General features: G+C 71.3%; 53 protein-coding genes and 1 tRNA gene. 36 read left to right on the top strand and 18 right to left on the bottom strand.

Annotation, left to right across the window (positions count from 1 at the left end; genetic code table 11):
- Nucleotides 1-226: 226 nt before the first annotated feature.
- Nucleotides 227-1,405, bottom strand: a complete 1,179-nt coding sequence (gene nhaA, locus BIV01_RS07280) for a Na+/H+ antiporter NhaA (protein WP_071302393.1) — start codon at nt 1,403-1,405, stop codon at nt 227-229.
- Between the two features lie 121 nt (nt 1,406-1,526).
- Here nhaA and BIV01_RS07275 point away from each other — a divergent pair, with 121 nt between their 5' ends.
- From BIV01_RS07275 to BIV01_RS07240, 8 genes are all read left to right on the top strand, one after another.
- Nucleotides 1,527-2,309, top strand: coding sequence for a MazG family protein (locus BIV01_RS07275; RefSeq protein WP_071302392.1), 783 nt, complete (start codon nt 1,527-1,529; stop codon nt 2,307-2,309).
- A gap of 317 nt (nt 2,310-2,626) precedes the next feature.
- Entirely contained in the window at nt 2,627-3,871 is a 1,245-nt protein-coding gene (gene hisS, locus BIV01_RS07270; protein ID WP_071302391.1) for a histidine--tRNA ligase, read from the top strand.
- A 98-nt stretch (nt 3,872-3,969) separates the two neighbouring features.
- Nucleotides 3,970-5,253: a phosphopyruvate hydratase gene (gene eno / locus BIV01_RS07265; protein ID WP_071302390.1), complete on the top strand. Its 1,284-nt coding sequence runs from the start codon at nt 3,970-3,972 to the stop codon at nt 5,251-5,253.
- A gap of 300 nt (nt 5,254-5,553) precedes the next feature.
- A complete protein-coding gene (locus BIV01_RS07260) occupies nt 5,554-6,087 on the top strand; it encodes an FtsB family cell division protein (protein WP_070416773.1) in 534 nt (177 codons plus the stop codon).
- A gap of 35 nt (nt 6,088-6,122) precedes the next feature.
- Nucleotides 6,123-6,671, top strand: coding sequence for a DUF501 domain-containing protein (locus tag BIV01_RS07255; RefSeq protein ID WP_071302389.1), 549 nt, complete (start codon nt 6,123-6,125; stop codon nt 6,669-6,671).
- Nucleotides 6,672-6,714: 43 nt separating this feature from the next.
- Nucleotides 6,715-8,202, top strand: coding sequence for an NAD(P)/FAD-dependent oxidoreductase (locus BIV01_RS07250; protein ID WP_071302388.1), 1,488 nt, complete (start codon nt 6,715-6,717; stop codon nt 8,200-8,202).
- Between the two features lie 72 nt (nt 8,203-8,274).
- Nucleotides 8,275-8,348: transfer RNA gene (locus BIV01_RS07245), tRNA-Leu, on the top strand.
- Nucleotides 8,349-8,450: 102 nt separating this feature from the next.
- Nucleotides 8,451-9,791: a threonine/serine exporter family protein gene (locus tag BIV01_RS07240; RefSeq protein ID WP_175473662.1), complete on the top strand. Its 1,341-nt coding sequence runs from the start codon at nt 8,451-8,453 to the stop codon at nt 9,789-9,791.
- 94 nt (nt 9,792-9,885) lie between these two features.
- Here BIV01_RS07240 and BIV01_RS07235 read toward each other — a convergent pair whose 3' ends face one another.
- Together BIV01_RS07235 and BIV01_RS07230 are read right to left on the bottom strand one after the other, a co-directional pair.
- On the bottom strand, nt 9,886-11,559 hold the full coding sequence (locus BIV01_RS07235; RefSeq protein ID WP_071302387.1) for a class I adenylate-forming enzyme family protein: 1,674 nt from the start codon (nt 11,557-11,559) through the stop codon (nt 9,886-9,888).
- Nucleotides 11,560-11,704: 145 nt separating this feature from the next.
- Entirely contained in the window at nt 11,705-14,098 is a 2,394-nt protein-coding gene (locus BIV01_RS07230) for a hypothetical protein (protein WP_071302386.1), read from the bottom strand.
- Nucleotides 14,099-14,336: 238 nt separating this feature from the next.
- On the opposite strand from BIV01_RS07230, the gene BIV01_RS07225 reads away from it, so the two are divergent.
- Both BIV01_RS07225 and BIV01_RS07220 read left to right on the top strand, forming a co-directional pair.
- Complete coding sequence (locus tag BIV01_RS07225) at nt 14,337-14,918, top strand: LemA family protein (protein WP_070416768.1); 582 nt, start codon at nt 14,337-14,339, stop codon at nt 14,916-14,918.
- 22 nt (nt 14,919-14,940) lie between these two features.
- The gene (locus tag BIV01_RS07220) at nt 14,941-15,840 is read left to right on the top strand and encodes a M48 family metalloprotease (protein WP_071302385.1); all 900 of its coding nucleotides are present in this window, start codon (nt 14,941-14,943) and stop codon (nt 15,838-15,840) included.
- A gap of 68 nt (nt 15,841-15,908) precedes the next feature.
- Here the strand turns inward: BIV01_RS07220 and BIV01_RS07215 are convergent, their stop codons facing one another.
- A complete protein-coding gene (locus BIV01_RS07215; protein WP_071302384.1) occupies nt 15,909-17,168 on the bottom strand; it encodes a winged helix-turn-helix domain-containing protein in 1,260 nt (419 codons plus the stop codon).
- 94 nt (nt 17,169-17,262) lie between these two features.
- Between BIV01_RS07215 and BIV01_RS07210 the strand changes: the two genes are divergently transcribed.
- Nucleotides 17,263-18,531, top strand: coding sequence for an AI-2E family transporter (locus tag BIV01_RS07210; protein ID WP_254791795.1), 1,269 nt, complete (start codon nt 17,263-17,265; stop codon nt 18,529-18,531).
- 45 nt (nt 18,532-18,576) lie between these two features.
- Nucleotides 18,577-19,821: a threonine ammonia-lyase gene (gene ilvA, locus BIV01_RS07205; protein ID WP_070416764.1), complete on the top strand. Its 1,245-nt coding sequence runs from the start codon at nt 18,577-18,579 to the stop codon at nt 19,819-19,821.
- An 82-nt stretch (nt 19,822-19,903) separates the two neighbouring features.
- On the opposite strand, the gene greA is transcribed toward ilvA, so the two are convergent.
- Both greA and BIV01_RS18925 read right to left on the bottom strand, forming a co-directional pair.
- Nucleotides 19,904-20,392: a transcription elongation factor GreA gene (greA, locus tag BIV01_RS07200; protein ID WP_070416763.1), complete on the bottom strand. Its 489-nt coding sequence runs from the start codon at nt 20,390-20,392 to the stop codon at nt 19,904-19,906.
- A 67-nt stretch (nt 20,393-20,459) separates the two neighbouring features.
- Nucleotides 20,460-20,951: a DUF4307 domain-containing protein gene (locus BIV01_RS18925; protein ID WP_175473661.1), complete on the bottom strand. Its 492-nt coding sequence runs from the start codon at nt 20,949-20,951 to the stop codon at nt 20,460-20,462.
- 33 nt (nt 20,952-20,984) lie between these two features.
- On the opposite strand from BIV01_RS18925, the gene mca reads away from it, so the two are divergent.
- Together mca and BIV01_RS07185 are read left to right on the top strand one after the other, a co-directional pair.
- Complete coding sequence (mca, locus tag BIV01_RS07190) at nt 20,985-21,875, top strand: mycothiol conjugate amidase Mca (protein ID WP_139199252.1); 891 nt, start codon at nt 20,985-20,987, stop codon at nt 21,873-21,875.
- Entirely contained in the window at nt 21,872-22,219 is a 348-nt protein-coding gene (locus BIV01_RS07185; protein ID WP_071302382.1) for a hypothetical protein, read from the top strand. The genes mca and BIV01_RS07185 overlap by 4 nt, the downstream gene beginning before the upstream one ends.
- Before the next feature lie 107 nt (nt 22,220-22,326).
- On the opposite strand, the gene trhA is transcribed toward BIV01_RS07185, so the two are convergent.
- Complete coding sequence (gene trhA, locus BIV01_RS07180) at nt 22,327-23,061, bottom strand: PAQR family membrane homeostasis protein TrhA (protein WP_070419188.1); 735 nt, start codon at nt 23,059-23,061, stop codon at nt 22,327-22,329.
- Between the two features lie 99 nt (nt 23,062-23,160).
- Between trhA and BIV01_RS07175 the strand changes: the two genes are divergently transcribed.
- From BIV01_RS07175 to BIV01_RS07165, 3 genes are all read left to right on the top strand, one after another.
- Complete coding sequence (locus tag BIV01_RS07175; RefSeq protein ID WP_254791794.1) at nt 23,161-23,946, top strand: isoprenyl transferase; 786 nt, start codon at nt 23,161-23,163, stop codon at nt 23,944-23,946.
- Between the two features lie 86 nt (nt 23,947-24,032).
- A complete protein-coding gene (locus BIV01_RS07170; RefSeq protein WP_071294707.1) occupies nt 24,033-25,142 on the top strand; it encodes an aminotransferase class V-fold PLP-dependent enzyme in 1,110 nt (369 codons plus the stop codon).
- A gap of 188 nt (nt 25,143-25,330) precedes the next feature.
- On the top strand, nt 25,331-26,692 hold the full coding sequence (locus tag BIV01_RS07165; RefSeq protein ID WP_175473660.1) for a PhoH family protein: 1,362 nt from the start codon (nt 25,331-25,333) through the stop codon (nt 26,690-26,692).
- Nucleotides 26,693-26,840: 148 nt separating this feature from the next.
- On the opposite strand, the gene BIV01_RS07160 is transcribed toward BIV01_RS07165, so the two are convergent.
- From BIV01_RS07160 to BIV01_RS07145, 4 genes are all read right to left on the bottom strand, one after another.
- Nucleotides 26,841-28,241 carry a class II fumarate hydratase gene (locus BIV01_RS07160; RefSeq protein WP_071302394.1) on the bottom strand — a complete coding sequence of 467 codons (1,401 nt, stop codon included), beginning with the start codon at nt 28,239-28,241 and terminating at the stop codon, nt 26,841-26,843.
- Nucleotides 28,242-28,360: 119 nt separating this feature from the next.
- Complete coding sequence (locus tag BIV01_RS07155) at nt 28,361-28,975, bottom strand: carbonic anhydrase (protein WP_070416758.1); 615 nt, start codon at nt 28,973-28,975, stop codon at nt 28,361-28,363.
- A 68-nt stretch (nt 28,976-29,043) separates the two neighbouring features.
- Nucleotides 29,044-29,682 carry a DUF4245 domain-containing protein gene (locus BIV01_RS07150; RefSeq protein ID WP_071294509.1) on the bottom strand — a complete coding sequence of 213 codons (639 nt, stop codon included), beginning with the start codon at nt 29,680-29,682 and terminating at the stop codon, nt 29,044-29,046.
- A complete protein-coding gene (locus BIV01_RS07145) occupies nt 29,679-29,924 on the bottom strand; it encodes an exodeoxyribonuclease VII small subunit (RefSeq protein ID WP_022906010.1) in 246 nt (81 codons plus the stop codon). Before BIV01_RS07145 ends, BIV01_RS07150 begins: the two co-directional genes overlap by 4 nt.
- A gap of 85 nt (nt 29,925-30,009) precedes the next feature.
- On the opposite strand from BIV01_RS07145, the gene BIV01_RS07140 reads away from it, so the two are divergent.
- Entirely contained in the window at nt 30,010-30,753 is a 744-nt protein-coding gene (locus tag BIV01_RS07140; RefSeq protein ID WP_071294510.1) for an alpha/beta hydrolase, read from the top strand.
- 52 nt (nt 30,754-30,805) lie between these two features.
- On the opposite strand, the gene xseA is transcribed toward BIV01_RS07140, so the two are convergent.
- Entirely contained in the window at nt 30,806-32,041 is a 1,236-nt protein-coding gene (gene xseA / locus BIV01_RS07135; protein WP_071294511.1) for an exodeoxyribonuclease VII large subunit, read from the bottom strand.
- A gap of 124 nt (nt 32,042-32,165) precedes the next feature.
- Between xseA and BIV01_RS07130 the strand changes: the two genes are divergently transcribed.
- Both BIV01_RS07130 and BIV01_RS07125 read left to right on the top strand, forming a co-directional pair.
- Nucleotides 32,166-33,230, top strand: a complete 1,065-nt coding sequence (locus tag BIV01_RS07130) for a 4-hydroxy-3-methylbut-2-enyl diphosphate reductase (RefSeq protein ID WP_083295030.1) — start codon at nt 32,166-32,168, stop codon at nt 33,228-33,230.
- Nucleotides 33,227-33,958, top strand: coding sequence for a DUF6264 family protein (locus tag BIV01_RS07125; RefSeq protein WP_071294512.1), 732 nt, complete (start codon nt 33,227-33,229; stop codon nt 33,956-33,958). Before BIV01_RS07130 ends, BIV01_RS07125 begins: the two co-directional genes overlap by 4 nt.
- Nucleotides 33,959-34,094: 136 nt before the next feature.
- On the opposite strand, the gene BIV01_RS07120 is transcribed toward BIV01_RS07125, so the two are convergent.
- Entirely contained in the window at nt 34,095-35,354 is a 1,260-nt protein-coding gene (locus tag BIV01_RS07120; protein WP_071302380.1) for a M18 family aminopeptidase, read from the bottom strand.
- Between the two features lie 94 nt (nt 35,355-35,448).
- Complete coding sequence (gene fbaA, locus BIV01_RS07115; RefSeq protein WP_070416752.1) at nt 35,449-36,477, bottom strand: class II fructose-bisphosphate aldolase; 1,029 nt, start codon at nt 36,475-36,477, stop codon at nt 35,449-35,451.
- Nucleotides 36,478-36,637: 160 nt separating this feature from the next.
- Here fbaA and glpX point away from each other — a divergent pair, with 160 nt between their 5' ends.
- Nucleotides 36,638-37,627: a class II fructose-bisphosphatase gene (glpX, locus tag BIV01_RS07110; RefSeq protein ID WP_079238384.1), complete on the top strand. Its 990-nt coding sequence runs from the start codon at nt 36,638-36,640 to the stop codon at nt 37,625-37,627.
- A 184-nt stretch (nt 37,628-37,811) separates the two neighbouring features.
- Here glpX and rmuC read toward each other — a convergent pair whose 3' ends face one another.
- Complete coding sequence (gene rmuC, locus BIV01_RS07105) at nt 37,812-39,074, bottom strand: DNA recombination protein RmuC (protein WP_070416751.1); 1,263 nt, start codon at nt 39,072-39,074, stop codon at nt 37,812-37,814.
- Between the two features lie 173 nt (nt 39,075-39,247).
- On the opposite strand from rmuC, the gene iolC reads away from it, so the two are divergent.
- From iolC to BIV01_RS07050, 11 genes are all read left to right on the top strand, one after another.
- On the top strand, nt 39,248-40,201 hold the full coding sequence (gene iolC, locus BIV01_RS07100) for a 5-dehydro-2-deoxygluconokinase (RefSeq protein ID WP_441294375.1): 954 nt from the start codon (nt 39,248-39,250) through the stop codon (nt 40,199-40,201).
- Nucleotides 40,194-41,183 carry a class I fructose-bisphosphate aldolase gene (locus tag BIV01_RS07095; RefSeq protein ID WP_070416749.1) on the top strand — a complete coding sequence of 330 codons (990 nt, stop codon included), beginning with the start codon at nt 40,194-40,196 and terminating at the stop codon, nt 41,181-41,183. Before iolC ends, BIV01_RS07095 begins: the two co-directional genes overlap by 8 nt.
- Complete coding sequence (locus BIV01_RS07090) at nt 41,180-42,691, top strand: CoA-acylating methylmalonate-semialdehyde dehydrogenase (protein ID WP_070416748.1); 1,512 nt, start codon at nt 41,180-41,182, stop codon at nt 42,689-42,691. Before BIV01_RS07095 ends, BIV01_RS07090 begins: the two co-directional genes overlap by 4 nt.
- A gap of 6 nt (nt 42,692-42,697) precedes the next feature.
- A complete protein-coding gene (gene iolB, locus BIV01_RS07085; protein WP_071302378.1) occupies nt 42,698-43,600 on the top strand; it encodes a 5-deoxy-glucuronate isomerase in 903 nt (300 codons plus the stop codon).
- Nucleotides 43,601-43,617: 17 nt separating this feature from the next.
- Nucleotides 43,618-45,498, top strand: a complete 1,881-nt coding sequence (gene iolD / locus BIV01_RS07080; RefSeq protein ID WP_071302377.1) for a 3D-(3,5/4)-trihydroxycyclohexane-1,2-dione acylhydrolase (decyclizing) — start codon at nt 43,618-43,620, stop codon at nt 45,496-45,498.
- Nucleotides 45,499-45,536: 38 nt separating this feature from the next.
- Nucleotides 45,537-46,463, top strand: a complete 927-nt coding sequence (locus BIV01_RS07075) for a sugar phosphate isomerase/epimerase family protein (protein WP_071302376.1) — start codon at nt 45,537-45,539, stop codon at nt 46,461-46,463.
- Nucleotides 46,464-46,483: 20 nt separating this feature from the next.
- Nucleotides 46,484-47,515, top strand: a complete 1,032-nt coding sequence (locus BIV01_RS07070; protein ID WP_071302375.1) for a Gfo/Idh/MocA family protein — start codon at nt 46,484-46,486, stop codon at nt 47,513-47,515.
- Between the two features lie 3 nt (nt 47,516-47,518).
- On the top strand, nt 47,519-48,388 hold the full coding sequence (locus BIV01_RS07065; RefSeq protein ID WP_071302374.1) for a sugar phosphate isomerase/epimerase family protein: 870 nt from the start codon (nt 47,519-47,521) through the stop codon (nt 48,386-48,388).
- On the top strand, nt 48,385-49,497 hold the full coding sequence (locus BIV01_RS07060; protein ID WP_071302373.1) for a transaldolase family protein: 1,113 nt from the start codon (nt 48,385-48,387) through the stop codon (nt 49,495-49,497). The genes BIV01_RS07065 and BIV01_RS07060 overlap by 4 nt, the downstream gene beginning before the upstream one ends.
- A complete protein-coding gene (locus BIV01_RS07055; RefSeq protein WP_071302372.1) occupies nt 49,494-50,711 on the top strand; it encodes a Gfo/Idh/MocA family protein in 1,218 nt (405 codons plus the stop codon). The genes BIV01_RS07060 and BIV01_RS07055 overlap by 4 nt, the downstream gene beginning before the upstream one ends.
- Nucleotides 50,712-50,833: 122 nt before the next feature.
- Nucleotides 50,834-51,241: a tautomerase family protein gene (locus tag BIV01_RS07050; protein ID WP_071302371.1), complete on the top strand. Its 408-nt coding sequence runs from the start codon at nt 50,834-50,836 to the stop codon at nt 51,239-51,241.
- Nucleotides 51,242-51,250: 9 nt separating this feature from the next.
- On the opposite strand, the gene BIV01_RS07045 is transcribed toward BIV01_RS07050, so the two are convergent.
- Together BIV01_RS07045 and BIV01_RS07040 are read right to left on the bottom strand one after the other, a co-directional pair.
- The gene (locus BIV01_RS07045; protein WP_070416740.1) at nt 51,251-52,009 is read right to left on the bottom strand and encodes a GntR family transcriptional regulator; all 759 of its coding nucleotides are present in this window, start codon (nt 52,007-52,009) and stop codon (nt 51,251-51,253) included.
- 82 nt (nt 52,010-52,091) lie between these two features.
- Nucleotides 52,092-52,727, bottom strand: a complete 636-nt coding sequence (locus tag BIV01_RS07040) for an exonuclease domain-containing protein (RefSeq protein ID WP_083295392.1) — start codon at nt 52,725-52,727, stop codon at nt 52,092-52,094.
- Nucleotides 52,728-52,909: 182 nt separating this feature from the next.
- Here BIV01_RS07040 and ychF point away from each other — a divergent pair, with 182 nt between their 5' ends.
- Nucleotides 52,910-53,983, top strand: a complete 1,074-nt coding sequence (ychF, locus tag BIV01_RS07035) for a redox-regulated ATPase YchF (RefSeq protein ID WP_070416738.1) — start codon at nt 52,910-52,912, stop codon at nt 53,981-53,983.
- Between the two features lie 33 nt (nt 53,984-54,016).
- Here the strand turns inward: ychF and BIV01_RS07030 are convergent, their stop codons facing one another.
- On the bottom strand, nt 54,017-54,919 hold the full coding sequence (locus BIV01_RS07030) for a GIY-YIG nuclease family protein (RefSeq protein ID WP_139199251.1): 903 nt from the start codon (nt 54,917-54,919) through the stop codon (nt 54,017-54,019).
- A 154-nt stretch (nt 54,920-55,073) separates the two neighbouring features.
- Between BIV01_RS07030 and BIV01_RS18920 the strand changes: the two genes are divergently transcribed.
- The 3 genes from BIV01_RS18920 (at nt 55,074) to BIV01_RS07015 (ending at nt 56,509) form a co-directional block, all read left to right on the top strand.
- On the top strand, nt 55,074-55,463 hold the full coding sequence (locus tag BIV01_RS18920) for a DUF2510 domain-containing protein (protein WP_083403153.1): 390 nt from the start codon (nt 55,074-55,076) through the stop codon (nt 55,461-55,463).
- A gap of 95 nt (nt 55,464-55,558) precedes the next feature.
- Nucleotides 55,559-56,023 carry a phage tail protein gene (locus BIV01_RS07020; RefSeq protein ID WP_071302369.1) on the top strand — a complete coding sequence of 155 codons (465 nt, stop codon included), beginning with the start codon at nt 55,559-55,561 and terminating at the stop codon, nt 56,021-56,023.
- Nucleotides 56,024-56,131: 108 nt separating this feature from the next.
- On the top strand, nt 56,132-56,509 hold the full coding sequence (locus BIV01_RS07015) for a hypothetical protein (RefSeq protein ID WP_071302368.1): 378 nt from the start codon (nt 56,132-56,134) through the stop codon (nt 56,507-56,509).
- Nucleotides 56,510-56,559: the final 50 nt, after the last annotated feature.

Raw genomic sequence — 56,559 nt, 5'->3', positions numbered from 1 at the left:
CGCCGCGCCTCCCGTCCGTCGGTGGTCGCGTCGTGGGCGCGTGCGCGCCGGTGTGCGCGGGACGCTTGCGTCCGTGCGCCTCATCCGACGTTCCGCCGGTCGATCGACGCGTGCAAAGTCGGAACGTGCGCGCGCATCTCTTGCGCGTGCATCATCCGACGTTCCGCCGGTCGATCGACGCGTGCAATGTCGGATCAGGCGCGCGCACGGACCCCGCGCGACCCCGCTACTCGGTCGCCTCGGCCTCGGAGAGCTCCCGCCGCGCCCGGTACCGACGCGCCCGCAGGCTGACCACGACGGCGGAGGCCACGATCGCGATGCCCGAGCCGACGAGGACGGCGAGCACACCCTCGTCGAGGATCTCCTCGTTGCGGGCGAAGGCGAGCTCGTTCATGAGCAGCGAGACCGTGAACCCGATCCCGCCGAGCACGCCCACCGTGACGATCGACCAGAACGACAGCGTCGAGCGGCCGGGCGCCCGGAAGATCCGCGTCGCCACCGCCCCGAACAGCGTGATGCCGATCACCTTGCCGACCGGCAGCGCGAGCACCACCGCCCAGAACGTCGGCGACAGCTCCCCGATGCCGACGGCGGGCACCACCACGGCGGCCGACGCGAAGGCGAACACCGGCAGGACGATCGCGTTCGACCACGGCTCGACGTTGCCGTGCAGCGTATGCCCGGGGCGGCGCGGCAGGACGAGCCCGAGCGCCACGCCCGCGATCGTCGCGTGCACGCCCGAGTGGTACACGAGCCACCACGTCAGGACGCCGAGCACGACCATGCCCGCGATGACCCAGGCCTGGCCGGGACGCCCGGGGCGCAGAGCCTTGCCGAGCAGCCAGAAGAGCGCGAGCACGACGACGGCGCCGGCGAGCGCGAGGAAGTCGGTGTCGTGCGCGAACACCACGGCGATGATGATGATCGCGATGAGGTCGTCGAGCACCGCCAGGGCCAGCAGGAACACCCGGAGCGTCGAGGGCAGCCCGCGACCGAACATCGCCAGGACGCCGAGCGCGAAGGCGATGTCCGTCGCGGTCGGGATCGGCCACCCGTGCCCGTACGGCGTCCCTGCGGTCACGAGGAGGTAGATGCCGGCCGGGACGAGAACGCCGCCGACCGCCGCGATCGCGGGGATGACCGCCGTCTTCGGGTTCGACAGCTCACCGGCGACGAGCTCGTGCTTCAGTTCGATCGCCACGAGCAGGAAGAACACCGCGAGCAGCCCGTCGCTGATCCAGTGCGACACCGAGAGGTCGAGTCCGACCGCACCCCACGGGGCCTGCACGTGCAGGAGGTGCTCGAGGCCGGGGCCGAGCGGCGAGTTCGCCACGACGAGCCCGAGGACCGCCGCGGTGAGCAGGGCGATGGCGCTGAAACGGGGGGAACGGACGATTGCCGGCATGGAGCTCCGTCGGAGAAGGGTCGGGTGGGAGATCGTCGACCAGACTTCCCGACACGCCACGTACAGCATACCGGCCGCCCCTCCGCGGCGTCCATGGTGTACTGCGTGGCACGATGACCGCATGACCGCCGTCTCGGACCTCGTCACCGTCGTCGACCGCCTGCTCGACCCCGCCGGAGGGTGCGTCTGGAACCGCGCCCAGACCCATGCCTCGCTGGCGCGGTACGCGGTCGAGGAGTCGTACGAGCTGGTCGACGCGATCGACTCCGGGGATGACGACGAACTCCGCGAGGAGCTCGGCGACGTGCTCTACCAGGTGGTCCTCCACGCGGGACTCGCGGAGTCGTTCGACCTCGAGGACGTGGCCGCCGGCGCCCGGGACAAGATGGTGCGCCGGCACCCGCACGTGTTCGGGGACGAACGGGCGGACACCGTGGAGGACGTCGTGCGCGTCTGGCGGGCGGCCAAGGCTGCGGAGAAGTCCTCGCGGCGGAGCGTCTTCGACGGGGTCCCTCGGGCGATGCCGCCGATGGAGCGGGCCGTGAAGCTGCTGGAACGCCTGGAGGAACGGGGGGACTCCGACGCGGTCGTCGCCTCCGTCGTCGCGGCGGCGGGCGCGGGGGCGCGGTCGGGAGGCGCGGGTGGCGTCCCGGACGCCGGTGCTGCGGGTGCGGGGGCGCGACCGGGGGCCGCGGGTGCGGTTCCGGACGCGGGTGCGGTTCCGGACACGGGTCCTGGTCGGGATGTGCGGGTGGAAGGCGCCGGTGGTGCCGTCGTGGACGCCGGGTGGGGGACCGCCGTGCTCGCGATGATCGCGGAGGCGCGTGGCACCGGGATCGACCCGATCGCGAGTCTGCGTGCCGCGGTCGCGGAGCTGGAGGCGGCCGGCCGCGTCGGAGAGTGAGGCGACCTGCCGCGCCCGAACGGTGCAGGTGCGGATACGCGGTGCGCGTGCGGGGTGCTGGGGGCGCGGGCGAGGGGAGTGCGGGCGTCCTCCCAACCCGAAAAAAGGAGGACGCCCGCGAGTGGGCCGACGGCACCACCAGGGATGCGGTGCCGATGGAGCAGCCCACTCGAACCGCGGGGCACACTGCAGCACGTTGCCCACGCGATCGGTTCGTCGGATGGATCAGGCACCCGTCGAACCGAGGTTCTGGATGAAGAATATCAGCCGGTCGGAACGTGTGCAAGCCGGGGAGGTCGATCTGCCAGAATCGATCCATGGCTCCGACCGTGACGGCTCCCCGTGGCATGCGTGACTTCCTCCCGGCAGACAAGGCCCGGCGCGAGCACGTCCTGGGCGTGATCCGCGACGTGTACGCGCGCCACGGGTTCGACGAGATCGAGACCCCGGTCGTCGAGGACGCCGCCCGCCTGCACTCGGGCCTCGGCGGCGACAACGAGAAGCTCGCGTTCGCGGTCATGAAGCGCGGGCTCTCCACCGAGGACCTGCAGCACGCCGGTGCACCGCTCGACCTCGCCGACCTCGGGCTGCGGTTCGACCTCACCGTGCCCCTCGCGCGCTTCTACGCCACGCACCGGGCCGAGTTGCCGTCGGTGTTCCGGTCGGTGCAGATCGCCCCGGTCTGGCGTGCCGAACGCCCGCAGAAGGGGCGCTACCGGCAGTTCGTGCAGTGCGACATCGACATCCTCGGTGAGCCCGGGCAGCTCGCCGAGATCGAGCTCATCCGGGCGACGACCGCTGCCCTCGACGCGCTCGGGGTCCAGGGCACCACGATCCGGATCAACGACCGCCGGATCCTCCTCGCGCTCCTCGGATCGTGGGGGATCACCGACCCGACCGCCGCCGACCGTGCGCTCATCACGATCGACAAGCTCGACAAGATCGGGCCGGACGGCGTCGCGGCAGAGCTCCGCGAGACCGTCGGCGTCGAGCTCCCCGGGCTCGAGGACACGATCCGCACGCTCGAGACCGCCGACTGGGACGCCGTCGGGGGAGCCACGTGGCTCGATGCCGACGCGTTCGAGGACCTGCAGCGGCTCCGTTCGGCGCTCCCGGGCGTCGACCTGCGCTTCGACCCGACACTCGTCCGTGGCATGGGCTACTACACGGGCACGATCTTCGAGGTCGCGCACCCCGACTTCGGCTACAGCCTCGGCGGTGGCGGGCGCTACGACGGCATGATCGGCCGGTTCCTCGGGCAGGACGTGCCCGCGGTCGGGTTCTCCCTCGGGTTCGAGCGGCTCGTCGACCTCGTCACGCTCCCGGAGTCCGCCGAGTCCGACGCCGTCGTGCTCGTGTACGACAAGGACGTCGACCCGGTCCAGCTCGCGGCGCTCAAGGCCGAAGCGCTCGAGGGGCACCGTCGTGTCCGGCTCGAGCGACGCACGAAGAACATGAAGAACCTGCTCGCGGGACTCGTCGCGCAGGGCTTCGACGCGTTCGCCTCCGTGGGTGCCGACACGCAGTCGCTCGAGGGTGTGGAGTTCCGCCCGCTGGCGTGAGTTCTCCACAGTCGCCCGTCATGCACGCCTCGTGTTCACCCGCGCCTCGCTAGGATCGACTCCGCAATCACCACAACCGAACGTGTAGGGAGTACCCCGTGGCCCAGATCGACGCCGTAGGCGCACGCGAAGTCCTCGATTCCCGAGGCAACCCGACGGTCGAGGTCGAGGTCCTGCTCGACGACGGGGTCGTCTCGCGCGCACTCGTCCCGTCCGGCGCCTCCACCGGTGCGTTCGAGGCGTACGAGCTCCGTGACGGAGACGCTTCCCGCTACGGCGGCAAGGGCGTCCTCAAGGCCGTCGACGCGGTCCTCGACGAGATCGGTCCGGCGCTCGAGGGCTTCGACGCCACCGACCAGCGCCTCGTCGACGCCGCGCTCATCGAGCTCGACGGCACCGAGAACAAGTCGCGCCTCGGTGCGAACGCGATCCTCGGTGCCTCGCTCGCCGTCGCACGCGCGGCAGCCGACTCGGCCGACCTGCCGCTGTTCCGCTACCTCGGCGGCCCGAACGCGCACACGCTGCCCGTCCCGCTCATGAACGTCGTCAACGGTGGCGCGCACGCCGACACCAACGTCGACATCCAGGAGTTCTTCCTCGTGCCCTACGGCGCCGAGTCGTTCTCCGAGGCGCTCCGCTGGGGCGTCGAGACCTACCACGCGCTCAAGGGCGAGCTGAAGAAGCAGGGCCTCGCGACCGGCCTGGGCGACGAGGGCGGCTTCGCCCCGGAGCTCGCGTCCAACCGCGCTGCGCTGGACTTCCTGCTCGCCGCGATCGAGAAGGCCGGCTTCACGCCGGGCAAGGACATCGCGCTCGGCCTCGACGTCGCCTCCACCGAGTTCTTCCACGACGGCAAGTACGCGTTCGAGGGCAAGCAGCTCTCCGGCGAGGAGTTCACGGCCTACTTCGCCGAGCTCGTCCGCGACTACCCGCTCGCCACCATCGAGGACCCGCTGGCCGAGGACGACTGGTCCGGCTGGTCGCACCTGACCGCCGAGCTCGGCGACAAGGTGCAGATCGTCGGTGACGACCTGTTCGTCACGAACCCGACGCGCCTGCAGCGGGGCATCGACGAGAAGGCCGCGAACTCGATCCTCGTCAAGGTGAACCAGATCGGCACCCTGACCGAGACCCTCGACGCCGTCTCCCTCGCTCAGCGCCACGGCATGACGGCGATCCTGTCGCACCGCTCCGGCGAGACCGAGGACACCACGATCGCGGACATCGCGGTCGCGGTCGACGGCGGCCAGATCAAGACCGGCGCCCCGGCCCGCTCGGACCGTGTCGCGAAGTACAACCAGCTGCTCCGCATCGAGGAAGAGCTCGGCGACGCCGCAGTCTACGCGGGCCGCTCGGCCTTCCCGCGCTCGGCTTCCCTGTAACCAGCGCCCTCCACGAGACGCCGCCCTCCTCCGGGAGGGCGGCGTCTCGTCGTTCGGGCGCCGAGGTCGCACGGCATGCCGCGCGCCGACCGTCGAGGTCGCACGAACTGCCGCTCCCGCCCGATGCGGGCGACCGATCGTGCGACCTCAGCGGATCGCCCGCGGCGTGTTGCGCGACCGCGTGCCGGGCGCTGGCAGCGTTCCGGGGGTGCGCCGCGCCTCCTGGATCGCCCGCTGAGAGGGCGCCGAACGGCCGCGTGCCGACCGCCAGCAGGCCCGCCGGCGGGTTATCGTCGGACCGTGCCCAGCCAGAAGCCCCGTGTCCGCCGCGTCCCCGTGGCGCTGCCCGAGGGCGGCTCGTCCGAGCAGCCGTGGTACCGCTCGATCCGGTTCTCCGGGTTCAGCCTGCTCATGCTGGCCATCATCGTGCTGTTCGTCGTCGTGCTCGCGCCGTCACTCCGGACCCTGATCCAGCAGCAGGAGCAGATCGCCCAGCAGCAGCGCGAGGTCGCGAGCCAGAAGGCCGACGTCGCCCAGAAGAAGAAGGACGTCGCGCGCTGGGACGACCCCGCGTACATCGAGGCGCAGGCTCGGGACCGACTGCTCTACGTGTACCCGGGCGAGGAAAGTTACCTCGTGATGGGCAGCGAGAACCGGAAGGCCGAGTCGACGCCGACGACCGATTCCGGCACGCCCGTGAGCTCGACCGTGCAGACACCGAAGGTCGACTGGGTGCAGGCGATGCTGTCGTCGGTGCTGACCTCGGGGCTCACCGACGAGACCACGCAGCAGCTCGTCGCACCGGACGTCTCCGGCACCGGCGACACGAAGTAGGACGACGCGCGGGACTCCGGTAGGCTCACGTACCCGTGACGACCCCTCCCTTCGACCCGCCCTCCGAACGCGACATCCAGGTCGTCTCGGCGCAGCTCGGCCGACCGGCGCGTGACGTCATCGGGATCGCTGCTCGCTGCGTCTGTGGCAACCCCACCGTCGTGTCCACGAAGCCCCGGCTGTCGAACGGCACCCCGTTCCCGACGCTGTACTACCTGTGCCATCCCGCGGCCACCGCTGCGGTCAGCACCCTCGAGGCCAACCAGGTCATGCCCGAGCTGGCAGCCCTGCTCGAGGACCCGATCGTCGCCGAGCAGTACCGCGCGGCGCACGAGTCCTACCTCGCCGATCGCGAGTCGATCGAGCACGTCGACGAGATCGATGGCATCACCGCCGGTGGCATGCCCACCCGCGTGAAGTGCCTGCACGCCCTCGTCGGACACGCCCTCGCCGCCGGACCCGGCGTCAACCCCATCGGCGACCTCGCGCTCGAGCGCACGAGCTGGTCGCCTGCCCGGTGTGAGTGCCGGGCGTATGATGAGGGAGCAGACGCCGGAGTCGGGGCGGGTGGCGGCGAATTCTGACCAGCCTCCCGGCAACCACCCCACTCCAAGGAGATCATCCACCGTGCCCAAGATCCTCGTCGTCGGCGGCGGTTACGCCGGCTTCTACACCGCCTGGAAGCTCGAGAAGCACCTTCGTCAGGGCGAAGCCGAGGTCGTCATGGTCGACCCGCTGCCGTACATGACGTACCAGCCGTTCCTCCCCGAGGTCGCCGCCGGTTCCATCGAGCCGCGTCACGCCGTCGTCTCCCACCGCCGTCACCTCAAGAAGACGCGCGTCGTCACCGCCAAGGTCACGAAGGTCGACCACGCCAGCAAGACGGCGACCATCACCCCGGCCGAGGGCGAGGCGTGGGAGGAGTCCTACGACCAGATCGTCATGACCGCGGGTGCGGTCTCGCGTACCTTCCCGATCCCGGGCGTCGCCGACGAGGCGATCGGCCTGAAGACGATCGAAGAGGCCGCGGCGATCCGCGACAAGATCCTCACGAACTTCCACAAGGCAGCGACCCTGCCGGCCGGCCCGGAGCGTGACCGCCTGCTGACCGTCGTCGTCGTCGGTGGTGGCTTCGCCGGCATCGAGGTGTTCGCCGAGCTCCGCTCGTTCGTCTCCGACCTGCTCAAGAGCTACCCCGAGCTGTCGTTCGACGACACGCACTTCCACCTCGTCGAGGCGATGGGCCGGATCATGCCCGAGGTGTCGCTCGAGACGTCGCACTGGGTGCTCAAGAACCTCGCGCAGCGCGGCGCCACGGTGCACCTCGAGACGCAGCTGGCCTCGGCGGTCGGCGGCGTCTGCGAGCTCAAGACCAACGACGGCGCGATCGAGAAGATCGAGTCCGACCTCATCATCTGGACCGCCGGTGTCATGGCGAACCCGATGGTCAAGGGCACCGACCTCCCGCTCGAGCAGCGTGGCCGCATCCGCGTGCAGCCCGACCTGCGCGTGGTCGACGACAACGGCGTGATCGACGACGCGTGGGCCTGTGGTGACGTCGCGGCCGTGCCGGACCTCACCGGTGGTGGCGTCGGCGGGTTCTGCGTACCGAACGCCCAGCACGCCGTCCGCCAGGCGAAGCAGCTCGCGAAGAACCTCGTCGCGACGATCCGCGGCGAGGCGACGACCGACTACAAGCACGAGAACCTCGGTGCCGTCGCCGGCCTCGGTCTCGGCATCGGTGTCTTCCAGTCCGGCAAGTTCGCCATGAAGGGCTTCCTGGCCTGGGGTGCCCACCGCGGCTACCACGGCCTGGCGATGCCGTCGTGGGAGCGCAAGTGGCGCGTCATCGGCGACTGGGTCGGTGGCTTCTTCCTCGGCCGCGACATCGCGTCGCTCGACGACCGCGAGACCCCGCGCGCCGCGTTCGAGGCGTTCGCGTCCCGTCCGAAGCCCGCAGCCGAGGCCCCCGCGGCACCGGTCGAGGCGTCGAAGCCGACCACCGCTCCGGAAGAGGGCAAGCCCGCCGGTGCGGCCGGTCCCGCGTACGGCGAGCCGGCGAAGGACGTCTCGAACGACGCCGAGCCGGTGAAGGCCGAGGCGGACGCCAAGTAGCGACACGCTCCAGACGAGGCGGTCACCCCATGGGGTGGCCGCCTCGTCTTCGTCGGTAGGCTGTTGCGGCCCGCCCCCGTGGCCCAATCGGTAGAGGCATGCGACTTAAAATCGCCGAGTTGTGGGTTCGAGTCCCACCGGGGGTACCGAGGTGGCGGACGACGTTTCGCGCTCGGCGACACTTCACGGCGTCGCCCGCGCGTGAACTGTCGCGCAGCGCGAAACCCCGCCCCCGCTACCATTCTCGGGTGGTCGGATTCGGAAGCGCGCTCGCGAACCTGCGGAACGCCCTCGGCCGACCCGAGGCCCACGTCGAGGTGGTCGACGGCGAGACCGTCCCCACCGGCATGCTGCTCGGCACGCTGGGCGCCCTCCTCCTCGACGCCGGCAGCTCGGTCACGGACGTCCGTTCGGCGCTCGAGAAGGCGCGCGATGCCGCCGGGGTCGGGCCGACGCTCGCCGTCGGGGTCCTCCCCGCCCTCGTCATGGTGAGCGAGGTCGCCACCGGCGCCGCCACCATCGTCAACGCCGAGGGCGTCGAGCTCTCGAGCCGCCAGGCCGCCCGGGCGAACCGGCTCGTCCTCGGCCTCGAGAGCGGCTCGATCGCCCTCGCCGAGATCCCCGCACGGGTCCGAGCGATCCGCGCCGGGACCGTCCCACCGCCGGCACTGCCGTGGATCCTCGGCAACGCCCTGACCTCGGCCGGACTCGCGGTGGTGTTCCGCTGCCCGTGGTGGGCGATCCTCGTGGCGCTGGCCGTCGGAGCCCTCGTCGGCGTGATCGGGCTCGTGCTCCGTCGCTTCCGCGAGGCCGTGGCGATCATCCCGTTCCTCGCGGCCTTCGTGTCCACGACCATCGTCGGGCTCGTCGCCGCCGGCACCGGGTTCGACCACGTCCCGCTCTTCGCCGTGTGCGCCCCCGTGGCCGTGTTCGTGCCGGGAGCCCTCATCACCAACGCCCTGCTCGAGCTCACCGCGGCCGACATCGTGACCGGGTCCTCGCGGCTCGTGCAGGGGCTCATCATGCTCGGGTTCATGGCCGCGGGCATCGCGTCGGGGAGCGCGCTGACCGGGCTGCGCGTCGACCCGTCCTCGGCGGCACTCGTCGGCGAGGTCGCCGACGTCGGCACGGACCGCGGCGGGTGGGAGGCCGTCCCGTCCTACTGGGTGTCGTGGGTCGCGGTGGTCGGGCTGGCCGTCGGCCTCGGCCTGGTCTTCCGGTCGGGGTGGCGGCTCACGCTCGTGTCCGTCGCGGTCATGGTCACGGCCTACGCGCTGGTGAGTGGGACGACCCCGCTGTGGGGGAGCGTCGTCGCCACCGGTGCGACCGCCGCGCTGCTGTTCGTCGCGACGCGGCTGCTGGAGCGACTGGTGCCGGCGATCCCGGCGACGGTCTCGTTCTTCCCGGCGTTCCTGCTGCTCGTGCCGGGGACGGTCGGGCTCGTCGCGGTCGCCACGTTCGACCCGGAGGCGCTGGCGAACCCGCTCGCGACGTTCGTCAGTCTCTGCATCGGGACGAAGATCGGCGGCCTGCTGCCGGGGCTGTTCGCGCGGAACGCGCCGCACCGCGGGGTCGACGCGACCCAGTAGACGCGCGCAGCGCGGAGAGCGCGGCAGTCGCCGTGGACGCGACCCACTGCGGGACGGGAGGCGCGGTGCCGGCCCGCACCGCGCCTCCAGGCCGTCACGGCGCGAGCAGGCGCCCCGCAGCCTGGTCGTCCACAGCCGTCGCCTTCGCGAGGTAGTGCACCTTCTTGCCCGTGGCGTTGTACGGCAGTTCGGTGACGAACCGGTAGAGCCGCGGCCGCTTGTAGCGGGCGAGGCCGGGGTGCGACGCGGTCCACTCCTCGAGGGCGGCGGCGGCTTCGACGTCGTCCTCCGGCAGCCGCCCGGGCGCACGGACGACGTACGCCGTCACGACCTCGCCCCAGCGCTCGTCGGGGACGCCGACCACGATCGCGTCGGCGACGCCCGGGTGCTCCTGCAGTGCGGCCTCGACCTGCACGGGGTGGACGTTCTCGCCGCCGGAGATGATCATGTCGTCCTTGCGCCCGACGATCGTCACGCGCTCGTGCTCGTCCCACGTGGCGAGGTCGCCCGGGTAGAACCAGCCGTTCGCGAACTTCTCGGCCTCGAGCCCGGGGTTGCGGTACGAGTAGCCGGACTTCACGGTGCGGACCGCGAACTCGCCGATCTCCGAACCGTCCTTCGGCACGGTGTCGCTCGGATCGGCGAGGCGGTCCTCGTAGACGCGGACCACGGCGACGTCGTCGTCGGTGGAGGCCCGGCCGGTCGACCCGGCACCGTCGGGGAAGTCCTCGGGGCGGAGGAAGGTGTTCCAGAAGGTCTCGGTCGTGCCGTAGCCGTTGAAGATGCGGGGCGACAGGAGCTCCTGGTACCGGAGCGCGGCGGCCCGGTCCAGCGGTGCGCCCATCGTCACGATGCCGTTGAGGGAGGACAGGTCGCGGGGCCGCTGCTCCTGGGCGTTCGCGAGCTGCACGAGGTTCGGCGGGGCGCCGATGAGGAACGTCAGCTGTTCGGACTCGACCAGGTCGAGCACGCGGTCGGCGTCGAAGTGCCGGAGCGTGGTGAGTTCGGCGCCGACGTAGAACACCGGGTTCGGGCCGCCGGAGTACAGACCGCCGCGGTGGAAGAGCGGCGACATGTTGAGGGTCTTGTCGAACGGGCTCAGCGGGAAGTGCATGATCACGTCGTGGGCGCTGAGGACCTCGACGAGGCTCGGCAGCGGCACGGGCTTCGGCCGTCCGGTCGTGCCGCTCGTGTACAGGCGCGTCGTCTCGTCGTAGGTGCTGCGGGGCTCGGACGCGGCGAGCTCGTCGGCGGAGACGGGGTCGCTGGTGAGGAGCGCGGCGAAGTCGACGTCGCCGGGCCGGGTTCCGTCGCCGACCACGACGACGTGCTCGGGCGTGTGGTCGGAGCTGGCGAGCGCGGCCGTGATGTCGATCGAGCGGGCGGCGTCGAGGACGAGGACCACGGGGGCGGAGTCCTCGATGATGAACGCGACCTCGTCCGACGCGAGCCGGAAGTTGGTGGGGGAGAACACCGCGCCGATGCGGTGGGCCGCCAGGTACAGGATCGCGAACTCGGGGGAGTTGAACAGCTCGACCATGACCACGGACCCGCGACCGACCCCGTGGCGCACGAGCCACCCGGCGACGCGGTCGACGTCGGCGCCGAGCTCGGCGTACGTCCACGAGCGGTCGGTGTCGGGATCGCGGAGCGCCGGTCGGCCGGCGAAGCGGTGGGTGTTCCGGGCGAAGCCGTTGGCGTACGTGTAGCTGTGCTCGAAGACGTCGCGGAAGCGGGTCGGGTCGTAGTCGGATCGGGTCTCGGTCATCGTCGCTCCCAGCAGCGGTCGTGGTGCTGCACGCACCGTCCGTGGTACGGCGCACTCCGTTCGTGATGTCGCGCGCACCGCTCGTCAGCGTATCCGTGCAGCGAGCCTCGGCGGCAGCCCGATCCGGGCCCTGACGGTGCCACGTTCAGGCGCGCTGGTCGACCCGGGCCGCCCGCTGCCAGCACCAGACGGCGACGGCTCCGGCGGTGCAGACCGCGGCGACGACCACCAGTGCGACGGGGGAGACGTGCGTCCCGGCGGACCCGGAGTACACGGCGGCGGCCAACGCGACGGCGACCGCGGCGATGGCGGCGTACCGACCACGGGACCGCGCGAGCAGGGACTGCCCGGCGGACCCGGCCACCGGCAGCAGCGTCACGACGACGGCGCCGAGGCCGCCGACGCACAGGGTGATCGCGAACTCGGACACGAACGACACCCAGAAGCCGGACCCCGGCGTGACGGAGTGCAGGACCCAGCCGGCCGCCGCCACGACGAGCAGCGCGATCGACCGCCAGGTGGCACTGCGGGCGCCGGCAGCGATCGAGGAGCCGAGCCGGAGCGCCCGGGTGTCGAGGTCCGGTCGGCCGATCGGCACGAGGACGGCACCGACGATCACGGCGGGTGAGAGGTCGAAGGTCCGGGTGACGCCGCACGCCACGAGGGCGGCGAGCACCAGCCAGGGGGAGACCCGGAACCCGATGTTGCTGCGATCGGTGCCGGCTGCCCAGCGGGTGGCGAGGACGATCGTCGTCGTGAGGACGGCCGCGCCGAGCAGGACCGCGATCGCCAGGCGGACGTAGCGGGCCTCGAGGGAGATGCCGACGCCGAGGAGCGTGCACAGTCCGACGACCAGCACCGCGACGGTGATCGAAGCCCAGGTCGGGAGCACGTCCTCGCCGCGGCGTCGCTCGTCACGGGGGCGGTTGCGACCGAGGAGCCCGGCGAACGGCGAACGGATCCGGCCCCGGGCGACGCCGGCGACGAGTGCGAGCGGACCCGCGATGAGCACGAGGAACCCGGCGGCGACGGCCGTGGCGACGAGGACGGTGCGCCACGAGAACGCCGCCTGGATGGTCGGCACGGTGGTGTCGTACGCGGTGGAGGCGGTCCAGTCGCCGGCGGGGCCGGACCAGTCGAGCCCGCGGCCGTGCCCGCCGGTGACGGTGCCGGACCCTGCGCCGCTCCCGCTGCCGCTGCTGCCGCCGGTGCCCCCATCGGAACCGGAACCCGGACCGGAGCCCGGACCGGAACCCGAACCGGAGCCCGAACCGGTGCCATTGCCGGTGGATCCGCCGGTCGCGCTGCCGTGGCCGTTCGGGCCCGTCGTCGTGCCGGCGCTGCCCGCCCCGGTACCCGGGGTCCCGGACGGCGAGCCGCTGCCGGTGGACCCGTCACCCGGCGTGCCCGGTGCCCCGGACGCACGGGAGACGACGACCCGGACGGCCGTCGAGGTCGGCGAGAAGTTGCCGGCGTCGTCGTGCTGCGTCGCCGTCACCGCCCGGGTGCCGGCACCCAGCGTCGAGCCGGCCGTGGTGCAGGACCACCGACCGGAGGCGGGAACCTCGGTCCGGCACACGGGCGCACGGTCGATGTACACGGTGAGCACGGCGCCCGCCTCGCCCGTGCCGCTGACGGTCAGGGGCTGGACGCGCACGCGGTCGCCGGATCCGGGCGCGGTGATGCGCGGTGCCGTCGGCGCGGTCCGGTCGAGCGTCACGGTCACCGGGGTCGACGCGGCGCTCCGCAGGTCGGACCGGTACCCGTCGGCCGTGCTCGCGGTCTGCGTGGCGGTGACGGAGAGCCGTGCGTCGCCGCCCGGGGTGCCGCCGCGGAGGGACACCGTCCACCGGCCGTCGGCACCGACCGTGGCGGTCCGGTCCGTCGACGACCCGGACACCGAGAGCGTGACGGTCGACCCGGCGTGCCCGGTGCCGGTCACCGGACCGTTCGTGGGCCGTGCGGTGGTGACGACCGGCGGGACGATGACGTCGGACGCCGGGGTGCGCGCCGAGCCGAGCCCGGGGAAGCTCTGGTCCGCCACGGTGAAGACCTGCTGCGGTCCGCTCCGGACGGTCGCGAGGCAGGACCAGGCACCGTCGTCGTGGACGGTCGCGGTGCACCCGGTCGACCCGGTCGTCGCCGGACCGGTGACCCGCAGGGCGTGCCCGGGGGTGCCCCTGCCGCTGAAGCGCACGGTCCCGCTGGTGATGTCGCCGGGGTCGTCGATCGACGGGCGCACCGGGGGCCGGCTCGGCGACGTGGTCGGGGGTGCCGGGGTCAGGTGGTCCTGGGGTGCTGGCGTGGGGGTGGGTGTCGTGCCCGGATCGGGCTCCGCCCCAGCGGCAGCACCGGTGGACGTCACGGCTGCGGACGTCCCGGCTGCGGACGTGACGGCGGTGGCCGGGGCCACGGCGAGGGCGAGCAGGCCCACGACGAGGGCGGCCCCCGCGGCGACGGCCAGCGTGATCCGGGTTCGGCGAACGGGGCCGTCGCCCCCGACAGCCCGGTCGTCCACGTTCTCCCCGCGCGCGTTCATCCGAGTCCATCCCACGTGATCGAGCCGCTCGGGTCAATACGTCGATCGGATGATGTCCGTGGACCGAGCGACACGCCGAGCAGCCCGAGCGCGCGGTGTGTGCGACTCGGGAATCGCCCGTGAACCGGGGCCGTGGACGAGAGGGCACCCCACTGGTCGATACAATCGTCCTCGGCCGTGACGCAGGCCCGACGGCCCCGTCACACCGCGATCCCGACGCGCAAAGGAGTACGCCCTCATGGACACCGGACTCATCACGACGCTGATCGTCGTCGGAGTGGTGGTGGTCCTCCTCGTCGTCGTGGGGATCTACCTGTGGGTCACGTACAACTCGCTCGTCACGCTGAAGGTCCGCGTCGACGAGGCGTGGAGTGACATCTCCGTGCAGCTCAAGCGCCGCGCCGACCTCATCCCGACGATCGTCGAGACGGTGAAGGGCTACGCCACGCACGAGAAGTCCGTGTTCGAGGCCGTGACGAAGGCCCGCGCCGAGACGCTCAGCGCCGGGGACGCCTCGAGCGCCTCCACGGCCGAGGGGCACATGCAGAAGGCGCTGAAGAGCGTGTTCGCGGTGGCCGAGGGGTACCCGCAGCTGCAGTCCAGCCAGAACTTCCTGCAGCTGCAGTCCGAACTCGTCGACACCGAGGACAAGATCCAGTCCGCCCGTCGCTTCTACAACGGCGGCGTCCGCGAGCTGAACACCAAGATCCGGGTCTTCCCGAACTCGTCGTTCGCGAAGAGCCGTGGCTTCACCGAGGCGTCGTTCTTCGAGACCGCCGAGCCCGCGGCGATCGCCGAACCGCCGCGCGTCCAGTTCTGACCCGCCCGACGACGGCTGCGACGTGTACAGCGCGATCGCGCGCAACAAGCGCAACACGGTCCTCATCGTCCTGGTCTTCCTGCTGATCATCGGGGCGCTCGGGTTCCTCGGCGGTTACCTCGCCGGCAACGTGTCGATCGGCGTGATCGTCCTCGTGGTCGCCCTCGGGTACGCGCTCGTGCAGTACTTCGCCGCGGGTCGCCAGGCCACGGCGATCGCGGGCGGCATCGAGATCGACCGGAACACCGAGCCACGACTCTGGCGCACGGTCGAGAACCTCGCGATCGCCACCGGGATGCCGATGCCGCGCGTCTTCGTGATCGAGGACCCGTCGCCGAACGCCTTCGCCACCGGCCGTGACCCCGACCACGCGATCGTCGCCGCGACCACCGGGCTGCTGGCGATCATGGACGACCAGGAGCTCCAGGGCGTCATGGCCCACGAGCTCGGGCACGTCCGGAACTACGACATCCGCGTCTCCACGATGGTGTTCGGGCTCGTGGTCGCGGTCGGTCTCATCGCCGACGTGCTCCTCCGCATCTCGATCTTCAGCGGGCTCGCCGGCGGTCGGAACCGGAACAACGACAACGGCGGCAACAACCCGATCCTGCTCATCGCCGGACTCGTGGCGGTCATCGTGGCACCGATCGCCGCGGCGGGCGTGCAGGCCGCGGTGTCCCGGCAGCGGGAGTACCTGGCGGACGCGACCGGCGCGATGACCACCCGCCACCCCGAGGGGCTCGCCCGTGCGCTCGAGAAGCTCGGCGCGTACGGCCGGCCGATGCAGACGCAGAACTCGTCGATGGCGCACCTCTGGATCGCCGACCCGATGCGGCCCGGCCTGATGGACCGGCTGTTCTCCACGCACCCGCCGCTGCCGGACCGGATCGCGCGGCTGCGCGGGAGTCTCGACCGGTTCTGACCCGAGGGCGGGTGCCGGCGACCGGGTGTGGCCCAGGAGGCGCGGGTCGGCCCCGCACCACCGGCCCGTCAGACGGCCGGTTCCAGCGCCACGCTCGCGTCCGCGTCGTCGGCCGCGACGTGCGGCACCAGCCGCACGCCGAGCGCCCCAGCGACCGCAGCCGCGGCGGTTCCGCGGTCGGTGACCTCGACCCCGTCGAGCCCCTGCCACGCGGCCGTCCGTCGGAGGGTCTCGGCGAGCCGCCCGGCATCGAGCCGCTCGCCCGGCTCTTCCCACGCCGTCCGCACGCGCAGGACCCCGCGCTGCCGGTCGCTCTTCAGGTCGACCCGCCCGACGAGCCGGTCGTCCTGCAGGACGGGCAGGACGTAGTAGCCGAAGACCCGCTTCGGGGCCGGCGTGTAGATCTCGATCCGGTAGTGGAAGCCGTACATCCGCTCGGCCCGCCGCCGGAACCACACGACCGGGTCGAAGGGACTGAGCACGGCGTCGGCCGTCACGTGCCGCGGGACCCGGGCGTCGGCGTGCATCCAGGCGCGCTCGCCCCAGGACTCGACCCGCACCGGCACGAGTTCCCCGGCGGCGACGAGTTCGGCGATCGCCGCGGCGGTGTCGTCGGAACGGAGCCGGTAGTAGTCGGCGATGTCCGCGCGGGTGCCGACGCCGAGTGCCCGGGTGGCTCGACGGACGAGTTCGAGGACGGCTGCGGGTCGCGCCGGTGCGTCCTCGAGCGTGCCGACTGGCAGGACCTGCTCGGGGAGCGCGTAGACCCGCTCGAAGCCAGCCCGTCCGGCGCTCACGACGTCGCCCCAGCGGAACATCTGCTCGAGCCCGAGCTTCACGTCGCTCCAGCCCCACCACGGCCCCCGACGGACGTTCGACTCGTGCTCGACCGCGCTCGCCGGCATCGGCCCCTCGGCCGCGAGCAGCGCCCGGAGCTCGCGCCGGACCCCCTCGGTCCGCCGGACCCCGTCGATCCGGTTCGGCCACGCGTCGCGCTCGCGCAGCGCGTCCATCCGCCACCGGAAGAGGGGGAGGTCGGTGCGGTCGACGAACGCGGCCTCGTGCGCCCAGTACTCGGCGTAGGGGCCGCGCTTCGACATCGTCAGGCGGTCGAGCGTGGACCGGTCGTAGGTGCCGAGCCGGGCGAAGAGCGGCAGGTAGTGGCTGCGCTCGAAGACGTTCACGGAGTCGATCTGCAGCAGGCCGAGGCGCGCGAACCCCGCGTTCAGCGCCCGGGTCGACACGGCGTCGGCAGGCGGCTGGCCGAAGCCCTGGGCAGCCAGTGCGACGCGGCGGGCTTCGGCAGCGGAGAGCGTGGTCCTGACCATGTCCGAAGGCTACCGATCGCCGCCGACACCCCGCGTCCGGTGACGTATGCCGTATCTGGTACCTGTCGGGCCGCACATCGGTACACTCGCGACCATGGCATGGGGCAGAAAGCAGCAGCAACCGACGCATCCGGACCCCGTGGTCGAGGAGTCCGTCCCGACCGGCATGCGGATCGCCGGCGCGTGGTCGTGGCGGATCCTGGTCGTCATCGGGGTGATCGCGGTCTTCATCTGGCTGATGACGATCTTCAGCCAGATCCTCATCCCGTTCCTCGTCGGCATCGTCGTCTCGGCGCTGCTCGTGCCGATCTCGAACTGGATGCAGCGCCACCACGTGCCGAAGTGGCTCGCGGTCGTCATCAGCCTGCTCGGCGGACTCGCGGCGATCGGCGCGCTGGTGTGGCTCGTCGTCGACCAGATCATCGCGTCCTACCCGTCGCTCCGCGACCGCACGGTCGACCAGTACGCGAACATCAAGGACCTCGTCCTCAACTCCGGCCTGGGCATCACGCAGGGCGACGTCAACGGCTGGCTCGACGACGGCACGAAGTGGCTGCAGGACAACAGCGCGTCGATCCTCTCCGGGGTCGCGAGCGCGGGGTCCGGTGCCACGCACGTGTTCGAGGCGCTCTTCATCATCCTGTTCACCACGATCTTCCTGCTCATCGACGGCAAGAACGTGTGGCGGTGGGCCGTGCGGCTCTTCCCGAAGAAGGCCCGTGCGACCGTCGACGGCGCCGGTGTCGCGGGGTGGATCACCCTGACGAGCTTCATCCGCGTGCAGATCTTCGTCGCCTTCGTGGACGCCGTCGGCATCGGGCTCGGCGCCTTCATCGTCGGCCTGTTCTTCGGCGGCATGCCGCTGGTGATCCCGATCGCGGCGTTCGTCTTCCTCGGTGCCTTCATCCCCGTCGTCGGTGCGATCGTGACCGGGTTCCTGGCCGTCTTCGTCGCGCTCATCTTCAACGGCCCGCTCGCGGCCGTCCTCGTCCTCGCGGTCGTGCTGCTCGTGCAGCAGATCGAGGGACACATCCTCCAGCCGCTCGTCATGGGCAACGCGGTCAAGGTCCACCCGCTCGCGGTGGTCCTCGGCGTCACAGCGGCCTCCGGGCTCGCGGGCATCGCCGGTGCCTTCTTCGCCGTGCCGCTCATCGCCACCGTGAACACGATGGTCATGACGATCGCGAGCGGCCGCTGGCGTGGACTCGACTCCGAGCACGTGCTCGAGGCCACCCCGAAGCGCGGCCAGCACGGGCAGCTCCAGCTCCGGCGGGGCCGCCGGCACAAGGTCGGCGACGCGGTCCCCGCACCGGGCAGCAAGCCGGAGCCGACGGCGGCTGAGGGCACTGCCAGCACCAACTGACGTCACGGGTTCGTCAGGAGTGCCGCGAGCGACGATGATGGACCCGTGACCGACACCACCACGCCGCTGATCCCCACGCTCGACGACATCGAGAAGGCACGTGTGACGATCGCCGGGGTCGCCCGTGTCACCCCGATGGAGACCTCGCAGTTCCTCGCCGAGGTCCTCGGGTCGCCGGTGCACCTCAAGTGCGAGAACCTGCAGCGCACCGGTGCGTACAAGGTCCGCGGTGCGTACAACCGCCTGTCGACCCTCACCCCGGAGCAGCGGGCCGCGGGGGTCGTCGCCGCGAGCGCCGGCAACCACGCGCAGGGGGTCGCCCTCGCCGCGCGCGAGCTCGGCATCCCCGCGACGATCTTCACGCCGGTCGGCGTCGCCCTGCCGAAGCTCCAGGCCACGCGGCACTACGGCGCCGAGGTCGTCCTGCGCGGGCACTCTGTGGAAGAAGCCCTGAGCGCGGCCAAGGACTTCGCGACACGGACCGGAGCGGTCTTCATCCCGCCGTTCGACCACCCCGCGGTCATCGCCGGCCAGGGCACGCTCGGGCTCGAGATCCTCGACCAGGTGCCCGACGCCGACACGGTCATCGTGCCGATCGGCGGCGGCGGCGTCATCGCCGGCATCGCCCTCGCCGTCAAGGGCGTCGCCGAGCGCCTCGGACGCACCATCCGGGTCATCGGGGTGCAGGCCGAGAACGCAGCCGCCTACCCGAGCTCGCTCGAGGCCGGCGAACCCGTCACCGTCAGCACGAAGCCGACGATCGCGGACGGCATCGCCGTGGCGCGACCTGGTGACCTGAACTTCCCGATCATCCGCGACCTCGTCGACGACATCGTGACCGTGTCCGACGACGACGTCGCCCGGTCGCTCCTGGTGCTGCTCGAACGCGCCAAGCTCGTCGTCGAGCCCGCCGGAGCCGTCGGCGTCGCGGCGATCATGTCCGGTGCCGTCCGCGACACCGGTCGCACCGTCGTCCTGCTCAGTGGCGGCAACATCGACCCGCTCATGATGGAACGCGTGATCACCCGTGGCCTCGTCGCGGCGTCGCGCTACATCGGCATCCGCATCATGCTGCCGGACCGCCCCGGTCAGCTCGCCCGCGTCTCGCAGGTCATCTCGGACGCCGGCGCGAACGTCGTCGAGGTGCTCCACACCCGGCACGGCCAGGGGCTCGTCATCAACGAGGTCGCGCTCGACCTGTCGATCGAGGCGCGCGGTCCCGAGCACGCGCAGGAGGTCATCCACCGCCTGCACGAGGTGGGCTTCCAGCCGGAGCTGCTCGAGCACTGAGACGGGCACTGAGCCGAGCCGGAGACGGACAGGAGGCGCGGTGCCAGCCGGCACCGCGCCTCCTGTCCGTCAAGGGTGGCGTCTACGGCTCGTAGCGCTCGACCTTCGTCACCTCGACGGCGATCTCCTTGCCGTTGGGCGCGGTGTACGTGGCCTTCTCGCCGGCGCGCAGGCCGACGATGGCCGCGCCCACCGGGCTGACCGGGCTGTAGACGGTGAGGTCCGAGCCCTCGCCGACGATCTCGCGGTTGCCGACCAGGAACGTCGACTCGTCACCGGCGATGACGGCGGTCACCACGGTGCCGGGCTCGACGGTGCCGTCGAAGTCCGCTTCGCCGACGGTGGCGTGCTTGAGGAGCTCGGTGAGCTGACGGATGCGGGCCTCGATCTTGCCCTGCTCGTCCTTGGCGGCGTGGTAGCCGCCGTTCTCCTTGAGGTCGCCCTCTTCGCGAGCGGCTTCGATGCGGTTCGCGATCTCCTGGCGACCTTCACCGGACAGCGTCTCGAGCTCGGCCGTGAGGCGGTCGTGCGCCTCTTGCGTCAGCCACGTGACCTGGGTGTCGTTGCTCATGGTGATTCCCTTCAGCAAAGAACAAGACCGGCCGGTGTGGCCGGTCTTGTCCGCGAATCACAGCAGTCTAGGGAACCCAGCAGTCGTGGATCAAGCCGGTCACACCGCGTGACACGGTGTTCACGGGCGTGCTGATGCTCCGGACGCGCTGATCGGATGCCGGCACCCGGATCTCGCGCCAGCCGACGATCGTGTACGACTTGTCGAGGACCTGGACGGCGCACTTCGCGACCGTGCCGGGGTCGACGGAGATCTGCGTGTGCACGACCACCTGGTGGTCGGAGACGACCTGGTACCCGACGTCGTCGGTGTCGAGGCCGTGGCTGGTCTGCCCGGGACCGGCCCAGACCACCCAGACGATGAACACCAGGGCGACGGCGGCAGCGGCGACGATCCCGATCAGCCGCGTCCGACGAGCGCGTCCGGGGGTGCGGCCGTAGCGGTCGTCCAGCGTCGCGGTGGTGCTGGCGGACGGCTGAGGTGCCGGTTGGTGCTGCGGTTCGGACAGTTCGGGGCTCCCGGGGTGATTATCCTGATCCCAGGGTAGTTCACGTGACACTGTGTGCTGCCACGCGATCAGTGAGGAAGACCAGTGCCGTACCGCTTGATGGCCGTCCACGCCCATCCCGACGACGAGTCGAGCAAGGGAGCGGCGACCGCGGCGAAGTACGCGGCCGAGGGCAACGAGGTCCTCGTGGTCTCCTGCACGGGCGGCGAGGCGGGGGACATCCTCAACGACCAGCTCGGCGAGCCCGCCACGAGCCGGGCGCACCGCGACATGGCCGGGTACCGCCGCACCGAGATGGCCGGGGCCCAGGCGGCGCTCGGCATCGACCACCTGTGGCTCGGGTACCACGACTCCGGCCTGCCCGACGCCGACAAGGGCGAGACGGTCCGCCCCGGCACCTTCTCGACGGTGCCGCTCGAGTACTCGACCGAGGCCCTCGTTCGGGTCATCCGGCGCTTCCGCCCGCACGTGCTCGTCACCTACGACGAGAACGGCGGCTACCCGCACCCGGACCACATCCGGACGCACGAGGTCTCGATGGCCGCCTGGCGCGACGCCGCGGACCCCGACAAGTACCCCGACGCCGGGCCCGCGTGGTCCGTCGCGAAGCTCTACTACGAGCGCACCATGAACCCCCGGCGCTTCCGGACGGTCTTCGAGGCCCTGCAGGAACGCGACCCGGAAAGCCCGGCGGTCGAGCAGCTGCGCGAGTGGGTCGAACGGTTCGCCGACCGGCCCGACCTCGCCACGACCCACGTCGACGTGCACGAGTACTTCGACGCGCGTGACGCGGCGCTCCGGGCCCACGCGAGCCAGGTGCCGCCGGACAGCGCCTTCTTCTACTGGCCGAACGACCTCCTCGCGACGGTGTGGCCGACCGAGGACTACCAGCTCGTCGAGGCCCGCGTGCCGACCGAGCTCCCCGAGTCCGACCTGTTCGCGGGGATCCCTGCCGACAAGGACACCACTGCGTGAGCACCCTCCACGCGGCACTCGCCGCGACGACCAGCCCGAGCCCGACCTCGAGCGTCCCGGACGTCGACGTGACGCCCGGCGTCGCGGGCTTCATCGCGATCGCGGTCGTGGCCATCGTGACGATCCTGCTCGTGATCGACATGACGCGGCGCATCCGGCGGACCCGCTACCGGGCGGAGATCCGGGAGCGGCTCGAGGCCGAGGCGAACGGCACCGCGGGTGGCGATCGTGACGGCATCGACCGTGACGGCATCGATCGCGACGGCGTCGCGACGGACGAGCCGGAACGGCGCGCGGCCGAGGACGGCCGGGCCGACGTCGGGGACGACACCGAGCGCGGCTGACGCCACGGGCGCGGCTGACGCGATCGGCGCGGTGGACCCGCGTGTGTGCGGGACGGGAGGCACGGTGCGGGCCCGACCCGCGCCTCCCGTCCGACGGACCGTCGCGGTCAGCGCACCGGGTCCAGCGCCACGATGAGGACACCCGCCCACTGGGCGGCGAACGCGACGACCGTGAGTGCGTGGAAGACCTCGTGGAAGCCGAACACCGTCGGCGACGGGTTCGGGCGCTTGAAGCCGTACACGAGCGCGCCGAGGATGTAGGCCACACCGCCGGAGAGCACGAGGACCGTCATCGGGACGCTCGCGGCGAAGAACTGCGGCAGCAACCCGAGCGCCGCGCAGCCGAGCACGAGGTAGATCGGCACGTAGAGCCACCGGGGCGCCCCGATCCAGAGGACCCGGAAGGCGATGCCGAGCGCGGCGCCGGACCACATCACCCAGAGCACCACGACCATCAGGGTGTGCGGCAGGGCGCAGATCGCCACGGGTGTGTACGTGCCGGCGATGAGCAGCAGGATGTTCGTGTGGTCGATGCGCTTGAGCACCGCCTTGACCGTCGGGCCCCAGGGGAACCGGTGGTAGGTCGCCGAGACGCCGAACATCGCGAGCGACGTCGCCATGAACACGGCGCTGCCGACCTTCGCCGCGGGTGAGCCCGCGAGGACGATGAGCACGATGCCCATCGCGATGGCGAACGGGAACGCCCCGAGGTGGATCCACCCGCGCCACGCGGGCCGGGGTTCGGACGCGCTGGCGGTCGTCCGTCCGGCGGTCGCGGTGCTCGCGGCCTCGTCGGTGAAGGGGACGTGGGGGAGGGTCCCGGTGTCGTGCTCGGCCTGCATGGTCCGACCGTAGGGGCCGATGCCGAACGAACGCCGAACACGGGCGGACGGCCCGGGGAACGCGGCTCGCTCCGAGGCGCCGTGCACTATGTTCGTTCCGTGACCGGCAGGGTGGGATGGGCAGGACGAGGGATCCTCTACCGCGCCTACCAGAGCCGGATCCGCCGGCAGATCGACGGCTCGGCGATGCCGAAGCACGTCGCCATGATCGTGGACGGCAACCGTCGCTGGGCGAAGCAGCTCGGCCTCGAGTCCGCTGCGCACGGGCACCGTGCGGGCGCCGCGAAGATCCCGGAGTTCCTGACGTGGTGCGACGACCTCGGCATCGAGGTCGTGACGCTCTACCTGCTGTCGTCCGACAACCTCAAGGGTCGTGGCGGCGACGAGCTCGAGCAGCTCGTCGGCATCATCGCCGACCTCGCGGGGACCCTGGCCGACCACCGGGACTGGCGGGTCCAGCACGTCGGCTCGAACGAGGGCCTGCCCGAGCCCCTCGTCGCCGCGCTCTCCGCCGCCGAGCAGCGCACGGCGGAGCACACCGGGCTGCACGTGAACCTCGCGGTCGGCTACGGCGGCCGTCGGGAGATCGCGGACGCCATGCGCAGCATCGTGCAGGCGCACGGCGAGGGCGGCGGCACGCTCGACACCCTGGCCGAGGTCCTCACGCCCGAGCTCATCGGCGACCACCTCTACACCCAGGGGCAGCCGGACCCCGACCTGGTCATCCGGACGTCGGGCGAGCAGCGGTTGTCGGACTTCATGCTGTGGCAGAGCGCGCACAGCGAGTTCTACTTCGTCGAGGCGCTCTACCCGGACCTGCGCGAGGTCGACTTCCTGCGCGCCGTCCGCGACTTCGGGTTGCGGTCCCGCCGGTACGGCGGCTGACGACCGCCGTTCCCCGCACTGCGGCGGCTGTCGGCCGTTCATCCCAGTAGACTCACAGGGTTTTCGTCCCACGGAAGGTTGCCCCTGTGAACATCGCCGAGTACGCCTCAGGCTTCGCCGAGGAGCCCGGCTACCTCGACCACGCCGCCTTCGGTCCCGTCCAGACCGCTGTCCTCGAGGAGCAGCGCGTGCTCGGGACGATCCAGGAGCACATGCGCTTCGGCGCCATGGAGACGCTCGACGAGCAGGACGCCCGGGTCCGCACCGTCGCCGCACGGCTCGTCGGCCGGCGCGAGGACCAGGTCGTCTCGCAGACCGCCACGACCCCTGGGCTCCTGCACACCGCGTTCGGGCTCACCGGCGGCGTGCTCGTCTCCGCCGACGAGTACCCCTCGCTGCCGCTGGCCCTCGCGAGTGCCGCCTCGGCCACGGGCGGTCGCGTGCAGCCCGTCGTGATCGAGTCCGGCGCCGGGTGGATGACGCCGTCGCTCATCGAGTCGCGCCTGTCCGACGACGTCACCGCGGTGGCCGTCTCGCTCGTCGACTGGCAGACCGGCTACCTCGCCGACCTCGCCGCCATCCGCGAGGTCATCGGCGACCGCCTCCTCATCGTCGACGCCATCCAGGGCTTCGGCGTGGTCGACGCCCCGTACGAGCTCGCCGACGTCGTCGCGACCGGCGGCCAGAAGTGGCTGCACGCCGGGTGGGGGACCGGGTTCACCGCGTTCAGCGACCGTGCCCTGAACCGCCTCCGGCCCGCACTGTCCGGCCCGCACGGCACGACCGGGTGGCCGACCGAGGTCCCGTCGGTCCGTCCGGGTGCCGCCGGCTTCCAGATGACCCGCACCGACCCGGTGTCCCAGGCACGCCTGGCGGTGTCGCTCGACCGGCTCACGGCGGTCGGTGTCGCCGCCGTGCAGGAGCGGGTCACCGACCGGGTCGAGCGGGTGTTCGACATCGCCGACGAGTTCGGCCTCTCCGTCGAGTCCAGCCGCGACCCCCGGGAGCGCGCCGGGATCGTGGTGCTCCGACCGCCGCAGGGACGGCTCACCGCGCTGTCCGCGGCGTTCCACAACCACGGCGTGACGGTCACGACGCGGCTCGGGGTCGCGCGGGTGTCGGTGTTCGCGTCCACCACGGACGAGACGCTCGACATGTTCCGCGACGCCTGCCTGTCGTACGCCACGATGCAGTAGCGGCCACGTTGTTCACGTGACCGTAACTCGGGGAACCGCGTGTCGCTGGTGCCGTGTCGGGGGTCGGACGTAGCTTGTCCCCATCGGGCACCGCGCCCGATCGAAGCGGCCACAGTCGGTGCTTCGCAGACCCGCTCCACGGCCGCGTTCGAGGACATGGACCGGGCCGAGCGCGGCCCGGGGATGGAGTGGTCGTGACCTCTCAGAACGTCTCTCGCGGAACACAGCAGCAGCACACCGCGGACTCGTCCACATCGGTCGCCCAGCGCACGTACGTGCTCGACACCTCGGTGCTCCTCAGCGATCCGCGGGCACTGTTCCGCTTCGCGGAGCACGCGGTGGTCCTGCCCGTCGTGGTCGTCAGCGAACTGGAGTCCAAGCGCAACGACCCGGAGATCGGGTACTTCGCCCGGCAGGCACTCCGACTCCTCGACGAGCTCCGGATCGAGCACGAGCGGCTCGACTTCCCGATCGCGATCGGCGACGGCGGCTCGTTCCGGGTCGAGCTGAACCACTCGAACCAGTCCGTCCTCCCGTCCGGGCTGCAGCTCGGCGACAACGACTCGCGGATCCTCGCGGTCGCCTCGAACCTCAAGAACGACGGACTCGACGTGGTCGTCGTGTCGAAGGACTTGCCGCTGCGCGTCAAGGCGTCCTCGATCGGCATGGCGGCCGAGGAGTACCGCGCCGAGCTCGCGGTCGACTCCGGGTACACGGGCATCGCCGACCTGCAGGTGTCCGGCGAGCAGATGTCCGACCTCTACGAGAAGGAGGAGATCCGCTCGTCGCAGCTCGACGGCGTCCCGGTCAACACCGGCGTCGTCATCCACTCCGAGCGTGGCTCGGCCCTCGGCCGGGTGCACACCGCCGGCGCGGTGGCGCTGGTGCGTGGCGACCGCGAGGTCTTCGGCCTCCGCGGGCGCTCCGCCGAACAGCGGCTGGCGATCGACGCCCTGCTCGATCCGGAGATCGGCATCGTCTCGCTCGGCGGCAGCGCCGGCACGGGCAAGTCGGCGCTCGCGCTCTGCGCCGGTCTCGAGGCCGTCCTCGAACGCCAGCAGCACAAGAAGATCATGGTGTTCCGGCCGCTCTACGCGGTGGGCGGCCAGGAGCTCGGGTACCTGCCGGGCGACGCGTCCGAGAAGATGAACCCGTGGGCACAGGCGGTGTACGACACGCTCGGCGCCCTGGTCTCCGACAACGTCCTCGACGAGGTCGTCGAGCGGGGCATGCTCGAGGTACTCCCGCTGACGCACATCCGCGGGCGCTCCCTGCACGACGCGTTCGTGATCGTGGACGAGGCGCAGTCGCTCGAGCGGAACGTGCTGCTCACGATGCTGTCCCGCATCGGGCAGAACTCGCGGGTGGTCCTCACGCACGACGTGGCGCAGCGCGACAACCTGCGGGTCGGTCGGCACGACGGGGTCGCGTCGGTGATCGAGCGGCTCAAGGGGCACCCGCTGTTCGCGCACGTGACGCTGACGCGCTCGGAGCGGTCCGCGATCGCGGCGCTGGTCACGGAGATGCTCGACTCGCCCGACCTGGTCTAGCGGCGGCGCGCTGCGCGTCGAACCACGAAACCGACGTCGAACCGGCCCTGGATGCTGGTTCGATGTCGGTTTCGTGGTTCCGAACAACCCGACGGACAGGAGGCGCGGTGCCAGCTGGCACCGCGCCTCCTGTCCGTGACGGGGTGCGTCAGTTCGGGTGCGTCATGCTGAGCACGTCGAGGGCGCTGTCGAGCTGCTCCTCGGTGACCTCGCCCCGCTCGACGTGGCCGAGGGCGATCACGGCCTCGCGCACGGTGACGCCTTCCTGCACCGCGAACTTCGCGACCTTCGCCGCCGCCTCGTACCCGATCACGCGGTTGAGCGGGGTGACGATGGACGGCGAGGACTCGGCGAACGCGCGGGCCCGGTCGAGGTTCGCCTCGAGCCCGTCGATCGTCTTGTCGGCGAGCACCCGCGAGCTGTTCGCGAGCAGGCGGATCGACTCGAGCAGCGCGGTGCCCATCACGGGGATCGCGACGTTCAGCTCGAACGCACCGGAGGCGCCCGCCCACGCGATGGTGGCGTCGTTGCCGATCACCCGTGCGGCGACCATGAGCGTGGCCTCGGGGATGACGGGGTTGACCTTGCCGGGCATGATCGACGATCCGGGCTGGAGGTCCGGGATGTGCAGTTCGCCGAGGCCCGTGTTCGGCCCGGAGCCCATCCACCGGAGGTCGTTGTTGATCTTCGTCAGGCTGACCGCGATGACCTTGAGCGCCCCGGACGCCTCGACCAGGGCGTCCCGGGCGCCCTGCGCCTCGAAGTGGTCGAGCGCCTCGGTGACGGGCAGCCCGGTGTCGCTCGCGAGCTGGGCGATGACGCGCTGCGGGAAGCCCTTCGGGGTGTTGATCCCTGTGCCGACGGCCGTGCCGCCGAGCGGGACCTCGGCCACGCGGGGGAGCGTCGCGTTCACCCGCTCGATGCCGAGACGGACCTGGCGCGCGTAGCCGCCGAACTCCTGCCCGAGGGTGACGGGCGTGGCGTCCATGAGGTGCGTGCGGCCGGACTTCACCGCGTCGGCCCAGAGCGTGGCCTTCGCCTCGAGCGACTCGGCGAGGTGCTCGAGCGCCGGGACGAGCGTGCGGATGAGGGCCTCGGTCACGGCGACGTGCACCGACGTCGGGAACACGTCGTTCGAGGACTGCGAGGCGTTCACGTGGTCGTTCGGGTGCACCGGGGCACCTGCGACCTCGGACGCGAGGGTCGCGAGGACCTCGTTCATGTTCATGTTCGACGAGGTCCCGCTGCCGGTCTGGTAGACGTCGACGGGGAACTGGTCGTGGTGGGCGCCACCGATGATGGTGTCCGCAGCCTCGACCACGGCTGCGGTCAGGGTCGGGTCGACGATGCCGAGCTCACCGTTGACGATCGCGGCCGCCCGCTTGATCCGGGCGAGGGCGACGATCTGGGCCGACTCGAGCCCGCTCCCGGAGATCGGGAAGTTCTCCACCGCGCGCTGCGTCTGCGCCCGGTAGAGCGCGGACACCGGCACCCGGACCTCGCCCATGGTGTCGTGCTCGATGCGGTACTCGCCGGAGCTGTCGGTCACGGTGGTCGGGGTGGTGTCGGTCACGTCGTCGTGGTCCTTCCTGGGGTGCTCGCCGGCCGCGGTCGCGCCGGCTGGTGGGTGTCCCGATGGTGTCCGGGACGGGTCGTCGTGGCGGTCGGTCAGGCCTGGCCCACGACGGTGTCGACGGCGACCTCGCCCGTGGTGAGGTCGTAGGTCGCGCCGACGACGGCCAATCTACCCTCGGCGATCGCGTCCGAGACGGCTCCGGAGCGTTCGATCACCTGACGGAGCGTGGCTTCGAGGTGGGCGGCGCCGACGGATTCCTGGGGGACGTCGGCGTCGGTGGTGCGGACGCGCTCGACGCTCGGGGCGATGGCGTCGACGAGGGCCTGCAGGTGCGGGGCGGGGACGGGCTCGCCGGAGCGGGCGGCCGCGACGGCGCCGCACTTGGTGTGCCGGAGTACGACCACGAGCGGCGTGCCGAGCGCGACGACGGCGAACTCGATCGATCCGAGCACGACGTCGTCGACGATCTGGCCGGCGTTGCGGATGGCGAAGAGGTCACCGATGCCGGCGTCGAACACGTGCTCGAACGGCACGCGGGAGTCCGAGCAGCCGAGGACGGTGGCGAACGGTGCCTGCGACCCGGCGAGCTCCGAGCGGCGGTCCGGGTCGATCCGGCCGGTGCGGCGCTTGTCGGCGGCGAAGCGGGCGTTGCCCTCGACGAGGAGTCGGAGGGCGTCGGACGGGGTGGAGGCGGCGCGGTCGGGCATGGGGCTCCTCGGGTGCTTCGGGTGGATCGGGTCGTGGTCGTGCTGCTGCTGCGGCGGGTGTTTGCTCGTCAGTTCGCGAACTGCTTGCTGACGGCGGTCGCGACGGTCCGGAAGGAGCTGTCGTCGGCGGTGCCGGACAGGACGACGGTGCCCTGGTCGAACGTCGACACGAGCGAGTACGCCTGGTTGCCCGCGTCGTCGCCCTCGGCCCGGCGGTCGTACACGGTCCACTTCGTCCCGGCGATCGTGCGGGTGCCCGTGGCGGCGTGCTGGTCGAGCTGGTTCGACACCCAGGTCGCGTTCGCGTCGATGCCCTGCTGCAGGCCGATGTACTGCTTGTCCGGCGTGAGCAGGCCGACGGTCCAGACGCTCACCCCGTCGGACGTCTTGTCCTGGTAGTCGGCACGGTTGGACGAGAAGTCCCCCGGCAACGCGGGCGCGGCGAGCGTGACGCCCGGCACCTGGGCCTGCGAGGCCACCTGGCGGTAGTCGACCGTCCGGTCGCCGATCGTGGTGTCCGGACGCACGACGACCGCGACGAGGAACAGCACGATGCCGAGCGACGCGATGAGTGCGAGCACGAGGTTGAACGCGGTCTGGTGCTGCCGCCGGGCGGTGCGGGCGGCGTCCTTGCGCGCCCAGGTCTCCTCCGGTGTCTCGGGGCGGCCCAGCTCGGCGACGATCGGGCGGCCGTCGGCGTCGGTCATCGCGCTGCGCCGTCCTCGGACTCGGACGCGGCGCGTGCGGCGTCGAGCCGGGCCCGGGCGCCGACGAGCCACTCTTCGCACCGGGCGGCCAGGGACTCGCCCCGTTCCCAGAGGGACAGCGAGCGTTCGAGCGTGGCCGATCCCTGTTCGAGCTCGGCGACGACGCGCACGAGTTCGTCGCGCGCCGCTTCGTAGCTCAGCGACCGGACGTCGGGCTGCTCGGGTTCCTGCTGGGATGACACCCCTCGATCCTACCGAGCACCCACCGACGTGCCGCCCGCGGGGACGAACCCGTGGACAACTCCCGGCCGCGTAGGGTCTGGGGGCATGACGGACCTCCCCGACGGCGCGACCTGGTACCCGGCCCCGACCGCCCCGGACCCCGCGGACGCGCGACCCGACGTCGCCCTCGTCCTGCCCGGCGGCGGGTACCACGGCCACGCCGCCCACGAGGGGGAGGGCTACGCCCGGTGGCTCAACACGATCGGCATCTCCGCCGTGGTCTTCGCGTACCCGGTCGCCCCGCACCGGCACCCCGACGCCGTGGTGGCGACCAGGACGCTCCTGCGCGACCTGCGCGCCGGACGGTACCCGGGCCTCCCGTCCGCTCCACGCGTCCTGCTGGTCGGCTCGTCCGCGGGTGGCCACCTCGCTGCCCTCGTCTCGAACGCGCCGACGCCCGACGAACGCGCCGTGTCGGACGTGGACGACCGACCCGACCTCGCGCTGCTCTGCTACCCGGTGGTCTCGATGACCGACCACCAGCACCGGGGGAGCGCGGACAACCTGCTCGGCACGGGTGCGACGGTGTGGGCGCTGGGGGCGCTCGACACGGAGCTCATGGTCGACGGCGCGACCCCGCCGACGTTCCTCTGGCACACCGCCGAGGACCCGGCTGTCCACGTCACGCACTCGCTGCGCTACGGGCAGGCACTCGCGCGTCGGGCGGTGCCGTTCGAACTGCACGTCTTCGAGCGTGGCGCGCACGGGATCGGGCTCGCCGAGGGCATCGGGACCGCTGCCGCGTGGCCGGACGTCGCCGAGGCCTGGCTGCGCGATCGCGGGTGGTGACCGCTCGCCGCCGCGACACCCGCCGCGACGCCCGCCGCGGCGTCGACCGGGGTCAGGCCCCGTCCGGACCGGGACCGTCCGGCTCGAGCGTCCCGGTGGCGGTCCCCGCGCCGAGCGTCACGTGCACGGGCGTCGCACCGCTGAGGTCCTCCGAGCCCCGCACCACGCCGCCGTCGGCCGTCTGCACGATCGCGTAGCCGCGCCGCAGGGTGTCCCGCGGCGACAGCGCCCGGAGCCGGGCGGTGAGGTGCCCGACCTCGGAGTGGGAGCGTTCGAGCCGGCGGTCGAGGAGTTCACGGGCGCGGGAGAGGTCGCGCGCCACCTCTTCCGCGCGGGTGTCGACGAGCCAGGCGGTGGACGCCAGGGCGGGACGGGAGCGCAGGGCCGCGATCCGGTCCGCCTCGACCGAGAGGGTGTGCGACAACCGGAGCCCGAGTCGTGCCCGCGCCTGCCGGACGTTGGCGAGTTCCTCGGCGACGTCGGGCACCACGCGCTTGGCCGCGTCGGTCGGGGTGGAGGCGCGGAGGTCGGCGACCTCGTCGAGGATCGGCCGGTCGGCCTCGTGCCCGATCGCCGAGACGATCGGGGTGCTCGCAGCGGCCGCGGCCCGGACGAGTCCCTCGTCGCTGAAGCCGAGCAGGTTCTGGAAGTCGCCGCCGCCGCGGGCCACGATGATGACGTCGACGGTCGGGTCGGCGTCGAGCTCGAGGATCGCCGCGGTGACCTCACTCACGGCGCGCTCGCCCTGCACGGCCGTGTGGACCGTCCGGAACTCGACCTGCGGCCACCGGAGCTGGGCGTTGCGCTTGACGTCCTTCTCGGCGTCGGAGTCCTTGCCGGTGATCAGCCCGATCCGGTGCGGCAGGAAGGGCAGTCGCTTCTTCCGGGACGGGTCGAACAACCCTTCCGCGGCGAGGGTGCGGCGCAGGCGTTCGAGCCGCTCGAGCAGGTCGCCGAGTCCGACGTGCTTCATCTCGACGACCTGCATCGTCAGCGAGCCGCCCTTGACCCAGTAGTTCGGTTTGACGGCCGCGACGACCCGGTCGCCCTGCTTGATGTCCGCGGGGACCCGGGAGCGCACGCTCGACCAGATCGAGAACGACACGGTGGCGTCGACGTCGACGTCCTTGAGCTTGCCGTAGACGTTGCCGCCCGCGACGTTCCACTGGGTGATCTCACCCTCGACCCAGGCGGTGCCGAGCCGGTCGATCCAGTCGCGGAGCTTCGCGCCGAGCAGCGCGACGGGCCACGGGTCGTCAGCCGTCGGGGGACCCTGTTCGATCGCCAATGTCGTTCCTTCCACGCGGGACGTCCATGCTGCCCGAGACCGGTGACAGCGCGCTCTGGACGGGTTGTCCACAGGTCCGTGCGCGCTCAGCCCACGCGCGTCCCGCTCACCTATCATCGGGGACGTGACGATCACCAACGGCCACACGGTCCCGCTCGCCCCGCCGCGGGTCCTCGCGGCGCGCGGCCGCCTGCGGGACGAACCGGTCGCCGGCACGAAGAAGGTCCTGCTCGCCGCCCCCCGCGGGTACTGCGCGGGCGTCGACCGCGCCGTCGTCGCGGTCGAGAAGGCGCTCGAGCAGTACGGCGAGCCCGTGTACGTCCGCAAGCAGATCGTCCACAACGTCCACGTCGTGTCGACGCTCGAGCAGCGCGGAGCGGTCTTCGTCGACGACGTCGCCGAGGTCCCGCGCGGTTCGCACGTGGTCTTCAGCGCCCACGGCGTCTCACCGGCGGTGGTGGCCGGCGCCGCCGACCGCGACCTGCACGCCATCGACGCCACGTGCCCGCTCGTCACGAAGGTCCACAGGGAGGCGACGCGCTTCGCGAAGGCCGACCGCACCATCATCCTGATCGGGCATGCCGGCCACGAAGAGGTCGAGGGCACCATGGGCCACGCACCCGACCGCACGATCCTGGTCAACGGACCGGACGACGTCGCCGCGCTCGAGGTCCCCGACCCCGAGAACCTCGTCTGGCTCTCGCAGACCACGCTGAGCGTCGACGAGACGATGGAGACCGTCCGGCTCCTGCGCGAGAAGTTCCCCGCGATCGAGGACCCGCCCTCCGACGACATCTGCTACGCCACCCAGAACCGCCAGGTCGCGATCAAGAAGGTCGCCCCCGGAGCCGACCTCGTGATCGTGGTCGGCTCGGCGAACTCCTCGAACAGCGTCCGCCTGGTCGAGGTCGCGCTGGAGCACGGCGCGAAGGCCGCACACCGCGTCGACTACGCCGCCGAGATCCAGCAGGACTGGCTCACCGGAGTCGGCACCGTCGGCGTCACGAGCGGCGCGAGCGTGCCGGAAGAGCTCGTCACCGAGGTCCTCGACCAGCTCGCGGACGCCGGCTACGCCACGGTGGAAGAGGTCGTCACGGCGCACGAGGACCTCATGTTCTCGCTGCCGAAGGAGCTCCGCACGGACGCGTCGGGCAACCCCACGCGCGCACTCGGCGGGCGTCGACGGTGAGCGGGGGCACGGACGGCTGGTCCGCGGTGCCCGCCCGCGAGCCGGGTCAGGTCGTCGATCCGTCCCTCGGCCAGGAGGCGCGGCGCACCCCCGCCACGTCGGCCGACGGTGACGCGCACGGTCGCGTCCACGGCCGTCCGGCACCGCAGTACGGCGAGTACGCGCCCGACGGTTGGGAGAACCCGGTGCTCGTCGAACAGGAGCGCCTCGAGCACGAAGAGCGCTCCCGAGCCGCTGGCGAACGCGAGACCCGCGACCACCCCGCTCGCGACCGCGATCCCCGTGCCGGCGCCCAGCGGCCCGGACCGGCGACCGACGGCGGTACGGCCCGCCCGACACCCCTCGCCGGACGCTTCGGCCGCACCCCGCTCGACTTCGTCCTGACGGTCGGGCTGCTCGTGATCGGACTCTGGTCGGTCGTCGAGTCCCTCGCCGTCGGCACGACCGCCTCGACCATCCGGACCCTCGTCGAGCGCCAGTACACCGAGCTGTCCGACCCGGCGGCGCTGTCGACCGCCGTGCTCGTGCGGGCGGTCGTGCTCGTCGTGGTGTTCGTGCTCGTGGCCTGGTGGTCGATCCGACGGCTCCGTGCCCGGCGCTGGACGTTCTGGGTCCCGCTCGTCGGCGGTGTCGTCGCGTCCGTGCTCGGCATCGTGCCGGTGATGGTCGTGCTCTTCCAGGACCCGGCGTTCACGGCGTACGTGCAGCGGATGGCCGCCGGCGGCTGACCCGCCCGTCGGGACGGCGCCGGGCGTGCGGGCCCGCGACTGCGCGGTCGGACGACGACTGCGCGTGGTGCACCGTGCGCAGTCGTCGTCGGGGCGCGCACTCCCGCGGGCCAGGCGACGCCGGGCGCTCCCCGCGTCAGCCGGCCAGGAACGCGGCGACGGCGCCGTGCAGGGACGCGAGGTCGTCGACGTGCACGAGCTCGCGGATCGAGTGCATCGACAGCAGCCCGACGCCGATGTCGATCGTCGGGATCCCGAGCCGGGTCGCCGCGATCGGGCCGATGGTCGAGCCGCCCGGGATCGTGTTCACGTTGACGAACGGCTGCCACGGCACGCCCGCGGCAGCGCACGCGGTGGCCCAGACGGCCTCGCCCTTCGCCTCGGTCATGTAGCGCTGGTTCGCGCTGATCTTCAGGAGCGGTCCCGCTCCCGGACGCGGACGGTTCGTGGGGTCGTGCTTCTCCGGCTGGTTCGGGTGCACGAGGTGCCCGGCGTCGCTCGACAGCAGCCACGAGGCACGGAACGCCCGCGCGGCTTCGGAACGGGTGGCGCCGAGGCCCTCCTGCACGCGCCCGAGGACGTCCTCGAGGAAGGGGCCGCCGGCACCCGACGGGGTCGAGGACCCGATCTCCTCGTGGTCGAACGCCGCGAACACGGGGATGTGGTCGCCGTCGGCCGGGGCCTCGACGATGCCGCGGAGTCCGGCGTGCACGCTCGTCAGGTTGTCCATCCGGCCCGAGGCGAGGAACTCGCGGTCGATGCCGATCCGGGCCGGCACCTGGGTGTCGGCGAGGAAGAGGTCCCACGACACGGCACCGTCGCCGAGCCGGGCGCGCAGCCACGACACCACGTCCGTCCCGCCCGTGTCGCCGTCGACCCCGACGATCGGCAGGGTGTGGCGCTGGCGGTCGATCTCCTTGCCGTCGTTCACGCCGCGGTCGAGGTGGATCGCGAGGTTCGGGATGCGGGCGACGGCGTCGGTGGACACCAGACGGACCGTCCCGTCCGCGTCGACGACCCGGCCGGCGATGCGGAGGTCGCGGTCGAACCACGTGGAGAGGAGCGCGCCGCCGTAGACCTCGACGTTCAGCTGCTCCCAGCCGCCGGTGCGCACGCCGGGGTTCGGCTTGATGCGGAACCCGGGGGAGTCGGTGTGGGCGCCGAGGATCCGGAACGGGGTGGTCGGGGTGGCCCCGGACGGCAGACGCCAGGCGATGACGGCACCGTCACGGACCACCACGTAGGCGCCGGGCGTCGTCGGCCAGGCGCCGAGCTCGTCGAGCTCCTCGAACCCCGCGGCGACGAGGCGGTCCCGGGCCGCCGCTGCCGCGTGGAACGCGGTGGGGGACTCGGTGACGAACTGGGCGAAGTCGGAGGCGATGGCGTCGGCGGTCACCCGACCATCGTGGCACGACGGTGGAGGTGACCGGACGCAGAACGGGGCGCGTCCGTCGGACGCGCCCCGTTCCTCCAGGCTGTTGCTCGGGGTGTCAGCCCTTGGTGTGGCCGGCCGAGCCGAGCACCTTCGCGGCCTCGCCGACGCGAGCCGCCATCGCGGTCTCGGCGACCTTGCCCCAGGCGCGCGGGTCGTACTGCTTCTTGTTGCCGACCTCGCCGTCGATCTTCAGGACGCCCTCGTAGTTCCGGAACATCGAGTCGGCGATCGAGCGCGTGAACGCGTACTGCGTGTCCGTGTCGATGTTCATCTTGATGACGCCGTTGCGGACGGCCTCGTGGATCTCGTCGTCGGTCGAGCCGGAGCCACCGTGGAAGACGAGGTCGAGGGGGTTCTCGCCGGTGCCGTGCTTGGCCGCGACCGAGGCCTGGATCTCGCCGAGGAGCTCGGGGCGGAGCTTGACGTTGCCCGGCTTGTAGACGCCGTGCACGTTGCCGAACGTGAGCGCGGCGATCCAGCGGCCCTTGTCGCCCAGGCCGAGTGCGTCGACCACCTTCTCGACGTCGTTCGGGGTCGTGTACAGGGCGTCGTTCGTGCCCTCGTGCTCGACGCCGTCCTCTTCGCCGCCGACGACGCCGATCTCGACCTCGAGGATCGCGTTGATGTTCCGCGTCTTCTCGATCATGGTCTTGGCGATCTCGATGTTCTCGTCGAGCGGCACGGCCGAGCCGTCCCACATGTGCGACTGGAAGATCGGGTTGCGGCCGGCGCGGACCTCTTCCTCGCTCGCTGCGATGAGCGGCAGGACGAAGCCGTCGAGGGCGTCCTTCGGGCAGTGGTCGGTGTGCAGCGCGACGGTGATGTCGTAGTTCTTCGCGACCTCGTGGGCGAACTTCGCCATCGCGAGGGCACCGGCTGCGCGGTTCTTGACGGTGTGGCCGGCGAAGTAGTCGGCGCCACCCGTGGTCACCTGGAGGATGCCGTCCGAGCCCGCCTCGGCGAGGCCCTGGAGGACCGCGTTGATCGTCTGTGACGACGACACGTTGACGGCGGGGTACGCGAACTTGCCGGCCTTCGCTCGTTCGATCATCTCGGCGTACTGTTCCGGCGTTGCGATGGGCACGTGGATCTCCTTCGACTTCGGTGGTGTCCTCGCCGATCGTAGTCAGCCGGACTGGAGGCGCGGTGCGGGTTACGCGGTCGGCCCGCGCCCGGCGTGCACATGCGTCCACGGGCCCGTTGTCCGGACCGTCGGTCGGCTGCCGGTCGGTAGGCTGGCGGTCGTGACTCCCACGACGGAAACCGGCTCCCTGTTCCTCCAGCCCGACCGCAACCTGGCGCTCGAGCTCGTGCGTGCGACGGAGGCCGCGGCGATCCGTGCGCAGCCGTGGGTCGGGCGTGGTGAGAAGAACCTCGCGGACGGTGCTGCCGTCGACGCGATGCGGAAGTTCCTCGGCACGGTGAACTTCGACGGCGTGGTCGTCATCGGCGAGGGCGAGAAGGACAACGCCCCGATGCTCTACAACGGCGAGCACGTCGGCAACGGGCACGGCCCGGCCTGCGACATCGCCGTGGACCCGATCGACGGCACCTCGCTGACCGCCGCGGGCCGCCAGAACGCGATCTCGGTGATGGCCGTCTCGGACCGCGGCTCGATGTACGACCCGTCCGCCGTGTTCTACATGGACAAGATCGCCGCCGGTCCCGAGGGCCGCGGCGTCCTCGACCTCGAGAAGCCCATCGGTGACAACATCCGTGCGCTCGCGAAGGCGAAGGGCAAGGACCTCGAGGACATGCAGATCGCCGTCCTCGACCGTCCCCGCCACGACGAACTCATCCGTGCGATCCGTGCGACCGGTGCCGGCACCCGGCTGCTGCTCGACGGTGACGTCGCCGGTGGCATCGCGGCGGCGCTGCCCGGATCGACGATCGACATGTGCGTCGGTGTCGGCGGCACCCCGGAGGGCATCATCACCGCGTGCGCGATCAAGGCGCTCGGTGGTGTGATCCTCGGCAAGCTCCAGCCGAAGGACGACGAGGAGCGCGAGAAGGCGATCGCCGCCGGACACGACCTCGACAAGGTCCTCGACCAGGACGACCTGGTCACGGGCGACAACACGTTCTTCGTCGCCACCGGTGTCACCGACGGTGTGCTCGTGGACGGTGTCCGCCGGTCGCGCGGCGTCATCCACACGGACTCGCTCGTGCTGCGGTCCCGCTCGAACACGATCCGCCGCATCCAGGCGGACCACCGCGCCGAGAAGTGGTTCTGATCCGCTGACGCCGCGGCGCCGCGGCGCGGCCGGCGCTGCGCGGCGGCGCGGCGCACATCGCGTCCGCACAACCGAAGTCCGTCCGAACCACGTTCCCGCGTGGTTCGGACGGACTTTCGTTGTGCGGGGCGGGGCGGGGCGGGGCGAAGCGGGACGGCGCGGCACCAGCGCGCCGGCGCGGACGTCAGTCGTCGTCGAGGGCGCCGACGAGCTCCGGCGCGGTGAGCAGCCTCGGCTCGTCGGTGATCGTCGCCGGGTCCGCGATGACCTTCGACTCGTCGAGGAGTGACAGCCGCCGGGCACTCGGCAGGACCTGCCGTTCGAGCGACCCCACGAACCGGTTGTAGTCGACCACGGAGCCCCGGATCGACCGCCCGAGCTTGTCGACGTGTCCGGCCATGGTGGCCAGGCGACCGTAGAGCTCGCGGGAGACCCGGAAGAGCTCGTGCGCCTCTTGTGAGACGACGTCCTGCTGCCACGAGAACGCCACGGTCTTCAGCACCGACCACAGCGTCACCGGCGACGCGAGTGCGATGCGCTTGCGGAACGCGTGGTCGAGCAGCCCGGGGTCGGCGGCGAGGGCGCTCGAGATGAGCGACTCCGACGGGATGAACGCCACGGTGAGCTCGGGTGACGCGTCGTAGCCGGTCCAGTACTCCCGCGCGGCGAGGGCGTCGACGTGGGCCCGCAGTGCCTTGACGTGCTGCCCGATGAGCGCATCGCGCCGGGCCCCCTCGGCGCCGGTCGCGGTCGCCGGGATCTCGGCAGCCTGCAGGTAGGCGCTGAACGGGACCTTGGCGTCGACGGCGATGGTCTTGCCACCCGGCAGGTGCACGACCATGTCGGGGCGGGCGGTGCCGGCGGTCGTGGTGACGGAGGACTGCACGTCGAAGTCGACGCGCTCGAGGAGCCCCGCGGCCTCGACCACGTTGCGCAGCTGGGTCTCGCCCCAGACGCCGCGCGTGCTGTTCGACGACAGGGCGCTGGCCAGCGTGTCGGCGGTGGCGCGCAGCCGTTCCTCGGACTCGGCAGCGGAGCGCAGCTGTGCGGAGAGGGCCCCGTACTGCTCGCTGCGGGACTGTTCGAGCTCGGCGATCTTGGCGCGCATGACGTCGAGCGTCTGGGCGACCGGGCTGAGCGCGGAGAGCACCTTCGACTCGCCCTGGGTCCGGGCGGCGTCGGCACCGTGCATGCGCTGGACGAGGTGCTCGAGTTCGGCGGCCCGGCGTTCGAGCGAGTCGACCTGCCGCCGGTACTGCGCGTCCTGCGCGTCGAGCCGTTCCTCGGCGTCGCGACGGACCTCGTCGAGGCGCGACCGGAGCGCCTCGGCGCTGGCGCGGGAGGTGGCGGCGTCCACGCCGGCGCGGGACCGCGCGAGCGACCACGCGACGACCGCACCGACGGCGACGCCGATCACGAGACCGATGACCAGGGCGAGGATCTGCATGTCGCGACCTTGGCAGGACCCACCGACACCGCGCCTCCTGGGCCGCCCGAATCCATGTCATGACATTAGGGCAAACAAGGTGTACAGTCGTGATCGTCCGCCGATGAAGCCGCACGGAAGGTCCCCCGCGTCGCATGACGAACCCAGCTCCCCACGCGTACGACGTGATCACGATGGGACGTGTGAGCGTCGACATCTACCCGCAGCAGACGGGGCCGCTCGAAGACGTCTCGACGTTCTCGAAGTCCGTCGGCGGCAGCGCCACGAACGTCGCGATCGCAGCAGCCCGGCACGGAGCCGACGCGGCGGTCATCACGCGCACGGGCAACGACCCGTTCGGCCGCTACATCGCCAGGACCCTGCCGGAGTTCGGTGTCGCGAACGCCTTCGTCGAGACGGTCGAGGGGCTGAACACCCCCGTCGCGTTCTGCGAGATCTTCCCGCCGGACGACTTCCCGCTGTACTTCTACCGGGCACCGAAGGCCCCGGACCTCATGATCACGGCGAAGTCCCTGCCGCTGCACGAGATCGAGCGGGCGAAGATCTTCTGGACGACGGTCACCGGCCTCAGCGAGGAGCCGAGCCGCCAGGCCCACCACGTCGCGTACGAAGCGCGCAGTGCCGCCGCGTCCCCGACCGCCCGGCACACCGTGCTCGACCTCGACTACCGGTCCATGTTCTGGTCGTCGCCCGAGGCCGCGACGCGCGAGGTCGCCGTCGCCCTCGAACACGCGACCGTGGCCGTCGGCAACCGCGAGGAGTGCGAGGTCGCCGTCGGTGAGACCGACCCCGTCCGCGCCGCCGACGCCCTGCTCGAGCGCGGGGTCGAGATCGCCATCGTCAAGCAGGGGCCGAAGGGCGTCCTCGCCAAGACCCGGGACGAGTTCGTCGAGTTCCGCCCGCACCACATCGACGTCGTCAACGGCCTCGGGTCGGGCGACGGCTTCGGCGGGGCACTCACCCACGGACTGCTGCAGGGCTGGGGGCTCGAGCGGATCCTCGCGTTCTGCAACGCCGCCGGCGCGATCGTCGCGACCCGGTTCGAGTGCTCGACCGCGATGCCGACGAGCGACGAGATCGAGCAGTTCCTGCAGGACAACCCCACGGAGGAGGCCGTCAATGCCTGAGATCAGCACCGCCGACTTCGCGCGGCTGCGGGACGTCCGCGCCGGGCAGCCCGAGCTCGTGCGGGCCGCGCTCGACGCCCGCCGCAAGCGCTCCCTGCTCGCCGACGACGGCAAGCTCTTCATCGTGGCCGCCGACCACCCGGCACGCGGAGCCCTGGCCGTCCGGAACGACGAGTCCGCCATGGCCGACCGGTACGACCTGCTCGAGCGGCTCGTCACGGCGCTCGGACGCCCCGGGGTGGACGGGGTGCTCGGCACGCCGGACATCCTCGAGGACCTCGCGCTCCTGGGTGCCCTCGACGACAAGGTCGTCGTGGGGTCGATGAACCGCGGTGGCCTCCGGGGCGCGACGTTCGAGATGGACGACCGCTACACGGCGTACTCGGCGCAGGCCATCAAGGACTCCGGGCTGGACTTCGCCAAGCTCCTGGTGCGCATCGCCCTGGAGGACTCGGGCACCGCCCCGACCCTCGAGGCCACGGCCCGGGCGGTCAGCGAGGCCGCGGCGCTCCGGCTGCCGATCATGCTCGAGCCGTTCATGTCCGCGTGGCAGGACGGCCGGGTCGTCAACGACCTGACCGCCGACGCTGTGATCACCTCGATGGCGATCGCCGCGGGACTGGGGGAGTCGAGCGCGTACAGCTGGCTCAAGATCCCGGTCGTGGACGACATGGAACGGGTGATGGCCGCGACGACGCTGCCGACCCTGCTGCTCGGCGGGGACCCGTCGACCCGCCCGCTCGAGACCTACGCCAAGTGGGCCGACGCACTGGCACTCCCCGGGGTGCGCGGCCTGGTCGTCGGCCGCACGCTGCTCTACCCGCCGGACGGCGACGTCGCCGCAGCCGTGGACGTGGCCGCCGGGCTCGTCCACACCCAGGAGGCCCGGGCCGGGTTCTCCACAGAATCCCACGACCCAGCCGCTCGGCTCGCGGGCGCCACCACCATGGACTCGTCCATCCCGGAAGGAAGCAACGCATGACCACCACCGAGACCGCCACCACGACCATCGGGCACTGGATCGACGGGGCACGCGTCGCGTCGACCTCCGGCAACACGGCCCCGGTGTACGACCCGGCGCTCGGGGTCGCGACGAAGCAGGTCGCCCTCGCGAACGAGGAGGAGATCCAGGCGGCGATCGCGAGTGCGAAGGCGGCGTTCCCGGCGTGGAGCAACCTGTCGCTGTCGAAGCGCCAGCAGATCCTGTTCTCCTTCCGCGAGGTCCTCAACCGCGACAAGGCGGAGCTCGCCGAGATCATCACGAGCGAGCACGGCAAGGTCATCGACGACGCCCTCGGCGAGATCGCCCGCGGGCAAGAGGTCGTCGAGCTGGCGACGAACATCCCGAGCCTGCTCAAGGGTGAGTTCAGCGACCAGGTGTCGACCGGCATCGACGTGTACTCGATCCGTCAGCCGCTCGGTGTCGTCGGCATCATCAGCCCGTTCAACTTCCCCGCCATGGTGCCGCTGTGGTTCCTGCCGATCGCGATCGCCGCGGGCAACACCGTCGTGCTGAAGCCGAGCGAGAAGGACCCGAGCGCCGCGATCTGGCTCGCCGAGAAGTTCAAGGAGGCCGGACTGCCCGACGGTGTCTTCACCGTCCTGAACGGCGACAAGCTGAGCGTCGACGGGCTCCTGACCAGCCCCGACGTCGAGTCGATCTCCTTCGTCGGGTCGACCCCCATCGCGCAGTACGTCTACGAGACGGGCACGAAGCACGGCAAGCGCGTGCAGGCCCTCGGCGGTGCGAAGAACCACATGCTGGTGCTGCCGGACGCCGACCTCGACCTCGTCGCGGACAACGCCATCAACGCGGGCTTCGGCTCCGCCGGTGAGCGCTGCATGGCGATCTCGGTCGTCGTCGCCGTCGAGCCGGTGGCCGACGAACTCATCGAGAAGATCACGGAGCGCGCGGCGACCCTGCGCATCGGCGACGGTCGTCGCGGGTGCGACATGGGCCCGCTCGTCACGAAGCAGCACCGTGACAAGGTCGCCTCGTACATCGAGGTCGCAGAGCAGGACGGTGCGGTGGTTGTGGTGGACGGCCGCACCGTCCGACCCGACGGCGACGAGAACGGCTTCTGGCTGGGCCCGACGCTGATCGACCGGGTCCCCACCACGAGCCGCGTCTACACCGAGGAGATCTTCGGCCCGGTGCTGAGCGTCGTCCGCGTCGCCTCCTACGAGGAGGGCCTCGAGCTCATCAACAGCGGGGCGTACGGCAACGGCACCGCCATCTTCACCAACGACGGCGGCGCTGCTCGTCGCTTCCAGCGCGACGTGCAGGTCGGCATGATCGGCATCAACGTGCCGATCCCCGTCCCCGTCGCGTACTACTCGTTCGGTGGCTGGAAGAACTCGCTGTTCGGCGACCACAAGGCGTACGGCGCCGACGGCGTGAGCTTCTTCACCCGTCAGAAGGCGATCACGAGCCGCTGGCTCGACCCGTCGCACGGCGGCATCAACCTCGGCTTCCCGTCGAACGGCTGAGCGCTCGTGACGACCGACAACTGGTTCAACCCCGCCGGCTCCCGCCCCGAGGCGGGCTGGACGGACGTGATCGACGGCCGTGTCGCGGGGTGGGCGCACACCGGTCTGCGGACCGGCGCGCTGACCGACGGGGGCGAGCTGCGCCTCCAGGCCGACGCCGTGGAGCGGATCGTCGTGCCGCTCGCCGGATCGTTCCACGTCACGTACGCGGGCGCCGCCGGGAACGGCGACCAGGCCCTCGACGGGCGTTCGAGCGTGTTCGACGGACCGACCGACGTCCTGTACCTCGGTTCGGGAACGGAGGCGCGGATCACCGGCACCGGTCGGCTCGCGGTCGCCGAGGCACCCACCGACACCGTCAAGCCGACGACGTACGTGGCCCGGCAGGACGTGCCGGTCGAGCTCCGCGGTGCCGGACAGTCCAGCCGGCAGGTGCACAACTTCGGCACCCCGGCGGCGCTCGACGCGGACAGGTTCATCGTGTGCGAGGTGATCACGCCGGCCGGCAACTGGTCGTCGTACCCGCCGCACAAGCACGACACGTCCATGCCCGGCGAGGAGTCGAACCTCGAGGAGATCTACTACTACGAGTCCGCCGTCGCGCGCGGTGTCTCCGCACCGACCACCGCCGACCCGTTCGCACTGCACCGGACCTACGCGTCCGACGACCGCGCGATCGACGAGTTCCGGCAGGTGCGGACCGGCGACATCGCCCTCGTGCCGTACGGCTGGCACGGTCCCGCCGTCGCGGCGCCGGGCTACGACATGTACTACCTCAACGTGATGGCCGGGCCCGACCCGGAACGCGTCTGGAACATCACCGACGACCCGGCGCACGGCTGGGTCCGCCAGGTGTGGGAATCCGAGTCGATCGACCCGCGCCTGCCCTACGAAAGGAAGCTCGCGTGACCACCAACACGCGGAGGATGACCGTCGGCCAGGCACTCGTCGAGTTCCTGGCCAACCAGTGGACCGTCGACGGTGACGTCCGCGAACGCACCATCCCGGGGATCTTCGGCATCTTCGGGCACGGCAACGTCGCCGGCGTCGGCCAGGCCATCAAGCAGCTCCACGTCGAGCAGCCCGGCCTGCTGCCGTACCACCAGGCCCGCAACGAGCAGGCGATGGTGCACGAGGCCGTCGGCTTCGCCCGCATGCACCGCCGCCGTGCCACCTTCGCCGCGACGGCGTCGGTCGGCCCGGGTGCCGCGAACATGCTGACCGCCGCGGCGCTCGCGACGACCAACCGGTTGCCCGCACTCCTGCTGCCGTCGGACACCTTCGCCACGCGCACCACCGACCCGGTGCTCCAGCAGATCGAGCTGCCGCACGACACCTCGCTGCAGGTGACCGACGCGTTCCGTCCGCTGTCCCGGTACTTCGACCGCGTCGAGCGTCCGGAGCAGCTGTTCTCGATCGCGCTCGCGGCGATGCGGGTGCTCACCGACCCGGCCGAGACCGGCGCCGTGACCATCGCCCTGCCCGAGGACGTCCAGGCCGAGCAGCTCGACGTCCCCGTCGCATTCCTGCAGCCGCGTGAGTGGCACATCCGCCGGCCGCTGCCCGAGCACGGCCCGCTGGCGCGTGCGGTCGCGGCGATCCGGGCGGCAAAGCGTCCCGTCATCGTCGCCGGCGGTGGCGTGCTGTACTCCGGTGCGGAGCAGGAACTCGCGGCGTTCGTCGAGGCCACCGGCATCCCGGTCGGCACCTCGCAGGCCGGCGGCGGCTCGCTCGTCTGGGACCACCCGCAGTACCTCGGCGGCATCGGCGCGACCGGCACCGCCGCGGCGAACGCGATCGCCGCGCAGGCCGACGTCGTCATCGGGATCGGGACGCGGTACAGCGACTTCACGACGGCCTCCCGGACGGCGTTCCAGAATCCGGACGTCACGTTCGTCAACGTCAACGTCGCCGCGTTCGACGCCTACAAGCACGGGTCGCAACTCCCGCTGATCGCGGACGCCCGGGAGGCGCTCGTCGCGCTCGCCGAGCACCTCGCCGCGTTCTCGGTGGACGCCGGGTACGCGGCCGAGATCGCGCAGCGGAAGCAGGAGTGGGACGCCGTGGTCGATCGGGCCTTCGCCCCGTCCGGCCTGGCCGTGCCCGGTCAGTCCGAGATCATCGGCGCCGTGCAGTCCGCCACCGATCCGCACGACGTCGTCATCCAGGCGGCCGGATCGCTGCCGGGCGACCTGCACAAGCTCTGGCGGGTGCGGGACGCCCTCGGCTACCACGTCGAGTACGCGTTCTCGTGCATGGGCTACGAGATCGCCGGGGGCATCGGCGTCCGCCGTGCCGCGCCGGACCGCGACGCGATCGTCATGGTCGGCGACGGCAGCTACCTCATGCTGCACACCGAGCTCGTCACGGCCGTGGCCGAGGGCATCAAGATCGTGGTGGTCCTCATCCAGAACAACGGGTACGCGTCCATCGGGCACCTGTCCGAGACGGTCGGGTCCGAGCGGTACGGCACGAAGTACCGCTACCTCGACGAGACCGGCTCGTTCGAGGGCGACGACGTGCTGCCCGTCGACCTCGCCGCCAACGCACGCTCGTACGGCGTCGACGTCATCGAGGTGCAGCCCGGGCCGAACGCGATCGAGGACCTCAAGTCCGCGGTGCGTCAGGCGAAGGCGAACGACCACACCACGCTCGTGCACGTCCACTCGGACCCGCTCGTCTACGCCCCCGATGGTGACGGCTGGTGGGACGTCCCGGTCGCCCAGACCTCCACGCTGCCGAGCACCCAGCAGGCCCGCGCCGCGTACGAGCAGCAGGTCGCCGCGCAGCGTCCCCTGCTCGGCTGAACACCTCCGACCACACGCAGAAAGCAGACGACGACGTCATGACCGACACCGCCACCGCCACCGACGCCATCCGGATCGGCACCGCCCCCGACTCGTGGGGCGTCTGGTTCCCCGACGACCCGAAGCAGGTTCCGTGGCAGCGCTTCCTCGACGAGGCGACCGCGGCCGGCTACAAGTGGATCGAGCTCGGGCCGTACGGGTACCTGCCCACCGACCCCTCGCAGCTGCGCGACGAACTGGAGTCCCGCGGGCTCCAGCTGTCAGCCGGCACCGTCTTCACCGGGTTCCACAAGGGCGACGACCAGTTCCAGCGCGCCTGGGACCAGGCCGTCAAGGTCGCCGGTCTCGCCGCCGCGCTCGGCGCCGAGCACCTCGTGACCATCCCGGACCTCTGGCGCTCGGACGCCACGGAAGAGGTGCTCGAATCGCGCACGCTGACGGACGAGCAGTGGGAGCGCCTCGGCAAGGGCCACGACCAGCTCGGCAAGGCGCTGCTCGAGGAGTTCGGCGTGCACCAGCAGTTCCACACGCACGCGGACAGCCACGTCGGCACCTACACGGAGACCGTGCGCTTTCTCTCCGAGACGGACCCGGCGTACACGAACCTCTGCCTCGACACCGGCCACTTCGCGTACTACGGCGGCGACAACCTGAAGCTCATCGCCGAGCACCCCGAGCGCGTCGGCTACCTGCACCTCAAGCAGGTCGACACCGACCTGCTCCCCGACGTCCTGAAGAACGACGTCCCGTTCGCCACCGCGGTGGCGCAGGGGATCATGACCGAGCCGCCGCACGGCACGCCGGAGCTCGCGCCCATCATCGAGGCCGTCGCGACGATCAACCCGGACATCTTCGGCATCGTCGAGCAGGACATGTACGGCTGCTCCGTCGACGCTCCCGGCCCGATCGCCGAGCGCACGTTCCAGCACATCTTCGGCTCGACCGCCGCCGCCCGCGCCCTCTGACACCCCCAGGAGAACCCAGCATGAGCACCACCGAGAACCTCCGCGTCGCCGTCGTCGGAGCGGGCGCGATGGGCAGCGACCACGTGCGTCGCATCACGTCGACCATCGCCGGCGCCGACGTCGTCGCGATCGTCGACCCCGACACCGCCCGGGCCACCGCGGCCGCGGCGAAGGCCCCGGGTGCGATCACCGCGTCGTCGTTCGAGGACGCACTCGACGCCACCCCGATCGACGCCGTCATCGTCGCGACCCCGGGCTTCCTGCACGAGCCCGTCCTCGTGCCCGCGATCGAGCGTGGCCTCGCCGTCCTCTGCGAGAAGCCGCTCACGACGTCGGCCGCGGACTCCCTGCGGATCGTCGAGCTCGAGCAGGCGAAGTCTGCCCGCCCGAAGATCCAGGTCGGCTTCATGCGCCGGTTCGAGAAGGGCTACCAGGAGCTCCGTGCGCTTCGCGAGTCCGGGTCGAACGGTGCCCTGCTCGCGCTGCACCACGCGCACCGCAACCCGACGACCCCGCCGAACTTCAGCGAGTCGATGCTCATCCACGACTCGGTGATCCACGAGATCGACATCATCCCGTTCATCACGGGGGAGCCGATCGTCGCCGTCGAGGTGAAGAAGCCGCGCAAGAACTCCCTCGCACCGGCCGACCTGCCCGAGCCGCAGTTCGTCCTGTTCACCACCGAGTCGGGCACGATGGCGATCGTCGAGATCAACGTCAACGCCCAGTTCGGCTACCAGGTCACGACCGACGCGGTGTTCGAGTCGGGTGTCGCCTACATCGGCCGCGAGACCTCGCTGAACCTCGTGTCGCAGGGCGTGTCCGGCCAGGGCGTCACCCCGTCGTTCGTGGAGCGCTTCGGCGCCGCCTACGACGAGGAGGTCCAGCGCTGGGTCGACGCCGCCAAGACCGGCGGCATCGACGGGCCGAGCGCCTGGGACGGCTACACGGCGTCCGTCGTCGCCGAGGTGGCCGTGCGCGCGCAGCAGTCCGGCGCGCTGGAGCAGGTCGCCTACGCCACCGCGAAGCCGGCGTTCTACGAGACGGTCTGATCGATGCCGAAGATCGCACTCGACCCCACGCCGTTGCACCACGACCTGTCGCTGCTGGAGTTCCCGCAGAAGGTCGCGGACCTCGGCTACGAGTACCTGCAGCTCACCCCGCACCAGGACTTCATCCCCTTCTACCGGCACCCGAAGGCCGACGACGACCTCGTCGACGCGTTCGCTGCCGCGTGCCGGAAGGCCGGGGTGCAGGTCGCGTCGGTCCTGCCGGTCCTCCGGTGGTCCGGGCCCGACCGTGACGCCCGCGAGGCCGCGGTGACGAAGTGGAAGCGGGTCATCGAGATCACGAAGCGCCTCGGCGTCGACACGATCAACACCGAGTTCTCCGGCCGCCCCGAACGCCCCGAGGAGTCCGAGGACGCCTTCTACCGCTCGATGGAGGAGCTCCTGCCGATCATCGAGGACGCCGGACTCCGCGTGCTCATCGACCCGCACCCGGACGACTTCGTCGAGGACGGCCTCGAGGCCCTCCGGGTCATCCGCGGCCTCAACTCGAAGCACGTCGGGTTCGTCTACGTCGCCTGCCACACCTTCCACTACGGCGGCAACATGGACGAGATCATCGACGCCGCGGGCGACTCGCTGCAACTCATCCACGTCGCCGACGCCTACGACCACCGACGGTCGCACGGCCTCCGCTACATCACGAACCCGCCGGGCAACCCCGTGCGCGTGCACCAGCACCTCCCCGTCGGGCAGGCGGACGTCGACTTCGACGCCTTCTGGGCCGCCCTCGACCGCGTCGGCTTCGCGGCGCGCGAGGACACCGTCGCGGTGTCGAGCGTCTTCGCCGAGGACGAGAACGCCGACGAGGTCTCCCGCTTCCAGCTCGACACGATCACGAAGGGACTGAACCGATGACGACCACCATCGAGACCCCGACGCCCACCGGCACCGACGTCCGACCCGTCACCCTGCAGGCCGCGTCGCAGACCGTGACCGCCCTGTGGAACGACTCCGCCGATCCGCGCGAGCTGTCCACGGCGATCCACGAGTACGGTGCGGTCGGGGCGACCTGCAACCCGGTGATCGCGTACACCTGCATCCAGCAGGACCCCGACACCTGGGTCCCGCGCATCCGCGAGATCGCCGCCGAGCACCCGACCGCGGGGGAGTCCTGGATCGGCTGGAAGGCCGTCGAGGAGCTCTCGATCGCCGCGGCCGCGCAGCTGTTGCCCGCCTTCGAGGCCTCGGGTGGCCGCAACGGCCGGCTGAGCATGCAGACCGACCCGCGTCTCCACCGCGACCGGGACGCCCTCGTCGAACAGGCCGTGCGGTTCTCGCAGCTCGCGCCGAACATCATCGTGAAGATCCCCGCCACCAAGGTCGGCATCGCCGCGATCGAGGAGGCCGCGTACCGCGGTGTCTCGATCAACGCGACCGTGTCGTTCACCGTGCCGCAGGTCGTCGCCGTGGGCGAGGCCATCGAGCGCGCCCTCGACCGCCGTGCCGCCGAGGGTCTGCCCGAGCAGGAGTTCGGCCACGTCGTCACGCTGATGGCCGGCCGCTTCGACGACTGGCTGAAGACCGTCGTCAAGCGCGACCACGTGATGGTCGACCCCGGCATCCTCGAGTGGGCCGGTGTCGCTGCCGTGAAGCACGCGTACCGGGTCTTCCAGGAACGCGGCTTCCGGTCGCGCGTGCTCGTCGCCGCCTTCCGGAACGCGATGCAGTGGTCGGAGTTCCAGGGCGGTGACCTCGTCGTGTCGCCGCCGTTCCAGTGGTCGAAGGACATCAACGACAACGCGTTCCCGTTCCGTCCGGACGCCATCCACGACGAGGTCCCCGCGCACGTCATCGACGCGCTGCGTGCCGCCTCGCCGGAGTTCGCCCGAGGTTACGACGTCGACGGCATGACGATCGAGGAGTTCGACCGCTTCGGCGCCACGGTGACCACGCTGCGCCAGTTCCTCGACGCCGACGCGAAGCTCGACGCCCTGGTCCGCGACATCATCGTGCCGGCAGCATGAGCGCAGCCGCGTCCGCCGACGGCGCCACCATCGGTGTCGGCCTCATCTCGGTCGGCTGGATGGGCCGGTTGCACTCCCGTGCCTACCGCGCCCTGCCCGACCACTTCCCGGAGCTCGGCGTGCACCCCCGGCTCGTCGTCGCCGCCGACCCGATCGAGGCGGCACGCGACCAGGCCGTGACCCGCCTGGGCTACGAGCGGGCCGTCGCCGACTACCACGAGGTCCTCGCCGACCCCGAGGTCGACGTCGTCTCGATCTGCTCGCCGAACTTCCTGCACCGCGAGATGGCGGTCGCCGCTGCCGAGGCGGGCAAGCCGTTCTGGATCGAGAAGCCGATGGGCCGGTACGCCAGCGACTCCCGACAGATCCACGAGGCCGTGCAGCGCGCCGGTGTCATCACGAGCGTCGGCTTCAACTACCGGCACGCCCCGGCGATCGAACGGGCGCGCGAACTCGTCCGCAGCGGGCGCCTCGGCCGGATCACGAACGTCCGCGGGTCGCTCCTCGCCGACTACTCGTCCGACCCCGCGGCGCCGCTGACCTGGCGCTTCGAGCGGGAGCGTGCCGGCTCGGGCGTCCTCGGCGACCTGCTCTCGCACGGGCTCGACCTGGCGCAGTACGTCGTCGGCCGGATCTCGTCCGTGACGGCGCTCGCGGAGACCTTCATCGTCGACCGACCGCTCCCCGGCGCTGGCATCGTCGACCGCAGCGCCGCCGCGACGGGGGAGCGGAAGCCGGTCGAGAACGAGGACTACGCGGCCCTGCTCTTCCGCTTCGAGGACGGCGCCGTCGGCACGATGGACTCCAGCCGCGTCATGCGGGGGCCGCACGCCGAGTACACGCTCGAGGTGTACGGCACGAAGGGCTCGGTGCGGTGGGACTTCCAGCGGCTCAACGAGCTCGAGGTCTACCTCGACGGGCAAGAGGTCGACGGGTACGCCACCCACTACGTGGCCGCGGGGGACGGCGAGTTCGCCCGCTTCCAGCCGGGCGCCGGCACCGCAATGGGGTACGACGACCTGAAGACCGTCGAGGCCGCGCAGTTCATCGCGAGCGTCCGGCGCGGGGAGCAGCTCGCGCCGTCGGTCGCCGACGGCCTGGCGGCTGCCTCGATCGTGGAAGCGGCGGAGGCGTCGCTCGCCGACGGGGCGTGGCACGAGGTGGCGCGCGTCGACGGACCGCTCACCTACGCGGCGGCGACCCCCGTGCTCTAGACGCACGACCCGACGGACGGGAGGCGCGGTGCCAGCTGGCACCGCGCCTCCCGTCTGCTCTGTCCCGCGGTCGCAATCCATGTTAGGTTGTCAGGACAAAGTATCGACCTGCAGGAGGCACCATGCCGCTCGTCCGTATCGACCTCGCCACCGGCCGCACGCCCGAGGCCGTGCGTGCCGTCGCCGACGCGATCCACACCGCCATCGTCAACGTGTACGGCATCCCCGCACGCGACCGGTTCCAGATAGTCACGGAGCACCCGGCGCAGCAGATCATCGCCGAGGACGCCGGACTCGGGTTCGAGCGCACCGACGGGGTCGTGATGATCCAGGTCTTCACGCAGCGCGGGCGCGACCAGGCCGCGAAGCAGGAGCTCTACCGGGCGGTCCACGACGGCCTTGCCGGGGTCGGTGTCGCGTCCGAGGACGTCTTCATCGGGTACGTCGAGAACGGGCCGGAGGACTGGTCCTTCGGCTTCGGCCGGGCGCAGTACGTGACCGGCGAACTCGGGGTCCCCTCGTTCGCCTGAGCGCGCGGCCTACTTGTCGACGAGCGTGACCTCGAACGAGTAGCGGTCCGGGCGGTAGCAGTGCACGCCGTACTCGACCGCGCGGCCCGAGGCGTCGTACGCGGTGCGGCTCATCGTGAGCACCGGGTCGCCGTCCTCGATCTCGAGCAGGCCGGCCTCCTCGTCGGTGACCGCACGGGCGCCGATGCGCTGCTTCGCGACCCGCATGGTCACGCCGCGGCCGCGCAGGAGCTGGTACAGGCCGTGGGTCTGCAGGTCGTCGTCGGTGATCTCGAGGAACTCCGGCGGCAGGTAGTTCTCGAGGATCGCCATCGGGACGTCCTCGGCGAAGCGCACGCGACGGATGTGGGCGACCGTGGTGCCCGGTGCGATGCCGAGCGCCTCGGCGACGGCGTCCGGGGCGGGCACGTCGTTGCGTTCCAGGAGCTTCGTCGCCGGCGCCTGCGACCCCTGTGCGAGGTCGTCGTAGAGGCTGGTCAGCTCGACCTTGCGGGTCACCGGGCCGTGTACGACCTGGGTGCCGATCCCGCGCCGGCGCACGAGCAGGCCCTTGTCGACGAGGTCCTGGATCGCCCGGCGGATCGTCGGCCGGGACAGCCCGAGCCGCTCACCCAGGGCGATCTCGTTCTCGAGGCGGGCACCCGGGGGCATCGCGCCGGAGCGGATCGACTCCTCGATGCGCGAGGCGACCTGGAAGTACAGGGGCATCGGACCCGACCGGTCCAGGTCCATGAACAGGTCGGACGGCAGCTGGCCTTCGTTGGTCATCGCGGTCCTTCAGCAGTAGGGATTGTCGTGACAATACCACCGGGCCCGCGGCGGACCGGCCAGCGCGGCCGTGCGGCCGACGTCAGTCAGCGAAGATCATCGGGCGGTTCGACAGCCGGGGCTGCGCAGCCGTCCGCGGCTTCTCCGCTCGGGCCCGCACCGGCGCGATGGCGACCCGGACGGCCGCGCCGAGCGCCTCGACCGTGTCCGTCCCGTGGTGCCCGGCCGCGTGCACCACGATCGCCGCACACGCCTCGGCATCGGCGGCCGCGTCGTGGTGCTGGAAGCCCTCGTACCCGGCGGCCCGCGCCGCCATCGGCAGGCGGTAGGAGTCGAGCGTGTAGGTCTTGCGGGCGACCTGCAGCGAGCACAGCGAGTGGTGTTCCGCGAGGTCGATCCCCGTCGCCGAGCACCCACCGGCGATCACGCCCATGTCGAAGCGGGCGTTGTGCGCCACGAGGACGTCCCCGTCGGCGAACGCCACGATGTCCGGGTACTGCTGTTCCCACGACTTCGCCCCGACGACGTCCGACGCGACGATGCCGTGGATGCGGGTGTTCCACTCGAGGAAGGCGTCGTGCCCGAGCGGCGGTCGGATGAACCACGACGCCCGCTCGACGACCCTGCCCGCGCGGACCTTGACGAGTCCGACCGAGCAGGCGCTGGCGGGCGAGCTGTTCGCGGTCTCGAAGTCGATCGCGGTGAAGTTCAACGGCACGGTCCCGATCGTCGCACGCGGCGCCGACATCGCCGCAGAGCCCCTCGGCGTTGCGGCCGGCCGGCCGTCCCGGCCGACGGGTGTCGGCAGTCGACGGTCGGCCGTCCGCGTCGGACTGTCGGACTGTCGGACTGGAGGCGCGGGTCGGCCCCGACGGGCGGCCGCCGGTAGGCTGTCCTCCCGTGGCACTCACCATCGGAATCGTCGGTCTCCCGAACGTCGGCAAGTCGACCCTGTTCAACGCCCTGACCAAGAACCAGGTCCTCGCCGCGAACTACCCGTTCGCGACGATCGAGCCGAACGTCGGCGTGGTGAACCTCCCCGACCCGCGGCTGGACCAGCTCGCAACGCTCTTCAACTCCGAGAAGACCGTGCCGGCCCCCGTGTCGTTCGTCGACATCGCCGGCATCGTCAAGGGTGCGAGCGAAGGCGAGGGGCTCGGCAACAAGTTCCTCGCCAACATCCGCGAGGCCGACGCCATCGCGCAGGTCGTCCGTGGTTTCACCGACGACGACGTCGTGCACGTCGCGAACAAGGTGTCGCCGAAGGACGACCTCGAGGTCATCAACACCGAGCTGATCCTCGCCGACCTCGAGACCATCGAGAAGGCGCTGCCGCGGTACGAGAAGACCGTGAAGCTGAAGCAGGCCGAGCCGATCGTGCTCGAGACCGCTCGTGAGGCCAAGGCAGCGCTCGAGCAGGGCACGCTCCTGTCCGCCACCTCGATCGACCTCGCTCCGATCGCCGAGCTCGGTCTCCTGTCGGCCAAGCCGTTCATCTTCGTCTTCAACGTCGACGAGGCGATCCTCACCGACGAGTCCCGCAAGGCCGAACTGGCCGCGCTCGTCGCGCCCGCCCAGGCCGTGTTCCTCGACGCCCAGGTCGAGTCCGAGCTGATCGAGCTCGACCCGGCCGACGCCGCCGAGCTCCTCGAGTCGACCGGGCAGACCGAGTCCGGCCTCGACCAGCTCGCCCGCATCGGCTTCGACACCCTCGGGCTGCAGACCTACCTGACGGCCGGTCCGAAGGAAGCCCGCGCGTGGACGATCGGCAAGGGGTGGAAGGCACCCCAGGCTGCCGGCGTGATCCACACCGACTTCGAGAAGGGCTTCATCAAGGCCGAGGTCATCTCGTTCGAGGACCTCATGGCTGCCGGTTCCATTGCCGAGGCCCGTGCGCACGGCAAGGCCCGGATCGAGGGCAAGGACTACGTCATGCAGGACGGCGACGTGGTGGAGTTCCGCTTCAACAACTGACCCGTCGTTCGGGTTGTGCGCCTCGGTCCGTCCTCAGCGGGCGTAGGGCCAGTAGCGGAACGTCGACTGCTCGCCACGCCTCTTCTCCGGCAGGCGGTGGCCGTACGCGCCGACCGTCTCCTCGAACAGTGCTCCGTCGCTCACGACCTCGAAGCGGAAGCCGCTCCGGCGATGAGTGCCCGACCCTTGGTGCTGCCACGAGCCCGGGACGATCCGGAGGAGTGCGCGAGTCACGCCGCGATGCGCTGCGACGGCGTACTCGATCCCGTGGCGCTCGACCGTGGCTTCGGAGAACTTGAACCACTTCGACGCCGATTGCCCGATCTCCTGGGAGTGCTTCTCGCGCTCCGCTCGCGGGAGCCAGTCCGCCTTGTACCCGTAGCCGTCCAGTTCGGAGCCGTCGAGCGCCTCCTCGCGACTGCTGGTCCACGCGCCGAGGGAAACGATGAGCAGGGGTTCGTCCGTCTCGAGCGGCGGCGCTGACATCTCGTCGAGAAGGTCCTGGAGTCGCATGATGCCGTGCCCCTTGGCCGACTCTCGTCGCGCGTTCGTGAGCTGGGCGGCTTGGCCTCCGGGAAGCCGCACGGTTCCTGTGGCCCGTGCGAGGACCGGCATCGAGCGGAGCAGGTCGATGCACGCGGCCTCGACAGACGTGTACTCGACCTCGGATCGCATGCCGTAGCGGACGATCCAGATCTCCGGTTCAGCGCCGAGTTCCCGGATCGCCTTGATCTTGGCGATCTTGGCGATCTTGTTGCTCGGGGTCTCGGCGCTGTCCGTGAGCAGCGCTTCCCTCCCGTGGGAGGCGAACCGTTCGCCCTTTCCCTTCCCGACGTAGAAGGGCACACCCGTCGCGGGATCGACGAGCATGTAGACGTAGAGTCCAAGCTCGTTCGCTACCTGCTGCTGCACGCTTGGGTCGATCGCGGTCTGCACTGCCATGGTTCTTCCCCCGATTTGTTGATGTTTACTCAAAGAGCCTAGGGCACGATGTTGGTGAGCGTGACCAACGCGCGGCTTCGCCGGTGACGGCGCTGGGGGATTCGCAGTGCCGTCGCCGGAATCGATCGCACGCCGCCAGGATGGGTACATGACGAACGCGCAGGCGGGCTGGTACGACGACGGTTCCGGGACGATGCGGTGGTGGGACGGCTCCGCGTGGACGGAGCAGGTGCAGCCCGCGGCAGCGCCGTCACCGGGACTCGGCGGGGTGATCGACCGTATCCAGGCCGAGGCCTCCGCCGGTGGGCAGCCGCGCCCTGCTCCAGCCGGTATGAGCTACGTCGTCCTGCAGGTGGTGCTCAAGGAGAAGTTCTTCGGTACCGGGTCCGGCAACCTCACGGAGCTCGAGCGGGCGATCAACGCGCAGGCGGCGCTCGGGTACCGGCTGCACACGATCACCACGTCGTCCTCGGGCAGCACAGGCTTCGGCGGCGGCGACCGGATCCAGGCGACGATGGTCTTCGAGAAGCTCGTCTGACCGCAACCGCGGATGCGTGCGTCGGACCGGCTGGCTTGGCGTCTGTTCGCATCGCCGCGCTAGGTTGGCGCTGAGTCCATCGCCGAGGAGGCCCCATGTCGTACGTCGTCGACTTCGAGCACGTGTCCACCGTCGGGTTGGAGTCCTCGCCGGTCGCCGATGCCCTCGCCGGCCTCCGGGCGAACGAGGCGCGCTACTTCAAGAACAAGTACGACCACGTCTTCACCACCCACTCCGCCGAGGACGTGCCCGATCTGGTCGACTACGTCACGAAGGTCCTCCAGGACGAGCGGGGGCTGGTCATCGCCTCGAAACCGCTCGAAGCCACCGAGGCCTTCGTCGACGGGATCCGCTGGACCCACGTCTTCTACGAGTCCGGACTCGCGGTCAACGTCCTCTACACGTTGGAGCCGGGCGGCAAGCGAGCGGTCGGGTTCAAGCTCTCGGACGGCATGGAGGTGCCGGAGGAGCTGGCGGACAAGTTCAAGTTCGCGCGGCAGAAGTCGAAGCTGGCGGGGACGATCCGCGGTTCGTACTTCGTCGTCAAGGGCGAGTACTGACCTCGAGTCGTCCGCGCTGAGCCGGTCGTCGTCCGGTTTGGCCACAGAACGCGCTTGCTCGGCCCACGCGCATCACGCCCACCTACCGTCGAGAGGCTAGGAGGCAACGTGAAGTACATCCACTACGACGGCAGCCAGATCCTCACGGGGGACGCGATCGCCGATGCGGTCGCGGACTACGCGGCGATCCTCGGTGCCAACGGCAGGACCGACACCGTTGCGATCCCCGCGGTGGCCGACGACGGCTCGGTGACCCGGACGACGGTGCTGATCGGCCCCGCGAGCGAGCTGACCGTGAGCGCGGCGCCCGACGACGAACTCGAGCCCGAGGACCACGCGTTCATCCGGCGGCTGCGGGACGCTGCGGAGCGAGCGGGGACCGAACGGCCGGTGGACGTCGACGGCGGGCACCGCTTCGCCGACGCCGACGAGGCGAACACGGCGGATGCGGACGCGGACACGGCGGCCGCGGACAAGACCGACTGACCCCACACACGACGAAGGCCGCCGAGCAGTGCTCGGCGGCCTTCGTCGTG

The organism is Curtobacterium sp. MCBA15_013, from assembly GCF_001865095.1.
Classification (GTDB): domain Bacteria; phylum Actinomycetota; class Actinomycetes; order Actinomycetales; family Microbacteriaceae; genus Curtobacterium.
The sequence above is the reverse complement of the archived record's forward strand: the minus strand, read 5'-3'. Positions and strand labels throughout refer to the sequence as shown.

Bases quoted from the DNA above. Each gene is read 5' to 3' on its own strand.
- BIV01_RS07210 (WP_254791795.1), top strand. From the start codon at position 17,263: ATGGCATGGGGCAGAAAGCAGCAGCAACCGACGCATCCGGACCCCGTG.
- greA (WP_070416763.1), bottom strand. From the start codon at position 20,392: ATGAGCAACGACACCCAGGTCACGTGGCTGACGCAAGAGGCGCACGAC.
- BIV01_RS07150 (WP_071294509.1), bottom strand. From the start codon at position 29,682: ATGACCGACGCCGACGGCCGCCCGATCGTCGCCGAGCTGGGCCGCCCC.
- hisS (WP_071302391.1), top strand. From the start codon at position 2,627: ATGGCTCCGACCGTGACGGCTCCCCGTGGCATGCGTGACTTCCTCCCG.
- iolD (WP_071302377.1), top strand. From the start codon at position 43,618: ATGACCGTCGGCCAGGCACTCGTCGAGTTCCTGGCCAACCAGTGGACC.
- BIV01_RS07235 (WP_071302387.1), bottom strand. From the start codon at position 11,559: ATGACCGAGACCCGATCCGACTACGACCCGACCCGCTTCCGCGACGTC.
- nhaA (WP_071302393.1), bottom strand. From the start codon at position 1,405: ATGCCGGCAATCGTCCGTTCCCCCCGTTTCAGCGCCATCGCCCTGCTC.
- BIV01_RS07095 (WP_070416749.1), top strand. From the start codon at position 40,194: ATGCCTGAGATCAGCACCGCCGACTTCGCGCGGCTGCGGGACGTCCGC.
- BIV01_RS07230 (WP_071302386.1), bottom strand. From the start codon at position 14,098: ATGAACGCGCGCGGGGAGAACGTGGACGACCGGGCTGTCGGGGGCGAC.
- BIV01_RS07070 (WP_071302375.1), top strand. From the start codon at position 46,484: ATGAGCACCACCGAGAACCTCCGCGTCGCCGTCGTCGGAGCGGGCGCG.
- BIV01_RS07060 (WP_071302373.1), top strand. From the start codon at position 48,385: ATGACGACCACCATCGAGACCCCGACGCCCACCGGCACCGACGTCCGA.
- trhA (WP_070419188.1), bottom strand. From the start codon at position 23,061: ATGCAGGCCGAGCACGACACCGGGACCCTCCCCCACGTCCCCTTCACC.
- BIV01_RS07090 (WP_070416748.1), top strand. From the start codon at position 41,180: ATGACCACCACCGAGACCGCCACCACGACCATCGGGCACTGGATCGAC.
- BIV01_RS18920 (WP_083403153.1), top strand. From the start codon at position 55,074: ATGACGAACGCGCAGGCGGGCTGGTACGACGACGGTTCCGGGACGATG.
- BIV01_RS07055 (WP_071302372.1), top strand. From the start codon at position 49,494: ATGAGCGCAGCCGCGTCCGCCGACGGCGCCACCATCGGTGTCGGCCTC.
- BIV01_RS07155 (WP_070416758.1), bottom strand. From the start codon at position 28,975: ATGCCCGACCGCGCCGCCTCCACCCCGTCCGACGCCCTCCGACTCCTC.
- BIV01_RS07045 (WP_070416740.1), bottom strand. From the start codon at position 52,009: ATGACCAACGAAGGCCAGCTGCCGTCCGACCTGTTCATGGACCTGGAC.
- BIV01_RS07020 (WP_071302369.1), top strand. From the start codon at position 55,559: ATGTCGTACGTCGTCGACTTCGAGCACGTGTCCACCGTCGGGTTGGAG.
- BIV01_RS07065 (WP_071302374.1), top strand. From the start codon at position 47,519: ATGCCGAAGATCGCACTCGACCCCACGCCGTTGCACCACGACCTGTCG.
- BIV01_RS07050 (WP_071302371.1), top strand. From the start codon at position 50,834: ATGCCGCTCGTCCGTATCGACCTCGCCACCGGCCGCACGCCCGAGGCC.
- rmuC (WP_070416751.1), bottom strand. From the start codon at position 39,074: ATGCAGATCCTCGCCCTGGTCATCGGTCTCGTGATCGGCGTCGCCGTC.
- BIV01_RS07140 (WP_071294510.1), top strand. From the start codon at position 30,010: ATGACGGACCTCCCCGACGGCGCGACCTGGTACCCGGCCCCGACCGCC.
- BIV01_RS07075 (WP_071302376.1), top strand. From the start codon at position 45,537: ATGACCGACACCGCCACCGCCACCGACGCCATCCGGATCGGCACCGCC.
- BIV01_RS07275 (WP_071302392.1), top strand. From the start codon at position 1,527: ATGACCGCCGTCTCGGACCTCGTCACCGTCGTCGACCGCCTGCTCGAC.
- BIV01_RS07215 (WP_071302384.1), bottom strand. From the start codon at position 17,168: ATGGTCAGGACCACGCTCTCCGCTGCCGAAGCCCGCCGCGTCGCACTG.
- iolC (WP_441294375.1), top strand. From the start codon at position 39,248: ATGGGACGTGTGAGCGTCGACATCTACCCGCAGCAGACGGGGCCGCTC.
- BIV01_RS07225 (WP_070416768.1), top strand. From the start codon at position 14,337: ATGGACACCGGACTCATCACGACGCTGATCGTCGTCGGAGTGGTGGTG.